The sequence below is a fragment of the Streptomyces sp. NPDC127038 genome (assembly GCF_042725875.1).
In the GTDB taxonomy this organism is placed as follows: domain Bacteria; phylum Actinomycetota; class Actinomycetes; order Streptomycetales; family Streptomycetaceae; genus Streptomyces.
Map to the genome: position 1 here is coordinate 48,388 of NZ_JBHXDQ010000018.1, position 57,671 is coordinate 106,058.

General features: G+C 72.1%; 43 protein-coding genes and 1 pseudogene (1 of these 44 running past the window's edge). 21 read left to right on the top strand and 23 right to left on the bottom strand.

Annotated elements, in window-relative coordinates; translation table 11 throughout:
• Nucleotides 1-171: 171 nt before the first annotated feature.
• The 18 genes from ACFWI4_RS15760 to ACFWI4_RS15845 all read right to left on the bottom strand — a co-directional run bounded on the left by ACFWI4_RS15760 (nt 172) and on the right by ACFWI4_RS15845 (nt 20,725).
• Nucleotides 172-1,287 (bottom strand): LLM class flavin-dependent oxidoreductase, encoded by a 1,116-nt coding sequence (locus ACFWI4_RS15760; RefSeq protein WP_387195890.1) that lies wholly within the window; start codon nt 1,285-1,287, stop codon nt 172-174.
• A 76-nt stretch (nt 1,288-1,363) separates the two neighbouring features.
• Complete coding sequence (locus tag ACFWI4_RS15765; RefSeq protein WP_387195893.1) at nt 1,364-2,635, bottom strand: ATP-grasp domain-containing protein; 1,272 nt, start codon at nt 2,633-2,635, stop codon at nt 1,364-1,366.
• 118 nt (nt 2,636-2,753) lie between these two features.
• Nucleotides 2,754-4,100, bottom strand: a complete 1,347-nt coding sequence (locus tag ACFWI4_RS15770; protein WP_387195896.1) for a PLP-dependent aminotransferase family protein — start codon at nt 4,098-4,100, stop codon at nt 2,754-2,756.
• A gap of 2 nt (nt 4,101-4,102) precedes the next feature.
• Nucleotides 4,103-4,396 carry a YciI family protein gene (locus ACFWI4_RS15775; RefSeq protein WP_385406147.1) on the bottom strand — a complete coding sequence of 98 codons (294 nt, stop codon included), beginning with the start codon at nt 4,394-4,396 and terminating at the stop codon, nt 4,103-4,105.
• Nucleotides 4,397-4,585: 189 nt separating this feature from the next.
• Complete coding sequence (locus ACFWI4_RS15780) at nt 4,586-5,341, bottom strand: SDR family NAD(P)-dependent oxidoreductase (protein ID WP_387195899.1); 756 nt, start codon at nt 5,339-5,341, stop codon at nt 4,586-4,588.
• Complete coding sequence (locus tag ACFWI4_RS15785; protein ID WP_387195902.1) at nt 5,338-6,678, bottom strand: MFS transporter; 1,341 nt, start codon at nt 6,676-6,678, stop codon at nt 5,338-5,340. The genes ACFWI4_RS15780 and ACFWI4_RS15785 overlap by 4 nt, the downstream gene beginning before the upstream one ends.
• Nucleotides 6,675-7,940, bottom strand: a complete 1,266-nt coding sequence (locus ACFWI4_RS15790; RefSeq protein WP_387195905.1) for an IS701 family transposase — start codon at nt 7,938-7,940, stop codon at nt 6,675-6,677. Before ACFWI4_RS15790 ends, ACFWI4_RS15785 begins: the two co-directional genes overlap by 4 nt.
• Before the next feature lie 210 nt (nt 7,941-8,150).
• Nucleotides 8,151-9,692, bottom strand: coding sequence for a hypothetical protein (locus ACFWI4_RS15795; protein ID WP_387195908.1), 1,542 nt, complete (start codon nt 9,690-9,692; stop codon nt 8,151-8,153).
• Between the two features lie 325 nt (nt 9,693-10,017).
• The gene (locus tag ACFWI4_RS15800) at nt 10,018-10,986 is read right to left on the bottom strand and encodes an FAH family protein (protein ID WP_387195911.1); all 969 of its coding nucleotides are present in this window, start codon (nt 10,984-10,986) and stop codon (nt 10,018-10,020) included.
• Between the two features lie 170 nt (nt 10,987-11,156).
• Nucleotides 11,157-12,452: a mandelate racemase/muconate lactonizing enzyme family protein gene (locus ACFWI4_RS15805; RefSeq protein ID WP_387195914.1), complete on the bottom strand. Its 1,296-nt coding sequence runs from the start codon at nt 12,450-12,452 to the stop codon at nt 11,157-11,159.
• Entirely contained in the window at nt 12,445-13,335 is an 891-nt protein-coding gene (locus ACFWI4_RS15810; protein WP_387195917.1) for an alpha/beta fold hydrolase, read from the bottom strand. Before ACFWI4_RS15810 ends, ACFWI4_RS15805 begins: the two co-directional genes overlap by 8 nt.
• A 14-nt stretch (nt 13,336-13,349) precedes the next feature.
• Nucleotides 13,350-15,188 (bottom strand): GH3 auxin-responsive promoter family protein, encoded by a 1,839-nt coding sequence (locus ACFWI4_RS15815; protein WP_387195920.1) that lies wholly within the window; start codon nt 15,186-15,188, stop codon nt 13,350-13,352.
• A gap of 213 nt (nt 15,189-15,401) precedes the next feature.
• Nucleotides 15,402-15,698, bottom strand: a complete 297-nt coding sequence (locus ACFWI4_RS15820; protein ID WP_387195923.1) for a transcriptional regulator — start codon at nt 15,696-15,698, stop codon at nt 15,402-15,404.
• Complete coding sequence (locus ACFWI4_RS15825; protein ID WP_387195925.1) at nt 15,695-16,336, bottom strand: hypothetical protein; 642 nt, start codon at nt 16,334-16,336, stop codon at nt 15,695-15,697. Before ACFWI4_RS15825 ends, ACFWI4_RS15820 begins: the two co-directional genes overlap by 4 nt.
• Before the next feature lie 455 nt (nt 16,337-16,791).
• Complete coding sequence (locus ACFWI4_RS15830) at nt 16,792-17,595, bottom strand: carbon-nitrogen family hydrolase (RefSeq protein WP_387196020.1); 804 nt, start codon at nt 17,593-17,595, stop codon at nt 16,792-16,794.
• Nucleotides 17,596-17,774: 179 nt separating this feature from the next.
• The gene (locus ACFWI4_RS15835; RefSeq protein ID WP_387195927.1) at nt 17,775-18,428 is read right to left on the bottom strand and encodes a TetR family transcriptional regulator; all 654 of its coding nucleotides are present in this window, start codon (nt 18,426-18,428) and stop codon (nt 17,775-17,777) included.
• Between the two features lie 645 nt (nt 18,429-19,073).
• Complete coding sequence (locus ACFWI4_RS15840) at nt 19,074-20,036, bottom strand: NAD-dependent epimerase/dehydratase family protein (protein ID WP_387195930.1); 963 nt, start codon at nt 20,034-20,036, stop codon at nt 19,074-19,076.
• Entirely contained in the window at nt 20,033-20,725 is a 693-nt protein-coding gene (locus tag ACFWI4_RS15845; protein ID WP_387195933.1) for a ScbR family autoregulator-binding transcription factor, read from the bottom strand. Before ACFWI4_RS15845 ends, ACFWI4_RS15840 begins: the two co-directional genes overlap by 4 nt.
• A 122-nt stretch (nt 20,726-20,847) precedes the next feature.
• On the opposite strand from ACFWI4_RS15845, the gene ACFWI4_RS15850 reads away from it, so the two are divergent.
• A complete protein-coding gene (locus ACFWI4_RS15850) occupies nt 20,848-22,002 on the top strand; it encodes a ScbA/BarX family gamma-butyrolactone biosynthesis protein (protein ID WP_387195936.1) in 1,155 nt (384 codons plus the stop codon).
• Between the two features lie 134 nt (nt 22,003-22,136).
• On the opposite strand, the gene ACFWI4_RS15855 is transcribed toward ACFWI4_RS15850, so the two are convergent.
• The gene (locus ACFWI4_RS15855; protein ID WP_387195939.1) at nt 22,137-23,420 is read right to left on the bottom strand and encodes an MFS transporter; all 1,284 of its coding nucleotides are present in this window, start codon (nt 23,418-23,420) and stop codon (nt 22,137-22,139) included.
• A 145-nt stretch (nt 23,421-23,565) separates the two neighbouring features.
• On the opposite strand from ACFWI4_RS15855, the gene ACFWI4_RS15860 reads away from it, so the two are divergent.
• Nucleotides 23,566-24,171, top strand: a complete 606-nt coding sequence (locus tag ACFWI4_RS15860; protein WP_387195942.1) for a CGNR zinc finger domain-containing protein — start codon at nt 23,566-23,568, stop codon at nt 24,169-24,171.
• 46 nt (nt 24,172-24,217) lie between these two features.
• On the opposite strand, the gene ACFWI4_RS15865 is transcribed toward ACFWI4_RS15860, so the two are convergent.
• Together ACFWI4_RS15865 and ACFWI4_RS15870 are read right to left on the bottom strand one after the other, a co-directional pair.
• Nucleotides 24,218-26,743, bottom strand: a complete 2,526-nt coding sequence (locus ACFWI4_RS15865) for a lysylphosphatidylglycerol synthase domain-containing protein (RefSeq protein ID WP_387195945.1) — start codon at nt 26,741-26,743, stop codon at nt 24,218-24,220.
• Between the two features lie 206 nt (nt 26,744-26,949).
• Nucleotides 26,950-27,774, bottom strand: a complete 825-nt coding sequence (locus ACFWI4_RS15870; protein ID WP_387195947.1) for a helix-turn-helix transcriptional regulator — start codon at nt 27,772-27,774, stop codon at nt 26,950-26,952.
• A gap of 164 nt (nt 27,775-27,938) precedes the next feature.
• Between ACFWI4_RS15870 and ACFWI4_RS15875 the strand changes: the two genes are divergently transcribed.
• The 14 genes from ACFWI4_RS15875 (at nt 27,939) to ACFWI4_RS15940 (ending at nt 45,261) form a co-directional block, all read left to right on the top strand.
• The gene (locus ACFWI4_RS15875) at nt 27,939-28,916 is read left to right on the top strand and encodes an alpha/beta fold hydrolase (protein ID WP_387195949.1); all 978 of its coding nucleotides are present in this window, start codon (nt 27,939-27,941) and stop codon (nt 28,914-28,916) included.
• Nucleotides 28,917-28,958: 42 nt separating this feature from the next.
• On the top strand, nt 28,959-29,540 hold the full coding sequence (locus tag ACFWI4_RS15880) for a putative immunity protein (RefSeq protein WP_387195952.1): 582 nt from the start codon (nt 28,959-28,961) through the stop codon (nt 29,538-29,540).
• A 920-nt stretch (nt 29,541-30,460) separates the two neighbouring features.
• Nucleotides 30,461-32,686, top strand: a complete 2,226-nt coding sequence (locus ACFWI4_RS15885; protein ID WP_387196023.1) for a glycoside hydrolase domain-containing protein — start codon at nt 30,461-30,463, stop codon at nt 32,684-32,686.
• A gap of 24 nt (nt 32,687-32,710) precedes the next feature.
• Nucleotides 32,711-33,187 (top strand): hypothetical protein, encoded by a 477-nt coding sequence (locus ACFWI4_RS15890; RefSeq protein WP_387195956.1) that lies wholly within the window; start codon nt 32,711-32,713, stop codon nt 33,185-33,187.
• Nucleotides 33,184-33,942 carry a hypothetical protein gene (locus ACFWI4_RS15895; RefSeq protein WP_385406090.1) on the top strand — a complete coding sequence of 253 codons (759 nt, stop codon included), beginning with the start codon at nt 33,184-33,186 and terminating at the stop codon, nt 33,940-33,942. The genes ACFWI4_RS15890 and ACFWI4_RS15895 overlap by 4 nt, the downstream gene beginning before the upstream one ends.
• 394 nt (nt 33,943-34,336) lie before the next feature.
• Nucleotides 34,337-34,741 (top strand): VOC family protein, encoded by a 405-nt coding sequence (locus ACFWI4_RS15900; RefSeq protein ID WP_387195959.1) that lies wholly within the window; start codon nt 34,337-34,339, stop codon nt 34,739-34,741.
• 144 nt (nt 34,742-34,885) lie between these two features.
• On the top strand, nt 34,886-35,851 hold the full coding sequence (locus ACFWI4_RS15905; RefSeq protein WP_387195962.1) for a DUF1648 domain-containing protein: 966 nt from the start codon (nt 34,886-34,888) through the stop codon (nt 35,849-35,851).
• Nucleotides 35,845-36,234, top strand: coding sequence for a GntR family transcriptional regulator (locus ACFWI4_RS15910; protein WP_387195965.1), 390 nt, complete (start codon nt 35,845-35,847; stop codon nt 36,232-36,234). Before ACFWI4_RS15905 ends, ACFWI4_RS15910 begins: the two co-directional genes overlap by 7 nt.
• Nucleotides 36,235-37,104: 870 nt before the next feature.
• Nucleotides 37,105-37,986 (top strand): phosphotransferase, encoded by an 882-nt coding sequence (locus tag ACFWI4_RS15915; protein ID WP_387195968.1) that lies wholly within the window; start codon nt 37,105-37,107, stop codon nt 37,984-37,986.
• Nucleotides 37,987-38,168: 182 nt separating this feature from the next.
• Nucleotides 38,169-39,935 (top strand): ATP-binding cassette domain-containing protein, encoded by a 1,767-nt coding sequence (locus ACFWI4_RS15920; protein WP_387196026.1) that lies wholly within the window; start codon nt 38,169-38,171, stop codon nt 39,933-39,935.
• Between the two features lie 355 nt (nt 39,936-40,290).
• A complete protein-coding gene (locus tag ACFWI4_RS15925; protein ID WP_387195971.1) occupies nt 40,291-41,436 on the top strand; it encodes a DegT/DnrJ/EryC1/StrS family aminotransferase in 1,146 nt (381 codons plus the stop codon).
• 91 nt (nt 41,437-41,527) lie between these two features.
• A complete protein-coding gene (sigJ, locus tag ACFWI4_RS15930; protein ID WP_387195974.1) occupies nt 41,528-42,472 on the top strand; it encodes an RNA polymerase sigma factor SigJ in 945 nt (314 codons plus the stop codon).
• A 121-nt stretch (nt 42,473-42,593) separates the two neighbouring features.
• A complete protein-coding gene (locus tag ACFWI4_RS15935; protein WP_387195977.1) occupies nt 42,594-43,793 on the top strand; it encodes an NAD(P)/FAD-dependent oxidoreductase in 1,200 nt (399 codons plus the stop codon).
• 361 nt (nt 43,794-44,154) lie between these two features.
• On the top strand, nt 44,155-45,261 hold the full coding sequence (locus tag ACFWI4_RS15940; RefSeq protein WP_387195980.1) for a hypothetical protein: 1,107 nt from the start codon (nt 44,155-44,157) through the stop codon (nt 45,259-45,261).
• Between the two features lie 1,281 nt (nt 45,262-46,542).
• Here ACFWI4_RS15940 and ACFWI4_RS15945 read toward each other — a convergent pair.
• Nucleotides 46,543-48,078 (bottom strand): annotated as a pseudogene (locus ACFWI4_RS15945) (BTAD domain-containing putative transcriptional regulator); the annotation flags it as partial.
• A 354-nt stretch (nt 48,079-48,432) separates the two neighbouring features.
• Between ACFWI4_RS15945 and ACFWI4_RS15950 the strand changes: the two are divergent.
• Together ACFWI4_RS15950 and ACFWI4_RS15955 are read left to right on the top strand one after the other, a co-directional pair.
• Nucleotides 48,433-49,332, top strand: a complete 900-nt coding sequence (locus tag ACFWI4_RS15950) for an aegerolysin family protein (protein ID WP_387195983.1) — start codon at nt 48,433-48,435, stop codon at nt 49,330-49,332.
• 89 nt (nt 49,333-49,421) lie between these two features.
• Entirely contained in the window at nt 49,422-49,943 is a 522-nt protein-coding gene (locus tag ACFWI4_RS15955) for an RICIN domain-containing protein (RefSeq protein ID WP_387195986.1), read from the top strand.
• A 90-nt stretch (nt 49,944-50,033) separates the two neighbouring features.
• On the opposite strand, the gene ACFWI4_RS15960 is transcribed toward ACFWI4_RS15955, so the two are convergent.
• Complete coding sequence (locus tag ACFWI4_RS15960) at nt 50,034-51,092, bottom strand: PucR family transcriptional regulator (RefSeq protein ID WP_385398080.1); 1,059 nt, start codon at nt 51,090-51,092, stop codon at nt 50,034-50,036.
• A 239-nt stretch (nt 51,093-51,331) separates the two neighbouring features.
• Between ACFWI4_RS15960 and ACFWI4_RS15965 the strand changes: the two genes are divergently transcribed.
• From ACFWI4_RS15965 to ACFWI4_RS15975, 3 genes are all read left to right on the top strand, one after another.
• The gene (locus tag ACFWI4_RS15965) at nt 51,332-51,820 is read left to right on the top strand and encodes a hypothetical protein (RefSeq protein WP_387195988.1); all 489 of its coding nucleotides are present in this window, start codon (nt 51,332-51,334) and stop codon (nt 51,818-51,820) included.
• A 35-nt stretch (nt 51,821-51,855) separates the two neighbouring features.
• Entirely contained in the window at nt 51,856-53,889 is a 2,034-nt protein-coding gene (locus ACFWI4_RS15970) for an SPFH domain-containing protein (protein WP_385398076.1), read from the top strand.
• A gap of 71 nt (nt 53,890-53,960) precedes the next feature.
• On the top strand, nt 53,961-57,671 hold the 5' portion of the coding sequence (locus ACFWI4_RS15975) for a DNA repair ATPase (protein WP_387195991.1). It continues 1,215 nt past the right edge of the window; 3,711 of the gene's 4,926 nt are visible here — the first part of the coding sequence; the start codon lies at nt 53,961-53,963; its stop codon lies off the right edge, out of view.

Consider the following 57,671-nt stretch of genomic DNA (forward strand, 5'->3'; position numbering starts at 1 on the left):
CCCAACCAGCACCCAGGCGGGGCCGAGGACGAGGCCGCCCGGGGCCCGGCGCCGGGACGGTCGTGTGCCGACCCCGCGCCGTGCGGTGTCGTACCGGGGTCGCCGCGCCGCTGCCGGCGTTCCTCCGCGGCTCGCGCCGGTGGCTGGGCCCCCGGCCGTGCCGCACGAGGGTCAGCGGCCGCCCGCGCGCGAGGCGATGGCCCAGTCGACCGCCTCCTGCGGACGGGACGCCGAGCCCGTGATCTGCGGGGACACGTAACGGGCCAGCAGCTCCAGGCTGAGGTTGGTCTTCTCGTACGACGTCCAGTCCGCCACGTAGACCAGGAGCTTGCCGAAGCCGCCGGTGGCCTCCTGCATGCGCCGGATGCCCTGGACGACGTCCTCGACCGAGCCGACGAGTGCGCCGCCGGCCTCGACGCGGGCCTCCAGCGCCCTCTCGCGCGGGGTGTCGGGGCTGATGACCTCGCGGCCGGCCGCCTTGCCGAAGTACTCGAAGAGCCAGCGGTCGTAGCCCTCACGGACATCGGCGAACGCCTGGGCGCGCGTCTCCGCCACGTGGACCGGAAGCGCGATGCGCCAGTCCTCGCGGCGCAGGGTCTGGCCGTGCTCGTCCGCGGACTCCTCGGCGTACTTCCACTGCTGCGCCAGGCCTATGTGGTCCGGGGCGCCCGGCGTCATCAGCGCGAACGGCAGCGCGAACGACGTCATGCTCAGGCCGTACTTGCCGACCAGGCGCGGGCTTGACGACGAGGTGCCGCTGGTGGCCATCGCCACCTCGATGCCGGCGGGGTTGAAGCGGGGCAACTGGAGCTTGGCGTCCTGCAGTTCGTACCAGTCGGTCTTCTGGGTGATCCGGGAGTCGCCGTTGACGAGTTCCAGGACGGTCGGCAGGGCCTCGTCCAGGCGGCGGCGCTGGACGTCGGGCGCGAGGCCGAACATCTTCGCGTCGAAGGGGACGCCGGGGCCGACGCCGAGGATGTAGCGGCCGCGGCTGAGGTGGTCGAGGTGGACGGCCCGGCTGGCGACGTGGAAGGGGTGGTGTCCGGACAGCGGCACGACACCGTGCGCCAGCTTGATCTGCGCGGTGCGCTGCGAGGCCGCGGCGATCATCGTCTCGGGAGCGCCGACCAGCCCCCAGCCCAGGGTGTGGTGTTCGCCGAACCACGCCTCGTCGAAGTTCAGTCGGTCCGCGTGCTCGACCAGGTCGAGGTTGCGGCGGATCGCGAGGTGCGGGTCCTGGCCGGTCTCGTGGACGGGGGACAGGAAGAGACCGATACGGCTGTGCACAGCATTCCTCCGAGAATATGAAGATGGATCTGGGTCAGGATGTGGATGTGGATGGGGAGCGGCCTGCGGCCCCCCGCTACGCCTGCGAAGCGAGTTGATAGACGCTGTCCTTGAGGCTGCGGACCGTGTCGTAGTCGGCGTCGAGCTGCCTCTGGTCGTGGGTCGTGAGGTAGACGCGCATGGTGCTGCTGAGCAGGTCCGTGGTGGGGCGGATGCGGGAGCCGGGGGCGAGCTTGGGACCGGCGAGGAACACGCTGTCCAGCGCGCGGATCTCGTCCACCGCACGGGTGTTGATGGTGTCGACGACACCGCTCTGCTCGGTCGGGGTGTTGTAGACGACACCGGGCTGGCGGCGGGTGTAGACACGGCCGCCGTACTCCTGGCGGAACCGCCGCGGTCGCAGATAGGCCTGGGCGGTGAGGTGCGCCTGGTTGTGGCCCAGGCACACGTCGTGGAAGCCGGCGTGGATGTTGCCGTTGAGGCGGGTGCCGATCTCGACGAGGGCCGGGCCCTCGTCGGTCATGATGACCTCGGCGTGCGCGGGGCCCCAGCGGACGTCGAGGGCGGCCAGCACCTGGTGCACGTAGGCCACCAGGGCCGGCACCGGGCCGGCGTCGGGGGCGAGGAGGATGTCGCGGTTGTAGATGTTCTTGCCCGAGGGCAGCAGCGTCTTCTCGTACTGCCACACCCCGCAGGTGTAGTGCTCGCCGTCGCTGCTGACGGTGTCGACGATGTACTCGGTGCCCTTGAGGTAGGACTGGACGAGGATCTCGGTGTTGTCCGTGCCGAAGATGTCCTGGGAGGCCAGTCCGGCGGTGGCGGCGGCGGTCACCTCCTCGGCGTTGTTGCAGATGTACACGCCGTCCGAGGCCGCCGAGCTGAGCGGCTTGACGACGACCGGGTACACGCCCCGCTCCTCGGCCCAGTCGGTCAGCTCCCGTACGTCGGAGCTCTTGAACTGGTCGGCGCACCGCACACCGGCCCGCCGCAGGGCTTCGATCATCTCGTACTTGTCCCGGCGGGCCGCCGAGAGCCGGGTGCCGTTGGACGGCACGCCGAGTGCCTCGCTGAGGCGGTCCGCCAGCGGTACGGCGCCCTCCTGGCCGGCGACCACACAGACCGGGCCGAGCCGGCGGAGCCGCTCCACCAGCGCCTGCTCGTCGTCCTCGACGATGTTCTCCTCGTACGCGGACAGGCCGGGCGCGAGCATCGTGGGGATGAGCTCGGGGGTGCTCTGCACATGGACGACCCGTGCACCGGTCTCGGTGAAGGCCTTGGGGTAGAAGTTTCCGGCGGAGTAGCCGTCGACCACCACGACGGTGGGCCGCTGACTGCTGCTCTGGCTCATGCTCGTCCTTCTTGTGAGGCGACGCGTTGCCGCTCGTCCGGGGCCCTCGGGAAGTGGGGGGGGAGGTGCCCGGGCCTCGCGGTTGAGGTGGGGGTGGGAGTGGGCGTGAGGGGCGGGGTTACGCGCGGGGCGTGTGGTTGATGAAGCGGGCCAGCCGCGCGATGCCTTCGCGGATCGCCTCCGGCGCAAGGTTGCTGAAGCCCAGCCGGATCTGGCGTTCGCCGCCGCCGTCGATGTGGAACATGCTCATCGGCGCCCAGCTGACGCCGTAGTCGCGGGCGCAGCGTTCCATCTCGCCCAGGCCCGCTTCGAAGCCCACCTCGACGGTGAGGAAGAAGCCGCCGCGTGGGGTGTTCCAGCTGACCTGGTGCTCGGCGTGGTCCTCGGGCGGGAAGTGCTCGGCGAGGCTGTCGAGGGTCACCTGGAGCCGCTCCAGGTAGACGGCCGCGAGCTCGCGGGTCGCGGGGCGCAGGGTGTGGCCGTTCTCGGCGAGGATGCCGCCGACCACGGCCTGGGACAGGGAGGACGATCCGACACTGAACATGGCCTTGGCGCGGGACAGTTCCTGGGCCAGGGTGCGCGTGGCACCGTCCGCTCCGGTGACCGGCTGGTCGGCGACGAGGTAGCCGAGGCGGGCGCCGGGGAAGGCCGACTTGGCGAACGAACCGAGGTAGACGACCCGGCCCGCGGTGTCGAGCGACTTGAGGGTCGGCATCGCCTCGCCCTCGGGTGCGAACAATCCGTACGGGTTGTCCTCGAGGATGATCAGGTCCTCCTCGGCGGCCACCTCCAGCAGGCGCCGGCGGGCCTGGAGCGGGAGCACCGTGCCCGAGGGGTTGGAGAAGTCGGGGACGAGGTAGAGCGCGGCCGGACGCCTGCCGGTCGCCCGCACGGCGCGTGCCGCGGCGGCCACCGCCTCGGGGTCCAGGCCCTGGGGGCCCTCGTCGACCGCTTCGAGGGGGATGTCGAGCATCCGGGCCGCGCCGCGGATGCCGACATAGGCGGGGGAGACGCTGAGCAGGACGTCGTCGGGGCCGGAGAACAGGCCGCGCAGGGCGACCAGGGCCGCCTCCTGGAAGCCGTGCGTGATCATGATGGCCTCGGCGGGGACGTCGATGTCCTCGTCGTTGCGCAGCATCCGTGCCACGTCGTCCTGGATGAAGCCGTTGACGGGCCCGTACTGGAACAGCAGCCGTGTGATGCGCTGCTGGGGGACGCCTCGCTCCTGGAGGTGCTTGACGTAGCGGTCGATGTGGAAGGAGAGGTCCGCCAGATCGTGGTTGCCGTCGTAGGGCGCGCCCGAGGAGAAGGAGAGGGCCTCGGGGAACTTCATGGCGGTCTCGCTGAGGATCCGCATCGAGTCCATCGAGGGATCGGCTATCGCGGGGTGCAGCGCGTCCTGGCGCAGCGTCAGCCGGTCGCCGTCCGCCGGGCCGTCCGGCGCGGACAGGGTCGTAGTGCTCATGGTCAGTTCTTTCCTTCCGTGATCCAGCTGCCCTTGCCGGGCGACCACTGGCGGATGCGGGTGGCGGCGACGATCCCGCCCTGTACGTAGGGCTCGTCGTCCAGCACCTTCTGGAGTTCGGCCCGGTCCTCGACCTCGTAGAGCAGCAGGCCGGCGTTCTCGTCGGCCAGCGGGCCGCCCAGCAGCAGGACGCCGCTGCGGGCGAGCCGGTGGAGGTTCTCGGCGTGCGCCGGGTGCAGGCCCTGGCGTCCCGCGCGGTCCACGCTGTACTCGAATTCGACGACGAACTTCGCCACGGTTGTCTCCTCTTCGCTCGTTCTGGCCCGGCCGGTCTTCTCGGAGCCAGGCCGGTTTTCTCGGAGCCGGTCCGTCTTCTCGGATCCGGCCGGTCGTTCCGGGGGCGGCCGGTCGTTCCGGGATCCGGCCGGTCTGCTCGAGGTGAGGTCCGGCGGCTCGGCGGCCGGGCGGCCGGGGCTGTCCGGGGGTCACATGTAGAGGCCGCCGTTGACGTCGATCACCGCGCCGGTGGAGTAACCGGCGCTCTCGGAGCACAGGTGCAGGACGCTGCCGACCGCCTCGGAGACCGTGCCCATGCGCCGCATCGGCAGCTTGGAGAGCACCGCCTGCTTCTGCTCCGGGTCGCGGCGCTCCCAGGCGCCCGCCACACGTTCGGTCGCGATGGGCCCGTGGGCGACCACGTTGACCACGACCCCGCTGGGGGCGAGCTCGTAGGCCATCTGCTTGGTCATGCCGATCACGGCGGCCTTGGCACCGACGTAGGCGGCGTTGTTGAAGTGGCTGTAGGTGCGGCCGCCGGCCGAGGCGAAGTTGACGATGCGGCCGTAGCCGTCCTCAGCCATCCGCGGGGCACACGCCTTGATCGCGACGAACGTGCTGACAACGTTTTCCAGATGGGACTGGCCGAAGTGCTCCTCGGTCAGGTCCGCGTATCCGATGACCCGGGTGTCGCCGCCCACCCCGTTGACCAGGATGGAGGGGGCGTGCCGGTCGACGATGTCGGCGAGCTGTGTCTCCGCGGCGGGGATGTCGGTGATGTCCCCGACGACCACGTCGACCTTGGTCAGCTGGGCGAGTTCGGCGGCCAGGGTGTTCACGGCCTCCTCGTTCTTGTCGAAGAGGACGAGGGTGTGCCCTTCGCGGGCCAGGCCACGCGCCACTTCCTGGAGGATTCCGCCGGCCGCGCCGATCAGGAGGGCGGTGCGCGAGGTCTGTACGGTCATGTCGATTCCCTGGGTTGGGTGGGGTGGGTGTGATGGGGCTGGGGTCGGGAGGTCGTTCCCGGCGCCGTCGCGGTCACGTGTTCCGCTGGCGCCGCGGGGCTCTCGTGTGCCTCGGCGGGGGCCGGCGTCTGTGCGGCGGCCGCGGTGGAGGAGGTGGAGGTGGAGGTGAAGCCGGTGAGGCGGGGCAGGGACTTGAAGCCCGCGGCGGCGACCAGACCGAGGAGGAGCAGACAGATCCACAGCGAGGGGTATCCGTAGGCGTTCGCCACGGTGATCCCGATGGGGCCGCCGATGACGAAGGCGGCGTTCCAGGCGAAGAAGTAGGAGCCCTGGTAGGTGCTGACGCGTCCTTCGGGGGCCCGGACGGCGATGAAGGTCGCCGACATGGGTGCCCACAGGACCTCGCCGAGCGTCCAGACGACGGTCGCCGCGGTGAACAGGACGATGTCGTGCGCCAGCGCGTTGAGTCCGAAGCCGACGGCCATCAGCGTGGCCGCCAGGACCAGCGGTGTCTCGTCGCCCATCTTCTTGACCGCCCGGGGGACCAGGGGGAGCAGGGCGATGGAGAGCACGGCGTTGATGGCCAGCACGATGCCGATGTCCCCCGGGCTCAGTCCCGAGCGGCGCATGTCCAGCGGCAGGGCCGAGTTGACCTGGAGGTAGACGCAGGCCAGCAGGAAGACGAGGGCGAGGTACGCGACCAGGACCGGTGAGCGGTAGGGCTCGGTGATGCCGCGGGCCGCGCGCCGCAACGCCGACGCCGTGTTCCCGTCCTGCTGTTCGGGACGTGCCTCGTCGGCGGGCAGGGCCCAGACGAGCAGTGCGTAGAGCATGCTGCCCGCGGCCCAGACGAGGAACAGGGCGGGAGGGTAGAACGCGAGCAGGAATCCGGAGATGACCGGACTCAGCGACATCCCGACGTTGAAGCCGACGAGGAAGAGACTGTAGGCCTTCGAGAACTGCTCGGCCGGGACGATCGTGGCGATCAGTCCGGCGCCGGCCGGCCGGTCCACGGCGGACAGGAATCCGGTGGCCAGACAGAGCAGGCCGAGTACGTACACGTTGGTGGTCACGAGGAACAGCAGGGCCGTCGCGGCCGCGAGCGGCTGGGCGGCGATGATCGTGCGCCGTGGCCCGATCAGGTCGGCCACCGCGCCGCCCGCCAGCCCGGAGGCCAGGATGCCGGCCCCGAACAGGCCGACCATGACGGGTGTAGTGCGAGGGTCGGCCAGGTGGTCCTGCTGGAGGAAGAGGATGAGGAAGGCCGGGGCGAGGATGCCCAGCCGGCTCACGGTCTGCCCGCACCAGAGCAGCCAGAACGCCTTGGGAAGCGTCATCGGGTGCCGCCCTTTCCTGTGGTGGTGAGACTGCTGTAGGCGAAGGCGGCGGAGACCAGGGTCATGTGGTGGTGCCATCCGGGGTAGGAGCGGCCCTCGAAGGCGAGCAGACCGAAGTCGTCCTCCAACTGCCTTACGGTGTCGGCGGTTCCGGCGTGCAGAGCCGCCAGTTCGAGCAGTTCGCCGGGCGGCCGGTTGGCCAGACTCGTGATCCATGTGCGTCCCGGGCGGCGGGTGTTCGGGTCGATTTCGGCGAACACGCGCAGGGCGGGCCGGTGTTCGGTGGCGGGCGACGGTCGGGACAGGCCCGTCCTCGGCTCCGGCAGCCGGACCAGCCCGGTCAGGACGTGCGCCGTGCGGTCCTCGCCCTGCCGTGTCCGTACGGTCACGGGGTGCGGCGGCGCGGCCTCGCGGCGGGTGAGGACCTGCCGGACCGTCAGGTCGGCCGGAGCGGCCGAGGCTGCGGGGGTGGCCGGAGCCGTCGGGCCCGTCGAGGCCGTGAGGTTCATCCGGGCCGCCGGGACCGTCAGGGCGGTGCTGCGCGCATGGCGCACCGGGACCGCCAGGACCGGCAGGGCGGCGGGCACCGCGACGACGAAGTGGCGTCCCTGCGCGCTCAGTGCGCGCACGATCTCCCCGGTGTCCGCGTAGCCCTCCAGGTCCGCGACCACCGGCACCTCGGCGAGCTGTCCGCCCGTCGGCAGGCTCTCGACCAGGTCGAGGGTCTGTGCCTCGGCGGACCGGGGCGCGGTGCTCTCGGGGATGCGGGCCCGCCGGCGCAGCGCCGGGTCGTTGGACCACGGGTCGGGCAGCAGCAGACGCCAGTCGACGGGGACGTCCTCGGTGTCCGTGGACAGGAAGGCGCCCACGCCCACTTGGCAGTTGAGGGTGCGGCCCGCCTGGGGCACGAAGCGGCGGTGCACGCCGCAGGAACGGTCGCCCCGCTTGGGCACCACCGCCAGACCGATGGTCCACGCGCGGGGAGCGGTGTGCCGCTGGACCCATCGGGTCAGCTCGGCGCGCACCGGCTCCCACGCCCAGGGGCTGGCGTTGATGAACTGGTGCAGGGACTGCGGGGCCGTGCACGAGTCCGACACGGACGCCGCCAGTCGCCGCACGCTCTTCTTGCCCGGCGTGCTCAGGAGCCCCTCCATGTAGGCGTGCGCCCAGCGGCGCTGGTCGGCCCGGGGCAGCCGCCCGAAGAGCTCCTGTGTGAACGCGGAGACCGATGCCCTTGCCCGCGTGCCCGGCTTAGTCGCCATCGCTCGTGTCCCTCCCGCTGGTCCTGCTGCTGGTCCCGGCCCCTGAACGGTGCCGCTACGGAAAGAATAGAGAACGATCGCTTTGTTTTCGACTCCGGGGTGGGGACTGTCGGATACTTAGCGAAGTCCGTCCCCGGGTTCGGCGGAAAACCGGGGCCTGACCTGCGGTGACGTGGAATCGGTGAGTGACGGTCAGACGACGGGATCCGGTCAGGTGGCAGGGGCCAGGGCGCACGCGGCCAGTTCCGCCGCGATCCGCGGCGCGGTGAGAGCCCCGGACCCGACAGCGGCCCGCTCCGGTGAACCACCCTCGATCCCGGTGGAGTCGGGCATCCCCAGCGACACGGTCAGGGCACCCCGGAAGCGGGACAGGTGCAGGAAACCGAGCTGCCGGGGAGCCGCGCTCCGCACCGCCGTCCAGGAAAGTCCGTACGCGGCTTGGTGCTCGGTCTTGTCCGTCGCTCCGTACGTCGTGCTCGCGCAGGACGTCACCCCGCGCGAAGTGACGCCTGTGTACGAGGTGTTGGCGTACGGGGTCGTGGTGTACCGGGTGACCAGGGCCGCGTGGTGGCCGAGCGCGGTGTCCACGCAGCCGTCCTGCGTGACCCGGAAGGCGAAGCCGGCTCCGGCCTCCGTCTCGAACTCCACCGCGCGCCGGATACGGGCGTGATCCTGACGGACGGGGCGCCAGTCGGCGTCCGCCGCCCGGAGCGCCTGCCCGTAGCCGCGCGCACGGTCCGCCAGGGCGCCGCTGTCCCCGGCCCGTACGGTCGCCGGGACGAGACGGACGAAGCAGCCGACCTCGGAGAGCCGGGCACGCTCCGCGTACCGCTGCCGCAGGGAGACCGCCGTCAGGAGCGCGACCTCCTCCTGGCCCGCCGCCCGCGCGCAGGAGTCGGCCAGCGCCGCCGCGAAGAACTCGTCGGTGGTGATGAGGTGACGTCGGCACCATGCCGTCAGGCGCGCGGTCTGCCGTGCGGTCAGCGACACCGGCGCCGCGCCCTCCGCACCGCCGTGCACCGTCATCGCGGCAGAGGCGAAGGCCGTGTCCGGGGCCGGAGGTTGGGGCTGGACGGGAATCGGCGTCGCCCCGGGGCGCGGGTGTGGGGGCGGCGGGGGCCGGTAGGTCAACTCGTCCGCGTCGGGTGCCGAGGCCTGACGATGGCCGGCGCTTTCGCGGCCGGACGGGCCCGGTCCGAGCAGGGCGTCCAGCAGTGCCCGCAGCAGCCTGGCGGTCGACGGGCCGTCGGCCAGCGCCGGGTGACAGGTCAGCAGCAGATGGGTCGCGGCGGCGGCCGGATCGTGGCCGACCTCAAGGCGCCACAGCGGACCGCCGGCCCGTAGGACGTCCCCGGTGCGGGGCACGGCCTCCGCTTCCGCGGCACCGCTGTGGCCGTGGCCGCGCACCCGGTCGTAGTCATGGTCGGGTCCGGAACCAGAGCCGGAGCCGTGGCTTTGGCTCCGGCTCCGGCTGGAGGCGGTCGAGGTGTACGTCTCCTGGCGGAGCTGGTCGACGGCGAGTCCGGGCACCTCGTGGAACCACAGGCTTCCGCCCTCCTCCGCGATCCGCAGGGACAGCGCGCGAAACTCCCGTACCCACCGGGCCACGGCCTGCTCCACGTGGGTCGGGGAGAGCTCGGCGGCCACCGTCAGGCGGGTGGTGGTCTGGGTCTGCCCGCCCGTCAGCGCGTGCCTCCAGGCGCAGGCCGCCTCGGTCCCGCTCAGTCTGCGCAACGGCCCGGTCGGTGTCATCGGGGCTCTCCTTCGTGGAAACCCGGGCCTTCGGGCCGGGCAAGGGGTGCCTCCCGTTCGTAGGGGAGGAACGACGTTCCTGCGGAGCAGGACGAACGGAGCCGGTTCGCCGTCGGGCCGGACCGGTGTCCGCGCGCGTGAACCGGCGACGGCCCCCGCGAACCGGCGCACCGGTTCGCGGGGCGGAGGGGGCGGCCCGCGGTGACGACACGGGCACGCGCCGACCGGGGACCTGCTCCCGGGCGGGGCGACCGGCGGCGACACGGGAGGCCCCGCCGCGCGAGCCCTGGGAATCCCGACTCCCTCCTTCGGGAAGGGAGGGACGTCACCCCGTCGCTCCTGCCGTGACCGGAGGTGCCGTCCGCGCCGCCGGCGCCGTCAGTGTCGCGTGCGTGGTGTGCGTGTCCGGTGCGCCGGGCCAGGAGACCGTGTTCGTCAGGCTGACGCCGTGGCTGTCGAAGTCGAGCGTGACGCGGTCGCGGTCGGCCATCGTGAACCCGCCATGGAAACTGCTGCGGTCGGCGCCGAGATACACGTAGTGCACCCGCCCCGGGTGCAGCAGCGCCCCGTGCGAGAACAGCCCGGACATCATGTCCTCCAGCCCGAAGTGCAGGGCCTTGGTCCCGGTGGTGAACTCGCCCTCCCAGACCCGCGCGCCGTCCCGCTCGATCGTCACCCGGCCGGTCACCGACCGGGGCGGCTCGTCCAGGAACAGCCAGGGCGTCACTCCGGCGTCGCAGAGCTTCGCGTACGAGAGATGCCCGGCGTGGCGGCGGAACCGGCCGATGTCGGTGAGATCGTTACCGAAGGTGTAGCCGGCGTAACGGGGACTGCCGTGCTCGTCGGTGACGTACACCAGGACCACCTCGGCCTCCTCGCACAGCGCGACGGCGCCCGGCGGTACGGACAGCGGTTCGCCCGAGACCTTCAGTACCTCCCCGAGGCCCTTGACGAACCAGTTGGGCTGCGACTGCGTGACGGCGTCGACCTTGACGTTGTGGGTCTGCATGAAACCGCTGACCATCGCGTCCCCGGCGGACACGGGCAGCAGCGGGGGCCGCGGTACGAGGTCCTCGCGCTCGGCGGCGGGGACCAGCACCTCCGGGCGGCCCGCGATGAGTGCCGCCCGCAGCGCGTGGCCGTCACCGCCCGCGGCCGAGACCGCGGCGACGACTGTGGCGCCCAGGTCCTCGCCGGGGTGAACCGGGTGGAGACGGATCGTCTCACCGTCCGCGGGCAGGCCGAGGCCGAAGTGGCGCTCGCCCTGGTAGGTGCATTCGAAGAACACGTTCATGGCGGGAATCTCCTTGGATGTGGATCAAGACATGACCGTCAAGACATGACTGGCAAGGGTTGACTGTCCGGACGTGACTGCCCGGACTTGGTTGTCCAGACGTGATTGCCCGGACAGGACTGTCTGGACATCGCGACCGTCGGGACATGGCTGTCGGGGTGTGGAGGCGCTCAGCGTGCTGCGTGGGCTGCGTGTCGCGGGGCGGTCGCGGGCTGCCAGGAGCCGTTCTCCTCGGGGAGGACGAGCTCGGCCCACGGCTCCGCCGCGCTGTTGAGGCTCATGCCGAAGCCGGGGCCCGGCGCGGGCGAGAGGGTGTTGGAGCGGCGGTCGACGACCGGACGCGGCGAGACGATCATCTCGGGGAAGAACCGGTCGCTCTGGCCCGCCTCGACGGTCAGCGCGTCACGGTGGCAGAAGGCCAGCGCCCGGCTCGCGTTGATCAGTGGACCGACCTCGGCGACCTGGACACCTATCTGGAACGCGATGCCGTGCCGACGTGCGTACTGGACGATGCGGGCCGCGCGCAGCGGGCCGCCGTTCTTGGCGACCCGGATGTTGAAGGCGTCGCAGGCCTGTGTGGTGACCGCGGTTCGGGCGTCCTCGGGCGTGCACAGGGACTCGTCCAGCATGATCTTCAGCCCGGCCCGGCGGCGCAGGGTGCGCAGGGCGGCCCAGGAGCCCTTGGGCAGCGGCTCCTCCACGTAGTCCGCGCCGGCGTCCCGCAGCCGCCAGGCGTGGGGGAGTGCTGTGGTCTCGGTCCAGCTCATGTTCGCGTCGACCATGACCGGCACACCGTCGCCCACGTGTGCGCGTACCGCCCGGACACTGCGGGCGTCGCGCTCGATGTCGTCGGACGCCTTGATCTTGACGAAGTGGAACGGGCCGCGGGTGGCCAGGAACTCCTCGGCCGTGATGCTCAGGTCGAGCACCTGCGAGACGGGCAGGGCGGCCACGGCGGGTACGCCGGATGTGTGGGCTGGGTCAGATGTGCCAGATGTGTCAGGTGTGCAGGGTGTGGCGGGTGCGCGGCCCGGCGTCGGTCCGGAACCGGCGATGAGTTCCGTCGCACCGAGCCCCAGCCGTCGGCCCAGCAGGTCCAGGACCGCCGTCTCCAGGAGGCACAGCAGGTTGTTGCCGCCCGTGATCCGGAAGACCTCGCCGAATCCCTCGCGGCGTATCCGCTCCAGGAGTTCGGCCGGCGGCTCGTCGCGCAGCAGCGTGAAGACCCGCTCCAACGGGGTCCGGCGCAGCGCCGCCAGGACGGAGTCGGAGGTCTCGCCGGTCACGTACGAACGGGGCGCGCATTCGCCGACACCGCTCGTGCCCTCACTGGTGAGCCGCAGGACCAGGCTGTCGGAGGCGGCGCGGCGCGCCGCGGGATGGTCGAAGCGGGTGTGCATGGGAAGGCGCACCCGGTAGAGCACCGCCGCGCTCCCGCGTATCTCTTCACCGAGGTTTTCAGGCATTGCGGTCGAGTCCCTGGAGCAGGGTGTGGGTCGAGGTCCAGTCGACCAGGTCCGCGCCGGCCCCGGTGAAGAAGAGGTAGTGCCTGTCGGTGGGCAGCTTCATGATGGTCCCGCGGTCGGGTGCCAGTGCGGCGAACACCTGGTGTGCGCTGTCGAGGTCGACGATCGGGTCGGTCATGCCGGACACGAAGGTGGCGGGGACCGCGGGCAGGACCCGTGCGCCCGGTTCCAGATAGCGCCGCTCCAGCTCCAGGAGGGTCGCTCGTGAGCGGCGGGTGATCAGGCGTACGGCGAGGTCGTCGTGGTCGATGAACTGCTGGTACTTGGGGTCGTCGGTGAAGTCCTGCGACCTCAGGCCCGCGTCCCACGGTTCGGTGCTGTTCCCGGCGGCCAGCGCCCGCCGTTCCTCATCGTCGAGCGTGGCGTGCATCCGTCCCAGCCAGGCGGAGCAGAACACGGCGGCGTCGTAGCGGGTGGTGAAGTCCGGGTGGTGCATCAGGGCGGCAAGGAAGGAGCCGCCGAGGCAGTGTCCGAACAGCGACAGGGGTACGTCCTCGCCGATCATCTCCCGTACCTGGGCCAGCGCGGCGATGTAGTCGCCGAGCAGGATCTCGGCCTCGGCCAGGTCGCCGCGCTCGCCGGGGCTGATCCCGCTGCCGCGCCGGTCCAGGACGAAGAAGGCGATGTCGTTGTCGGCGAAGCGGGGGCCGACCTCCCACATCCAGCCCGCGTGGCTCTGGAGGCCGTGGAAGTAGAAGACGGCGCCCTTGATCCGCTGGGGGTGCTGGGGCCGCCACAGGTGCAGGGCGAGGTCGACTCCGCCGGAGGGCAGGTCGATTATCTCGCGACGGGTGTTCTGCGGGGGCCTCTTGGTCTCGATCATGTCGTTGTTCTCCTTCAGCGTCCGAAGTGGCCTGCGGTGACGACCGCGGCGACGGTGAGCGGGGCGGCGGTGCGGACCGACGTGTCGGTCGTGTCGGTGGTGCCGGCCGTCCCGGTGGTGTCGATCGCTACCGGCGCGGCGCCATTGATGCCCTTGATGTCGTTGAGCGGGTTGACCGAGTCGACGGCATTGACGCCGTCGATGCCGGTCATGAAGTCGACGTCCTGGTGGAACGGCTTGTACTTGTACTGGGTGGCGTTGCCGACCTGTCGACGCGATTCCGCGTACGCCGTGATCGCGTCGAGCGGCACGGTCCGCACCCTCAGCGCTCCGAGCCGGCCGCTGTCCCGCTTCGAGGCGTACTCGATGTTGACCTCGCACAGTTCCCGGTCCACGGCCTCGGAGAGGGCCCGGTCGAGTTCCGCACCCGGGGCGGCGACCTCGGCGGCGACGACGTAGTACGGAGGCTCCGCCCACTGCGGCCCGCACATGTACAGGCCGGTGTCGAGGCCGAGTCCGGCCATGCCCTGCTTGATGGCCTGGGTGACCTCGGCCTCGGTGATCTTCTCTCCGGTGAAGGAGTGGAAGACGCCGTCCCGGTGGACGAAGTGGAGCCACGGGGTGCCGTCCACGATCCGGTCGACGCGGTAGATGTCACCGGTCCACAGCCGGTACAGGCCGTTGCCCTGGGTCATGATCAGGTGGTAGTCGCGGCCCGCCTCGACCTCGTCGAACAGCAGCGTCCGCACCGGGGCGCCCGCGTCGACCAGCTCGCCCAGCGGCACATCGGCGGGGACGAACTCGAAGAACGCCTGGCCGACCGCGAGCGGCTGGCTGTCCAGCGAGTCGTCCACCGGTACGGAGGTGACGCCCTCGGTGCCGCAGCCCATGAACGGCAGCTTGCTGACGCCGGGCAGCACCGCGTCCAGCTTGGCGCGGTACAGCTCCGCGCTGGAGGACAGCCAGCAGCTGTACAGGGTCAGCGACGGCCACACGTCCGTCAGGCTGAACTCGCCCTTGGCCAGCACCGATTCGAGATGGCGGGCCGCCTCCTCGTCCGGCTCCGACCAGGGCCGGCCGTCGAGCGTGCCCGCGCGCAGATCGCGTACGAGCTCCTCGCCGTGTTCGGCGACCAGGTCACGCAGCGAGATGAGCGTGCTCGGGTTGATGGCCGAGATGTAGTGCAGGTCCTTGCCGACGAGGTGACGGATGCGGTGGTACATCCGGCCCGCGTGGGAGGCGGGAGCCTGGGTGTTGAACCAGGGCGACTGGTACCACGGCGGGTTCCAGTCACGGCTGTTGATCTGCGGGTGCCGGTTGCTGATCGCCTGGTGCTCCACGCCGTGCACGAAGTCGTACACGTCCTCGCGCACGGTCTGGGTGTCCAGGGTGGCCCAGGGGTGGGCGAGCAGCTCGGGGTGGTGCAGCAGGTAGGTCCCCCACATCGCCTTCATGGCCGGAATGCGGTAGGTGAGCAGCCAGTGCAGGGTGTACGGGACGCGCTTCGGGACCCCGGTCGTGCCGCTCGTCTTGAGCCAGCGCAGTACCGGGCTGCACGAGAGCACGCCTCCCTTGGTACGGGTTTCGCGTTCTATCTCCGGGAGGAAGTCGGCGTACCGCCTGATCGGCAGGACCGAGCGGAACCGGGACGGGTCCTCGGCGGTCACGCCGTAGCCCTGCGCCTTCCAGTGCTGGGAGTCGGCGCAGACGCCGATGATGTCGCGCAGCACGCGTTCCTGCGCGGACTTGGGATCCTTGAGGTCCGCGAGCAGGTCGTCGCGGGCCTGGAGGCACTCCTGCACGAAGGGTCCGCGGCGGTCGTTCCAGTGCTGCTGCCAGTCGGTGGTGTCCATCGGGTGTCGTCTCTCCTTGCGGATAAATGTGGATAAATCGGTCGCATGAGGGCATAGGGGTGCCCGTGATCGGGGCATCCGGGGGAGGAGCGGTGGGGTGTGGGGGCGTAGGGAGGAACGTGTGGGGGGGTGTGGGGGCGCGGGGAGGAACGTGAGGGGCGGGGTTGTGGCGGGGAAGGCGGTGACCGGGGACGAACGGCCTTCGCCTTCCCGTCAGTTGTCGTGGACGGAGGTGTGGGCGGTCGGAGTCCCACCCTCGCTCCCGCCACCGTCCCCGCTCGCGGGACCTGGTGCGGGCCCAGGCGCGGGACCTGGTGCGGGCCCAGGCGCGGGACGGGGCGTCGACGACCGGGCGAGTTCCGTCAGTTCGTCGAGGTCGTACAGGGCGCGCCGCGCGGTCCCGTACCGGGTGATCTTGCCGCGCCGGGCCCACTGGCGGACGGTGACCTCCTGGACGCCCAGGACGAGTGCCGCCAGTTCGGTGGGCACGCGCCGGGCGCGGGCGCTCACGCCGTCTCCCGCAGCGCGAGCCACTGGCGCGGGGTCAGGACGTGTCCCGCGGTGCAGACGGGCCCGCGGAGCAGCAGGCCCTCGCCGCCCCGCCGGGGCAGGAACACCTCGGCCTCACAGCCCGGTTCGACGCACGGTCCCAGGGACGAGAGGTCCGTCCGCGGAGCCGTGTCCTCCTGGCGCAGTGCCGCCGCCGCCCGAGCCATCTCGTCGGCGAACCGGCCCGCTTCCGGGCGGGTCGCGAGCCAGCCGGCGTGCCGGCCGAGGAAGGCGGCCATGGCGGCCACCGTCCGGTGCGGCGGCACGGCGTCCGCGACCTGGTCCACCACGAGCCGCGACCAGGAGGACAGTGCGGCGACGACGTCCCGACGTGCCTCCAGTGCCGAGGCCCGTACCGGCAGGGCCGTTTCGCGGGTGCCGGTGATGCGCTGCGCGGGAGCGCCGCCGGACGGACGGCTCATCTCGGCCTCGCTGTGGCCGTGCAGCCCCGGCAGGGAGGCCACGTCACGCACGACGGCCCGCCGGCACAGGCCGCACAGGCGGCTGCCCGGCTCCGCGCGCCGCCCGCGCGGGCGGGCGGCGTCGCCGTCCGCCTTGCGGCAGCGCGTCGAGGTGCACAGGTACGTTTCGTCGGCCACGGCCAACTCCTTGCGTTTTCGGTGTCGGTGAACAACAAAGCGCCGCACGGGGGCGGCGCTTCGGGGAAGAGGCGATGAGCCGCCGTACGGCGCGAACGGGCTTGTGCAGCGCGGCGGTTCGGGCGGTAAGCGGAGCGTCCGGAAGAAGACATACGGGCTCGGGAAAGAGCGTTACACGGCAGCCTCGCGGCGACAAGTGCCGACGGTCCTGAGGGCCGGACTCCCCGTCTACTTCGGCAAGTTCGGCGCCGAGACCGCCCCGCTACGGGCGTACCGTGCGCCACCGCCACCGCCACCGCCACCGCCACCGTCACCGTCACCGTCACCGTCACCGTCACCTCGCCATCGCGAGCGGGTCGGGATATCGGGGGCCGGGCGCCGGGGAGGGCTGAGCCCGTCGGCGCGCGGCCCCGGATCCAACGTCCTCAAGCGGGACCTCGCGACTCCGTGAGCCCCTACGCGGGCTGCGGCACAGGCACGCCCAGCACCCGGTCCCGCAGCACCGGGAACTCCTCGCGGGTCCGGGCGGCCAGCGTCGGGTCCAGTTCCACCCGCAGCACCTGCTCCCCGGCGCCCGCCTCGGCGACGACCTCGCCCCACGGGTCGACGACCACGCTGTGCCCGGCCTGTTCCACCCCGGAGTGCGTACCCGCGGTGTTGCAGGCCAGGACGTACGCCTGGGACTCCACCGCACGGGCGCGCGCCAGCAGCGACCAGTGGGAGCGCCGCCGCGCGGGCCACCCGGCCGGGACGACCAGGAGATCGGCGCCCGCGTCGACGAGCAGCCGGAACTGCTCGGGGAAGCGCAGGTCGTAGCAGGTGGCCAGGCCCGCGGTCAGCCCGGTGCCGGGCAGCGGGACGGTGACGACCTCCTGCCCGGCCGCCATCAGGGCGGCCTCGCCGCGGTCGAATCCGAAGCGGTGGATCTTCTGGTACGTGCCCTGGAGGCTGCCGTCGGGTCCGAAGAGCAGCGAGGTGTTGCGCAACGCCCCGTCCGCGCACCGCTCGACGAAAGAGCCGGCGTGCAGCCACACCCCGGCGTCACGGGCGGCCGCCCCCATCGCCGCGGCCGTCGGGCCCGCGAGTGGTTCCGCGTGGGTCTCGAACTGCTCGGAGGCGAAGGCTCCGACGGGCCACAGCTCGGGCAGCACCACCAGCTCCGCCGCGTGCTCGGCCCGGACCAGGTCCGCCACCCGCTCGCGGCGGGCGCCGGCCGATTCGCCGGGGTTCACATCGATCTGAAGGAGCGCCGCGCGCACCGTCGTACCGTCCATGGTGGAATCCGTTTCCGTGAGGTGCCTGTGGGTTGTGAACGTCTTCGCGCAGGTGAGGGGATGCGTGGGGAGGGGATGAGGTCGGGGCCGGGGAGGATCGCCGCCGAGGCGAACGGGGCGTACCGGAAAGGTAGTTGCGTGCGCCAGTGCGAGGGTCGAGGACCTCAGCGCGCCGCGTCCGCGCTCCCGGAGGGAGAAGCGTCGCCGGTGGTAGCGGAGTTCTCCGCGAGGGCGGCGTGGAGCCGGCCGCAGGCCAGGAACGCCCACAGCGCGCGCAACTCCCGCGACACGCTGCCGCCTTCGGCCCCGGAGCGCACCGATGCCTCGGCGCCCGCCATCAGGTAGGCCACCAGCAGTTCCATGTCGCGCACTTCCCCGTCGCACGGCACCCTGATCCCGTCCGTCCCGACGCGGGCCCGCTCCAGCAGGGCCCTCAGGACACAGACCCACTCCGCGGGCCGCCGCGCCGGACCGGCCGTCTGCTCCTGCGCCAGCCGTCCGGCCGCCCGTACGGTGACGTCCCGCTCCAGCAGCAGGGCGAGTTCCAGCGTCAGGTCGATGACCGCCTGGATCCCGGGGCGCGGTACGGCGGAGAGCGGGCGCAGAGCGGTGAGGGTCGCCGCGTCCCCGGCGGCGCGCACGGCGTCCGCCAGGTCACCCTTGGTCGGGAAGTGGAAGGTGAGCGCGCCCATGGTGGTGCCGGCCGTCCGGCAGATCCGTGACAGGGAGGTTCCCGCGTAGCCGTGCCGGTCGAACTCCTCGGCGGCGGCGGCGATCAGCGCGTGGCGGGTCTGCTCGGCCCGCAGCTGTCTCACCATGCCGGGGCCTCCGTGCCGCGACAGCGCCGGTCCCGTATCACGGGGGTGGCCGGCGGCAGAAGGGTTCGCTGGTATCGACCGGGCTGCACGATTCCTCCGGGCTGCTAGAAGGCGTTGCGCCGGTCGGGCCGGAGCGGTCCGGTGGGTTCGGTGCCACGCGCCGCACGGCGGAGGGGACGGCCCCGGCGGCACCCGAGCCACCTCCGCCGGCCATCTGCCGACCGCCCTCGCCGTCTACTGGCTCTGGGCTGTGGGGAGTTGGCAGTGGCAGTCGGGAACGGGCAGGTGGCAAGGGGTGAGTGGCTGCGGTCCGCCGGTGGGGCGGGGGCGTGGGTGCTCCCCGTCCCCCTGCCGGCGGTGGTCGCCGGGGCCTCGGATCCCGAGTCCCGCGACACCCGCGCCCCGACGGGACTGCCCGGACCGGGCGACACGATGACGGCGCATGCTGATGACGGTGTTCGCCGGCGATGACGTTTGCTGACGATGGTGTTCGCCGACGACGGCGTTTGCTGACGATGGTGCTTGCTTCGGTGCTTATGTGCCCCGGAGCCTATCGGCGCCCCGGGCCGCCGCCGCCCCGCTCGCGCACCTGCCGGACGACTTTGGCACCTTGCGCGCATCCCCCGTACGGCGCCCACGCATCGCTCATCCGGCCGCCAGGTGAACGCGGTACCAGGACGCGGACTCCGCGAGACGCGCCAGCGGGCCGGGGCCGGCGGGGCAGCCGGTGATCCGCCAGATCTCCTCGCTGCGGTACCAGTGGTCGCGTGCCAGCAGCGAGAACTGACGCTCGCTCATGGTTCCCGGCACCTCGCGCAGCCGCCGCAGACAGTTCTCCCAGGACCAGTCGGCGGTCACCGGGTCCAGCAGGCCGCGCTCGGTCAGTGCGGCCATGAGTTCGCGGTTGCTCACGGGCACCGGATGGCTCGCGTGGTGCACCGCGGGGCCCGACGGGGTGGCGGTCCCGGCGAGCGTGACGATCAGGCGGGCCAGGTCGGCGACGTCGACCACCGACAGCATGCCGCTGCCGCCGTCCCAGTGGGCCGGGACCCTGGAGCGCAGCTCGGCGAGGGCCGGCACCACCCAGCGGTCACCGGCGCCGAGGACGAGCCCGGGCCGCAGCACGACCGCCCCCGCCTCCAGGGCGAGACGTTCCCCGGCGAGCCGGGTGACGCTGGCCGGGGAGACAGGGGCGGGACGCACCCCGTCGACCGCGATCCCGCGGTGCGGACCGGGTCCGTAGACCGCCGCGGTGGACAGGTGCACGATCCGGGGGACGCCGGCACGCCGGGCCTCCTCCAGGAGTGCCCGGGTGCCGTGCACGTTGACCGCCTCGCACGCCTCCTGACCGCCGGAGACGCGGGAGGCGAGGTGGACAAGTACGTCCGCTCCGCGTGCCGTGCCGCGCAGCGACGCGGGGTCGGACAGGTCCCCCGGCACCCAGGACACGCCGGGGGTGTCCGCTCCGCCGGGCGGCGCGGTCCGTGAGAGGGCGCGGACGTTCATGCGCCGCCCGTGCCCGTCCGCGTGCTCGCGCTGCACGGTGCGCAGGACCTCGGAACCGACGAATCCGGTGGCGCCGGTGAGCAGCACTTCCAGGGGTCTCACGCGGGCGGCTCCGTCCCGCCGTCGCCGTCGCCGTCGCCGTCGCCGTCGGCACCGGCTCCGGACTTGGCGTCGGAGGCGGTCCCGCTGTACAGGGACAGGTCCAGTTCCGCGATGACCTCGGCCGGCGCCAGCGCCGGCAGCAGACATCGCCACATGGAGGCGATGCGTTCGGGCAGGTCGGCCCGGCCGGTGGAGATCTGGGACATGATCTGCGTTCCGGTGTAGGCGCCCACCAGGACCCGGGCGAACTCCGCCTCCTGGACGCCTGGCAGGATCTGCCCCATCTCGCGGGCCCGCTCCAGCTCCTGTCGGAACTGGTCGGCCCACCACTCGTAGATCGCGTAGTCCTGGAGTCCGGTGGCTCCCTGCTCCACCGCGAGCCGTACGCCCGCGCGGAAGAGGATGTTGCGCTGCATCTCGACCGCCAGGTAGCCGGTCATGTCCAGGAGCTGCTGGAGACCGCCCCTTCCTTCCGGAAGCCGCAGATCGGCCGCCTGTTCCAGGATGACCGCGCGGGCCAGTTCCTCCTTGGACTTGAAGTGGAAGTACATGGCCCCGGTCGTGGCTCCGGCCCGTTCGAGGATCTTGTTGATGCTCGCACCGTCGTAACCGACCTCGTCGAAGACTTCGGCGGCGGCGCGCACCAGAGTTTCCCGGGTCCTCACCGCACGCTCCTGCTGACGCGCCATCGATTGGCCTCCTGATCCCCTCGACAAACAAAAAGAACGACCTCTATGTTATTCGAGTCGGGCCCGAGAGACCAAACGGGACCGGCCTTCCATCCGTGCTGAACCCAGGGGGAGTTTCAGTCATGCCGTCGAACGCTGTCCGGGAACACGTCACCAACGCTGTCCGGGAAGACGTCACCACCGTTGTCGGGGAAGACGCCGCCACCGCCGTCCAGGGGCACGCCATCGCCGCTGCCCAGGGACTCGCCGCCACCGCCGTCGGGGGGCACACCGCCGCCGCCGGGGCGCACACCACCACTGCCGGGGGGTACACCACAGGCTCACCCGCACCCGTACCGCAGAGCTACACGCACAAGACGCGCCCGGAGGAGGTGCTGCTCCGGGCCTGGGAGCGCACCGGACCGGACGCCTTCACCGTCACCGCCCAATGGCCCGGCGACCACGCCTTCTACCGCACGCGCCACGGCCTGCTCGACCCCATGCTGCTGAGCGAGACGATCCGTCAGACCCTGCCGCTGCTCTCCCACGGAGCCTACGCCGTACCGCTCGGCCACCAGCTCCTGTGGCAGGACCTCGACTGGCACCTCGTGGCCCCGGCCCCGGAGATACCCGCCGGCCCCGAACCCACCGAGGTCCCCGAAGCCCCCGCGGCCCTGCGCGCCGGGTCGGACCCCGCGCCCGTCCTCGTCGAACTGCGCATCACCTGCCCGAAGGTGACCTATCGCCGTGAACGCGCCGCCGCGATCGCCCTGAGCGTCGAGGTCCTGCGCGACGGCGTGCCGTTCGCCGCCGCGCACTCCCGCTTCACCATCCAGGACCGTGCCGTCTACGAGCGTCTGCGCGGCCGGTACGCCGACCTCGGCGCCGTCCGTGTCCTGCCGCTGTCGCCCCCGATGTCCCCGCGGCCCGTCGGCCGGGACGGCTTCGAGGACGTCGTGCTGTCTCCCACATCCACCCCCGACCTCTGGCAGCTGCGGACGGACACCACCCACCCGATCCTCTTCGACCACGCGGTGGATCACGCCCCAGGCATGCTGCTGCTCGAAGCCGCGCGCCAGGCGGCCCATGCTCTGACCCACCCCGCGCCGACCGTCGCCGTGGGCATGGAGTCCGTCTTCACCCGGTACGCGGAACTCGACGCCCCGTGCTGGATCACGGCCGACATGCTCGAGGCCGACTCCCTCGGCCGCTCCCGCGTCCGTGTCACGGCCCGCCAGAACGACCGTGACATCTTCACCTCGACCGTCACCCTCGCACCGGTCGCCGTTCAACCGTAGTCACACCGGTTCTCCAGCCGGAGCAGTGCGCAGGCCGCGGGAACCGTGAGGTTCCCGCGGCCTGTCCGCGGCTCGGTGCATCCCTGGAGCGTGAGGTCGGAGGGCGCGACCCGTACGTGACGCGGCCCCGTGGATCAGCTTCGCCCCGTACGCGATGCCGGAGTCTCCGTAGCCGTGCTCACGTTGCTCGGTGCAACCGGTGTAACCGGTGCAACCGGTGCCGTCGATCGGTCTCGGAGGGCGTGACGGAGCAGCGCGAGGCCGGCGAGGATCGTGATCAGTGCGCACACCCCGTTCCAGCCGAAGGCGCTGTAGGCGCGGACGCCGAGCCACGAGCCGGCGCTGCCGCCCAGGAACGCGCAGGTCATGTAAGCGGTGTTGAGGCGGGCGCGGGCCTCGGGGCGCAAGGCGAAGATGCGGGCCTGGTTGGCGACCTGCCCCGACTGCACGGCCACGTCGAGCAGCAGCATGCCCGCCCCCAGGCCGACGAGTCCGACGACTCCGCCCAGGCTTCCGGTCAGCAGCAGCACCCCGGCCGCGATGGCCGCGATCATGCAGACGAGGCTGACGGCGTCGGGTCCGTCCCGGTCGGAGCGCCTGCCCGCGACCGGGGTGGCGAACATACTGGCCGCGCCCACGAGGGCGATCACGCCGACCGCTTGCGTCCCCAGGTGGTAGCGCGGGCCGGTGACGAACAGCGCGAGCGCGGTCCAGGCGGCGCTGAACGCGGCGAAGACGAGCGCCTGGTACTGGCAGGACCTCCGCAACAACGGCTCGCTGCGCAGCAGTTGGACGCAGGACGCGAGCAGCTTCCCGTAGGACTCCTGGGTGCTCGGTGCGGTACGGGGCAGTGCCGCCGCCATCACCAGGGCGAGAGCCAGCGCCAGGGCTGCCGCGACCAGGAACGGAGCGCGCCAGCCGAGCCATTGCCCGAGGGTGCCCGAGAACGTACGGGCGAGCAGGATTCCGCCGATCAGGCCGGAGAGCAGGGTGCCGGTGACGGCGCCGCGTCGCCGCGGGTCGGTCAGCCCCGCGGCCATGGGGATCAGGATCTGCGGGACCACGGTGGTCAGGCCGACGAGCGCGCAGGCGATGGCCAGGACGGGCAGGGAGGGGGCCGTCGCGGCCAGGGCGAGTCCCGAGCCGGTGATGAGCAGCAGGGTGGTGACCAGGCCGCGTTGGCGCAGCCGGTCACCGAGCGGTACCACCAGGAAGATGCCTGCGGCGTAGCCGAGTTGGGTGCAGGTGACCACGAGGGCCGCGGACGACGAGGACACGTGCAGGTCGTCGGCGATCAGCGGGCTGAGCGCCTGCGGGAAATAGACGTTGGCCACCGCGATGCCGCAGGCGATGGACAAGAGCAGGACCAGCGGCCGGCTCGGCGCCGAGGACGGGGGAGGGGAAGGACTGTCGGGCATCGCGCACCTCGGCCGTGAAGGGGGCGGAAGGGAGGAGGGGGGCACAGTGGGGACGGGTGGGGTCGCACACGCGCCTGCCTGGGAACCTGTTTAACCGGTTCCGTCAACGTACCAGTTAAACCGGTTCCCTTGTAGGGTGGTTCTCATGGCGCTGACCTCCGAACCCGCGACTCCTCGATTTCGCAGCGGCGCGGGCCGGCTGTGCCTCGACTTCATGCGCACCCTGCGACTGCGCGGCACGGCGGGCGCCACCGAGGAACTGGCCACCGTCCGCGATCTCGCCGACTGGGTGGCCCAGCTGGGCCCCTATCCCGCCGACGTGGCCGTCGCCGTTCCGGCCGCGTCCGTGCTCGTCCGGGCACGGGAACTGCGGGAAGCGGTCCATACGCTGCTGACGTCCGCCCGCGGGAACGGCGGTGCGGCCTCATGCCCCGCGGCCGAGCGCGAGTTGCTGAACACCGTTGCCGCTGGGGCGACTCCGGCTCCCCGGCTCGACGGGACGGGCTCCGCGGTCTACGGGGCCGACGACCAGGTCGGCGCGGTGCTGGCGGACGTCGCGCGCGACGCCATCACGCTGGCCACGTCTCCCGCCCTGGCCCAGGTGCGTGCCTGCTCCGGACCCGAGTGTGCCGCCTGGTTCCTGGACACGTCCCGTCCCGGCAATCGGCGCTGGTGCTCGATGGAGACGTGCGGGAACAAGTCCAAGAAGAGCACGTGGCGCACCAAGCAGGGCGCGGTTACAGGATCCTGATGTTGTGTCACATCCGGTCGCGGGGCCACAGCCCGCGAGCCGCGACCTACAGCAGCTCTTTGCGGATCAGGTAGCTGAAGGCGGCCCAGCCGGGGAGCAGCGGGAGCCAGAACGTGAGCAGACGGTGGAGCAGCACCGCGGAGAACGCGGTCGCCGCCGGCAGCCCCGCCAGGGTGAGGGCGCTGGCGAGCGCCGTTTCGACGCCCCCGATCCCGCCGGGCGTGGGGACGGCCGAACCGGCGGCGCTGCCCACGAGATAGGCGAAGGCCAGGGGCGCGAAGCCGATGGAGTGGCCGAACGCCCGTACCGAGGCGTCGAGGCAGGCGATGTAGGAGAGGTTGAGCAGCAGGATGCCGCCGAAGCCGGTGACCAGTTTGGCCGGCTGCTGAAGCAGATCGAGCAGGCGCGGAACCACCCCAGAGAACAGGGCCCGTACCCGCACGGCGATCGACCTCCGCAGCCGTGGGACGGCGGCGATCGCGGCGGCGACCACGGTGGCGGCACCCAGTCCGCCGATGACCGTGGTCGCCTTCGAGGGGGAGAGCAGGGTGGTGTCCTGCGTGCCCGTGATGCAGCCGAAGACGAGCAGCAGCACCACATGACCCACGGCGCTGGCCAGTTGGGAGGCACCCACGCTCGCCACCGCGAACCCCGGCCTGACCTTGTTGCGTTGGAGGAAGCGGGTGTTGAGGGCGATCCCGCCGACGGCCGCCGGGGCCAGCGCGAAGGACGAGGCGAGCTGGGCCAGTACGGTCCGCCCGAACGGGATCCGCTCGGGAACGAAACCGAGCAGGCTCAGCGCCGCCCCCGCATAGGTCAGGGCGGAGAACACGAGCGCGAGAACGGCCCAGGTCCAGTTCGCCTGCTCGATCAGAGCGCCGAAGTCGAGGGTGACGAGCTGGGACAGGAGATAGCAGCCGACGGCGACACCGCCGACCAGGGTGAGCAGGGTGCGCGGCCTGATCCGCTCCAGCCGGGCCGGGGCGACGGGAGCCTGTGGGCGCACGAGCAGGACCTGCCGGCGGATCCGGGCGAGGGGATCGTCCTCGGGGACGAACTCCACCGGCCCGCCGTCCGCGGGAGCCGTCTTGCCTGACAGCGCCTGGCGTTCCTGTTCCGCGCGTTGCTTGGCCAGCCGGCGCAGCGTTGCCCGGGTGCAGCGGCTGAGCGCGATCGGCTGGAGCATCGGCAGGCTCCCCGCGACGGCGTCCGGCCCCAGCACCCGGGTCGCGGAGGCCACCGAGCGCTCGGGGCCCACCCGCAGGGCCAGTGTCGTCAGCAGCTGAGCGGTGTCCATCCGCAGCAGGATGTCCCCGGCGGCGATCTCGCCGCGGCCCAGCCCGGTGACCAGCACCGAGCCGGCGCCGTCCACCAGCAGTGCGTCCCCGGTCAGGCGCCGGTGTGCGACGCGCCGTGTGTGCAGCATGCGCACCTGCTCCCAGACCTCGTCCAGGACGGCGTCGTCGATCTCCTCGTCGGCGAGCAGGTCCAGTGCACGCGCCTCGACGTGCTCCTGGACGAGCATCACCGCGTCCGGGCCGAGTTCGAAGGCGCCCAGCAGCCGTGGCGTGCGCGCCCCGGCGGCGTCGGCCGCGTACGACATCAGCGTCTCCTGCTCCAGCCTCTGGCGCAGGGACCGCAGACCGCCGCCCTCACCGAGCGGTCGCATCAGCAGCTGGCGCCAGGCATGGTGCATGACGGCGTGCGCCTGCTGCTCCCGGTCGACGACGGTGACATCGAGGAGCGAGCCGTCCTTGCAGGTCACGCGGTAGCTGCGGCCACGTCCGGCGGGCAAGGACCCTCGTTCGCCGTCGAGTTGCCACGCGGCGACCGCGGGGAAGCCGGCCCGCCGCAGTGCGGCCGGGAGCGAGAGTGCGGTGGGTCGTACCGACGGCGCGCCGACGGCGTACAGAGTGCCCCGGCCCACGCTCCAGCCGATCAGTACGGCCAGCACGACCGACGACAGCGTGGTGTGTCCGCCGGCCAGCATCGCGAAGGCGTTCACGCCCAGCGCCGCCCACAGCGCGGCCCGCCAGTGCGGGCGCCGCGCCATGCCGGCCGCCGTCATGAACGCCACGACCGGCGCGGCACAACCGTGCACCGGGTCGGGGATGCTGCCGACGGGTGCGGCCCGGGTGAGCGCGTCATGGACGGACAGCGGTGCGTACGCCGTCACCCACAGGCCGGTCGAGAGCGAGACGACCTGGGCGAACGCGGCCGCCAGCACGCCGTCCGCCACCCGTGCGCCGTCACGCCTGAGCAGCCGTTCGACGGTGAACAGGAGCGGGACCAGGAGCACGGCCAGGGTGGTGGGAAGGCCGACGAACCCGTTGAGCAGGCGGGACGCGTGGGCGGTGGTGCTGCGGGAGACGTCGTGCTCGACGCCTGACGTGGTGGCCTGCGCGACCCAGGCCACGATGAGGAGAAGGCCGATGCCGGAGACGCCCAGGGCGAAGCGCAGCAGGTCGGCCGGACGGCGGAAACGGGCCACCGGCAGTGGCTCGTCGGCGCCGGGCCGCTCGGCGGGCGCTTCGGGGCGGGGCCCCTCGGCAGGGCGGACCGCGGTCTTCACACTCGGTACATTCAACGGTCGTGCCTCAGGGGTCGTGCGCGTCAACGGGGCATGCCTCGAAGGTCGCGCCTCAAGGGTCGTGCGCTTCAACAGTCTTGTGTTTCAACGATCCCGCGCTTCAACGGTTCGGTGGTCTCCGCCTTCCCGCGGTCTCGTCCGCACCGGACCGTCCTCGACCGTTCGGCCGTCCAACTGCCCCGAGCACCCTACGTACCCGCCGCGGCCTGCGACAACTCGCCGATACGGGACAGACGTCCGGCCGCGTCCGTGCCGGGAACCGGAGTGAACACCACGAGAACCTGATGAGGCGATCCGGCGCTGAGGAACTGCGCGTACAGCTCCAGCACACCCGTCGGCCCGATGATCCGCTTGCGTTCCGTGAAGCGTGCCGCCACCTCGTGCGCGGCCCACAGGCCCTCGAACTCCTCGCTCTCGCGCCGCAGCCGATCGACCAGTTCCCGGGCCGCGGCATCGGACCGGCGCACCCATGTGGCCCGCAGATCGGCGACGCGGGCGCGGGTCTCCCGGTCGCGGGTCTCCTCGGCGAACACCTTCCGGGCGGTGGGATCGGTGAACCAGCGGTAGTACGTACTGCGGCTCGCGCCGGTGTGCAGCGAAGCGTCGCCGAAGAGGGCGACGGAAAGGGCGTTCTGCGCAAGGGTCTCGCCGAGATCCGTCATGATGTGCGCCGCGGTGGAGGGCAGTTGGTCCAGCACGCGCAGCAACGCGGGCTCGGGTTCCAGGTTCTGGGGCGGTGACGGCTGCGCCTGATGGCCGGTGAGACGGTGCAGGTGGGCACGCTGGGCCTCGGTCATGTCGAGTGCCGTCGCGAGAGCGGCGACGACCTGCGCCGAGGGCCTGCTCGTACGGTTCTGCTCCAGGCGTGTGTAGTAGTCCGGCGAGATGCCGGCGCGTTCGGCGACCTCCTCGCGGCGCAGCCCCGACACCCTGCGCAGGCCCGCCGTCGGGTCGCCCGGTCGGACCGCCGCACGCCGTGTGCGCAGGAACTGCGCCAACTGATCACCATCCACGGCCCCAGCCTGCCACGATTCCCGCCGGGGACAACATGTCCGGGGGAGAAGCTGTGCCCGGGAGAACCTGTCCCGAGGAAGCCTCAAGCGGGTTCCAAGGAGAACCTCTCCCAGGGAGAGACCCGGCCTGCCACGCGACCGCCCGCCGGCCACATGATCGACCCATGTCCGACGAAACCCGCACCCACGCCCGCCCGTCGCACGAGACCGCCACGGCCGACGCCCACTCGTCGCAGGAAACCGCCGCCGCCCGCCCGGCGCAGGAAACCGCCACCGCCGACGGCCGCCACTCGCACGAGACCGCCACCGCCGACGCCCGCCTCTCGCTCAAGACCGACACCCCCGACGCGCGCCTCTGGAACGAGACCGTCGTCCCCGGCGCCCGCCTCGCCTGGACCGACACAGGCGGCGACGGACCGGCCGCCGTCTGGGCCCACCCCCTGTGCGGCAGCAGCGGGACCTCCGAGTCGTCCGGCGCCTTCGACTGGGACCCCGTGGCCGCCGCGGGCCGGCGCCTGGTCCGCTACGACGCGCGCGGCCACGGACGCTCCACCGGACGGCCCGCCGCAGAGGACTTCCGTCTCCCCAACCTCGCCCAGGACCTCCTCGCCCTCCTCGACGTGATCTCTCCCGACGCGCCGGTCGCCGGGATCGGACTCTCCCTGGGCACCGCCACGCTGCTCCACGCCGCCGTGACGGCCCCTCACCGCTTCGACAGACTCGTGCTCACGGCGCCCCCCACGGCCTGGGAGACCCGCCCCCAGCAGGCCGCCGCCTACAACCAGCTCGCCGACCTGGTGGAGGCGCACGGAAGAACGGCCGTCGACACCGCGCTGGCCGCCGCCCCCGTCCCCGCCCCGTATCAGGGCGCACCCGGATTCCCGTTCCCGGTCGACGTCGAGGACCACCTGCTCGCCCCGGTCCTGCGCGGAGTCGGCGCCTCGGACCTGCCCGCCGAGGAGTCGCTGGCACGGCTGCGGTTGCCGGTCCTGATCCTCGCCTGGGCTCAGGACCCCGGCCACCCGCTGTCGACGGCCGAGACGCTGGCCTCCCTCATCCCCGGCGCGACGATGAAGGTCGCCCACAGCATGGAGGACCTGCGGGCCTGGGGCGGAACCGCCGCGGAGTTCCTTCGCCCCTGACACGCCCCGAAGGCCCGCACGCCGGGCGGGGAGAATGGGGGCATGCAGGGGGACGCGAGCGAGATCGTTCTGACCGGGCAGGACCTCCGTGAGGTCACCGGGTTCGCCGCGGCGTGCGCGCAGACGGTCCTGGAGCTGTTCGAGACGGGCCGGCCGGACGACCCGCGGCCCCGGGACGCCATCGCCGCCGCGTGGGACTTCGCTGGGGGCGGCGAGCGGGGAAAGGCTCTGCGCGACACGGCGTGGGCGGCGCTCAAGGCCGCCGGTGACGCGGAGACCGCGGCCGCGCGCGAGGCGGCCCGGGCGGCCATGGCCGCGGCGGGCGCCGCCTATCTGCATCCGCTGGCGCGGGCGACCCAGGTCAAGCACATCCTCGGAGCGGCCGCCCACGCGGCCAGAGCGGCCGAACTCGCCGTCGGCGCCGCGGGAGTCCCGGGTCCCGCCGGAGTCGCCGGCTACGCCCCGGACACCGGCGCCGAACACATCAGGCAAGCCGCGCGTCGCGCGACACCGGCCGTCGTGGAGGTGCTCGAACGCTTCCCGGGGGCTCCGCAGGGCGGTGGGCGGGTGGGTGAACTGACACGCCTGCTGGACGCCCGCCTTCGCCGGCACCCGCTCGCCTGAGCTGTCGTCGGTGCCCTCCAGCGCGGCCGTCCCCAAGTGGCGGTTTCCGGTCAATCTCGAAATGCGGTCGCCGCATAGGGCGGACCAGTGCGAGCCGACTCACCGGCCCGCCCAGCCAATTCCGTCCAGACCTTCTCCGGGTTCCATTCACCCGTCGACCGTGTGTCGATTCCGTAGCCCTATGGGTCCTTTTTTGCCACGCGTTGACAGAACGGTGTCATCTGACGCAGGGTCGTGATCGCGCCGCCGTCTGTCGTGACGTCGGCATGAACGGGGGATGGGGATCAGTGGTGTCTTTCCGATTGCGCGGAGATATTTCGACCGTCAAGGCTGCGCCTTTCCTTCGCCTTTCCGGCGACGGCGCCTCGGGTCCGGTCCGGTCACCCGCCCGCCGGGCCGGCTGACTCCACCGCCGGCGACAGGTTCCGTACCGGCGTCCCAGGGCGATCGAGACGTCCGACGCCCACACGACCGAAGAGGTTCTTGTCCGGCGTGCCCGGACTCAATCCGACCGTGTGCCCATGGGCATGCCGGTGGGCGCCTTGAGCTGCTCTCCGGAATTCCTGATGTCCCGAACGCCGGAACCGACCGTCCGTGCGTGCCGGAAACCGGGGCCAAGGGTTGAGGCCGGAGCCGGAACCCGAGGCAGGAGCCGAGCCGTGCCCCGAGCCGAAACCCGGGCCCGCCGTTTCCGCGGATGACGTGAACCGGTGAGATCCCGCCTTTCCCGGCGACGGGACGGACGTCAGGCGGGCGAGCGTACGAAGGAACCGACGAGCGAGCGGTCCGGGCGGAGTCCATTCCACCTGCCCCGACCCGGCTTCCGATTCCGCCTGCCCCGGATCCACCACCCCGCGATCCTCCCACCCCGTGATCAGCCAATCCGTGACCCTTGATCCTTGAAGGAGCATGACCACCCCATGGCCGACGAGATGGTGCTGCGCGCCCAGAAATTCGTCAACAGCGTCTACGGCAGCAGAATCGGCGTCACCGTCGAAGAGAACGGGAAGACGGGCTGGCCCGTCATGTACGCCCTCACCCGGGCCCTCCAGTGCGAACTGGGAATCGCCACCCTGTCCAACACCTTCGGGCCCACCACGCTGTCCGCGCTCGCCTCCAAGTATCCGAAACTGAACGCCTCGACGGTGCCCTCGGCGGACTTCTGCCGGATCATCCAGTCCGCCATGTACTGCAAGGGCTACGACGGCGGCGACATCGACGGCACGTACAACTCCCGTGTACAGTCCGGGATTTCCGCCATGAAGGTCGACATGGGAGTCAACGGGGCCTTCCCCGGGAGCGATCTGACGCCCAAGGTGTTCAAGGCCCTGCTGAACATGGACGCTTATGTGACCGTCAACTCGGGAACCGACGCCATACGCAGCGTGCAGCGGTGGATGAACGGCCGCTATGTGAACCGCGCGGACTACTTCATCGTCCCCTGCGACGGCCACAACTCCCGTGACGTCTCCAAGTCGATGCTCTACGCCATCCAGTACGAGCTCGGCATGGCCGACGGCACGGCGAACGGCGTCTTCGGTCCCGGCACCCAGAACGGTCTGAAGAGCCACACCGTGACCACCGGTACCACCGGCACCTGGGCGCTGCTCTTCTCCGGCGCGATGATCCTCAATCAGCGGGCCGTGGCCTTCGGCGACTTCACCTCGGACACGCAGACCGCGGTCAGGGCCTTCCAGTCGTTCGCGAAGCTCCCCGTGTCCGGAGCGGGCGACTTCTCCACCTGGGCCTCGCTCCTCGTCTCCTACGGCGACCAGTCCCGCAAGGGCGAGGCCTGCGACGGGGTCACCAGGATCACGGCCGCCCGCGCGGCCGCGCTGAAGGCGGAGGGCGTCAAGTACGTAGGCCGCTATCTGACGAATCCGAGCACGACGTCCCTGCCCGAGAAGGCGATCCAGCCCGGCGAGCTCCAGACCATCGCGGACAACGGCCTGCGCTGCTACCCGATCTACCAGACCTACGCCCGGGACGCCTCCAGCTTCAGCTACCCCGCGGGCCGCGCCGCCGGACAGGCCGCGGTCAACGCCGCCCTCGACCACGGCTTCAAGGCGGGCGCGCGGATCTTCTTCGCCGTCGACTTCGACGCCCTCGACGCCGACATCACCAGCAACGTCCTGCCCCACTTCAAGGGCATCCAGGACGCCCTCACCGACGACGGCAACCGCTTCAGGATCGGTGTGTACGGACCGCGCAACGTGTGTACGCGCGTGTCCGAGGCCGGTCACACCTCCGCCTCGTTCGTCTCGGACATGTCGTCCGGCTTCTCCGGCAACTTCGGCTACCCTCTGCCGCCCGACTGGGCCTACGACCAGATCGTGACCCGTACCGTCGGATCCGGCGACGGGAAGATCGAGATCGACAACAACGTCGCCTCGGGCCTGGACATCGGCGAGAACTCCTTCGACAAGCCGCGCGGGATGGTCCCGGACGTCCCGTTCGTCGGCAGCTTCCTCAACGCGCTGCACGACGACATCGGCAAGTACATGCAGTCGATCGGCTTCCCCGACGACGGCGGCAACAAGATCTTCACCCACACGCAGTGCTTCGAGACCATCCTCGCCAACGACTCCGTGGTCACGGCCCAGTCGAACCGCTACAACATGCGCAAGGCGCTGATCCAGACCTCCGCGTACTGGGAGATGCGCCACTACGACATCATCGACCAGGGCGTGGACGCGGCCGTCGCCTACTACCACACCGGTATCGGCGGCGGGATGACACCGATCCGCGACTCCTCCACGGGCATCGCGCAGATCAGCGGCGAGGTCGGCATCCGCGCCTGGAACCACTGCATCAACAAGGGTTACGTCTCCGGAACGGTCCTCGACCCCGCCAAGGACGACGACATCTGGACCATGTGGCAGAAGGTCAACAAGGACAACGCCTTCGCCCTCCAGACCGTGTCGCTCATCCACCTCTGGGACGCGGAGGGCAAGGAGGGCGGCAAGAACCCCCCGGCCGGGGAGACGGTCCTGCGCTCCATGCGCCTCGACTACACCGAGACCGAGATCTTCGAAGTGCTGCGGCGCTACCAGGGCTGGGGAGACGAGGCGGTCGCGCACGCGACCAAGCGCATGGGGCTTTACCAGGTCTTCGAGAAGTACAACGGCATCATCCGGAACCAGTGACCTCCAAGCGGTGAGCGAGACTTCATGAACAACGATCAGCCCAGCCTGGCCGTGATCCTGCCCGTCCTTCTCATCGGCCTGCTCGTCGCGGTGACATCCGCGGTGTACGGCGCCAGTTCGCTGGCCCGGCGCGGTGTCCGGCAGGCGGACCTTGGCCTCTGGCTGCGTGCCTGCGCCGCCCTCGCCGCGGCGGCGACGGCCCTGATGTACGTCTGGGGCGCGGTCCACCTGGTCCGCGACGAGACGATGACGACCCAGGCGTGCCGGGACGCGGTGCCCGCGGCGCAGGCGGCGCACATCTCCGGCGTCGACGTCTCCCTCGTGCCGCTGCAGCTGAACTGCCATGTCACCGGCGGCGGTTCGTACGCGGCCGCCGTCCCGGAGTACGTCAACCCCGCCGTGCTGGGGCTGGCGCTGATCGCTGTCGTTCTCGGAGTCTTCGCGGCCCTCGAATCCGAGCGGCGAGCCAGGACCGATCTCAAGAAAGAGGACATCAGTTGAACACCCCCCAGCCGTCACGCCGTACGTTCCTCACCCGTACGGCGGTGATCGCCACCGCGGCGCTGGCCACGTCCCTGCCCGCCTCCGAGTTCCTCGCCTCCCCGGCCTACGCCGCCGGCCGCGGACCCGACCCGGCCAAGGTCCGCGAGGCCGTCCGCCGCGCGAAGGCCCGGGACAAGCGCGTCCTGACCGGTAAGCCGTCGCGCAACGGCTGGGAGATGGAGCGCGCCGCGGACGAAGGCGGCAACGTCTTCACCCGGCCCGTTCCCGGCACCCCGCTGACGGGCGTCGCCGTACGCATGGGCGAGGTGGAGACCCTGCTTGTCCACGTCGTCCGCCGCTTCCACTACGAGATCGACGAGCTGCGCAAGGGCGATGTCGTGGGCTGGCGCTCTCCCGGCACGCTCCGCAAGGGCCTGGCCGAGTCCAACCAGGCGTCCGGCACCGCGGTGCAGATCCGCCCGGAGCACTACCCGAGCGGCGCCCGCGGCGGCTTCTTCCCCCAGCAGGAACTCGTGGTCCGCGACATCCTCGCCGACCTCGAAGGAACCGTCCGCTGGGGCGGCGACGATGCCAAGCCGGACGAATCCCTCTTCTACGTCGACGTGGCGCCCGGCGACGAGAGCCTGACCCGCGTCGCGGACAAGGTGAGGGAGTGGAACTACACCCCGGGCATGGGGTCCGGCGTCGTGGTCGACCCGCTCCTGCCCAAGCGCCGTTCGGCGGCCAGACGCCTCGCCGCACGACAGGCCTGAGGCACCTCCGGGACCCGGTCCGCGGGCTGGAAACCGCGGACCGGATCTCGGTACCGACCCCTCCGGGCATGCGCTACGATTGATCTTGAGCTGGTCGGAGCGAACACCTCCGGTCCGGTGCTGCGTTGGTGGTCCAAGGAAAGACGCCCCGCTTCCTGCGGGGAAATGCAGGTGCAAGGCCTGCCCGGCGCTCCATGAAGACCCTGTCCCGCGTTCCGCGGGGCAGGGTCTTTTTTGTCCTGCCCCCGTGATCCAGGCGTTCGCGTCGACCGGACCGGAGGCGTAGGGCTCGCGGCCGAGCGGCCCCGCGACTTCGGGCCGATGCCGCGACCGGCACCCCTGCATAGGCTCCTCGACCAGAAAGTGATCGACACCCGATACCGAGGAGCCCTCCATGCCCGCCGACGGTCAGAGTCATGTCCGTATCGCCCGGCCTTCGCGTGACCTCGCGGCGGCCGAACGCTTCTGGGCCGGCGGGCTCGGACTGACCGTGCTGTTCCGGGCCCACGCCGACGGCGGACCCGACCGGCACGATCTGCTCATGGTGGGCTGGCCGGACGCCTCCTGGCACCTCGAACTCGTCCACGACGCCGCCGTTGCGCCACGACCCACCGAGGAGGACCTGCTCGTCGTCTACCTCGACGAACAGGTGCCGCACGAGCTGCTGACGCGCCTGGAGGCCCACGGCGGCCGGCGCGTGCGGGCCCGTAACCCCTACTGGGACACCTGGGGAGCCACTGTCGAGGACCCCGACGGCTACCGGCTGGTCCTGAGCACCCGCGGCTGGACGAACTCCTGACACCCCCGGCGGACCCGCCCGCGCGCGGTCCCGTTCCGGTGTCCGGCCGCCCGAGCGGCCGTCGACGGGACTCCGCCTTCCGTAGCGCTCCGACCCTGTGGCATTGTTCTACTTGAATGCAAACAATGACGAGGGGGAGTTCAGTTGACCACCATCCGCAGGTGCGCTCTGGCGGCAGGTCCGTTCGCCGTGGCCGCGGCTGTCTACGCAGGCCTCTTCCGGGCGAACCGCGACCGGCTCCCCGGCCGGATGGCGACCCACTTCGCCCTGGACGGCACGGCCGACGGCTTCATGAGCCGCGACGCCGCCCTGTGGTCCGGCATCGGTCTCACGATCGGCGTCGGCGTGCTGTTCACCGTCCTCGCCGCGGTCGCCACGAAGAAGACGGGCGCACGGCTGACCGCCGCACTCGGCGCCGGAACGGCGGTCCTCCTCGGCTGCCCGCTGATCGCCACCGTCGTCGCCGACGCCGACGCGGGCGTCCACGACCCGGCCGGTGCGCGACTGCCCGTCTGGCTCCCCGCCGTCCTGTTGCTCCTCGTCTGCGCGGCCACCGGCGCGCTGATCCGCCGGCTGGCCAAGGCCGCGCCGCGCCCCTCGACCGCGCCGCCGACCGCCTCGCTGCCGCTCGTCGAGGGCGAGGTGGCGGCCTGGAGCCGTACCGTCGTGACCCGCGCACTGCTGGTCCCGGCCGCCGCCGTCACCCTCGGCGGCCTGCTCACCGCGGTGTCCGGCCCCTGGCAGGTGGGCCTGCCGCTGTTCGTCCTCGGTCTGGCCTGCGCGCCGATCGCCGCCGTACGCGTCACCGTCGACCGGCGCGGACTCACGGTCGCCTCGACGATGCTGCCCAGGCCCCGGCTGGCCGTGCCCCTCGACGCCATCGCCGACGCCGGCAGCGCACGGATCGACGCCATGGGAGACTTCGGCGGCTGGGGATACCGGATCCTCCCGCACCGGCGGGGCGTGGTGCTGCGCTCGGGCGAGGCCCTGTCGGTCCGCACGGCGAAGGGACGCGAATACGTGGTCACCGTCGACGACGCGACGACCGCGGCCGCGCTGCTCAACGGCCTGGTGAACCGTCGCGCGGAGGAGCGCTCACAGGAATGCTGATCCGTGTACAACCCGACTCGCCCGTACCCCTGGGCGAGCAGATCGCCGCCTGTGTACGCGGAGCGATCGCCGAAGGATCCGTGGCCCCGGGGGAGCGGCTGCCGCCCGCCCGCGAGGTCGCCGCGTCCCTGAACGTCAACGTGCACACGGTGCTCCGCGGCTACCAACGACTCCGTGACGAGGGCCTGATCGAGCTGCGCAGGGGCCGGGGCGCGCTGGTCACCGCGGCCCCCGGCGTCGCCCGCCACGCCCGGCTCACCGAATCCGTGCACGACCTCGTCACCCAGGCCCGCGAACTCGGCCTCACCGACGAGGAATTGATCACCCTGGTGCGGAGCGGCCTGGACGGCTCACCGGCCGTCGCGGCCACGCCCGATCGCTAGCCGACGCCGGAGTTCACCGGCGGCATCCCCAGTGAACCGCTCCGTCCACTGATCGCTGACGCCACGTCAATTGCCTTGCGGCAGCGCGGTGCTCAGCGACCGGGGCCGATCCTCGACACCGTCGATCCGCATCCCGCCGGCCCGCGGCACGAGTTCCTCCTGGCCTCTGCCGCGCGGTCCCGGGTGACCGACGCCGAAGGTGCTGACGTTAGCCGCCGACCGCCCCCGCCGCGGGCCGCCACGCTGGAATCGGGCCCCGCCCGCACCGCGGTCCAGGCAGTTCAAGCCATCTTGGCGACCCCCGAACTCCGGGGATCCGGCCGCCGGTTCGAGAATCCTTTCTCCCGGCTTCGTCCCAGGCCGGGCGGCCCCTCCGAGGCCCGCTCCCGGCCTCGGGCCGGCCGCTCGGATTGTCCGGATCGTGGCACCGCACCCGCCGAACTGTCAGTGGCGTGACCGAAGGTTCCCTCCCGCAGTCCCGTCACGAACCACTCAGGAGACCGGTGCTCTCGACGCCCTCACACAATCCCCCGCTCGGGTCACGCCTTCGCCTCTGTCGCCTGGCCGAGTGAATCGAACGAGCGGCGGCGCCTGCCGCGCTTGCCCGTAGCGCCGGATATCGAACCTGCGCCCGAACCGTCGCCCGGTGCACCCCGTATCGGCCCTGTGATCAGCCGCGTTGTCCGGGGTGCTCCACCCGATCCCTACCGAGGAGAGAACCGTGAATCCCGTACGCCCCCTTCTCGCCGCCCACCCCGCGTTCGAAAATCCTCCCGGCCTGACCGCCGGACCCGTGGTGTCCAGGCGTCCGGCGGACGCGCGCCGCGCCCCGTTCGCATCCGCGTCACGACCGTCACCGAGGTGGGGGGCATGAGCGAGGCGACAACACTTCCCACGCCCCTGCGCGGCTGGGCCGAACGCGAGCTCGCCGGCGCCGCCCCGGCCCGGGACGCCTCGCACTCGCGACAGAACCCCCGGGTGTGGGAACTCGTGCGCGGCGACGGCCGCCGCTTCTATCTGAAGGTCTCCGCCACCGCGCGGATGTACGAACGCGAGACGTTCGCCCTGCGGCACGCGGCGCCCGCGCTCGGAGCCGGCCGCGCGCCCCAGTTGCACGCGTCCAGCGCCGAGCACCTGGCGCTCCTGACGACCGCCGTGCCCGGCCGCCCGGCGAAGGAACTCCCGCTCACGGCCGCCGAGGAGTACGAGGCCCACCGGCAGGGCGGTCTGCTCCTGGCCCGGCTCCACACCGCCGGTGACCTCACCGGCCACTGGCGCGCCGAGGCCGAGGGCGCCCTGCAATCCGCCGCGCACAGGGCCGACCGGCACCTCGAAGAGGCCGGGGACCGGCTGACACCGGCGCAGCACACCCTCGTACGCCATCTGGCCGGCCGGCTGCGTCACGCCGGACCGCTGCCCCTCGGGTTCATCCACGGCGCCGCCGGACCGAGGAACCTGCTCTGGTCGGGGCGCGCCGCCTGGGTCGGCTTCGCACGGTCCCGATTCGCGCCCGTCGTCCAGGACTTCGTGACCTTGGCCTGCGGGGTGTGGGCCGACCGGCCACGCCTGCGCGGCGCCTTCCTCGGCGGATACGGACGCGAGCTGACCCCGCAGGAGCAGCACGCGCTCACCTGCCTCGCAGGCCTGGACGCGGTACGTGCCCTCACCCCGGGCGCGGCGCACGACGATCCGGACGCCGCCGCGCGCGGGCAGCGCACCCTTCACCGGCTGATGACGGGGGTGTTCGCGTGAAACGCCTCCGCATCACCGGCGGACGGCCGGTGTCCGACGTACCGCAGACCCCGGACGCGGGCGGCGACCCGGCCGCCGTGCCCGCCGCACGCGCGGCGAGTCCGCGGCCCACGGCCCCGCCCGAACTCGACTACAACGGGCGCAAGCACCGCCGGGCCATGGACGACGCCACCCTGTGGGACATGGCCCGCCGGATCCCGATGGCGCTCGCCCAGTCGGCCCGCCTTGCCTGGTCCGTCGACCGGCGCATGACGCTCACGATCATCGTGTGCCAGCTGCTGTCCGGCCTCGGCACCGCCGTCTTGCTCACCGCGGTCTCCCGGGCCCTTCCCCACCTCACCGCCTTCGACGCCCGTAGCGGGCTGCGCCAGGCGTGGCCCGCGCTCGCCGTCGCGGTCGCCGCGATGGCCGCGGGCGCCGGGATGTGGATCCTCGCGGACTGGGCCACCCGCCGTCTGAACCCGAAGATCGCCTCCGCCGCCGATCTCACCCTGGTCGACCTCCACATGAAGGCCGAGCTGTCCGCGTACGACACCGAAGGGTTCACCGACCGCAGCCAGGCCGCGGAGATCGGCGCCCTGCGCGCGGTCGACCTCGCCGACGACGCCAAGACACTCACCAACGGCTTCGTCCAACTGGTCTCCGCCGCGACCGTCCTCACCTCGCTGCATCCCCTGCTGCTCGGAGTCCTGCTCCTGTCGGTCGTGCCCAGAGGGCTGGGCGGAGTGATCGCGGCGCGCATCGACTACCGCGTCCACGACCGCACCCTGTCCGCCCGCACCGTGCGCGGCATGATGCGCTGGTGGCTCACCACCTCCGAGCTCGCCGACGAACTGCGAGCCAACACCATGCGCCCCTACCTGCATTCCTGGTACCGGGCGATGTGCGACCGGGTCGAGGGACGCGAACTCGAAGGAGCCAGGCCGTACTTGCTGGTGACCCTCCTCGCGGCCACCCTGGCCGGTCTGTTCACCCTCGGCATGTGGGCGGCGCTGGCCGCTCTCGTCCTGTCCGGGGCGATGTCCACGGCGATCGCCGGCACCGCGATCGTCGCCTCGCAGACCGCCGGGCGCGCCCTCAACTCCATCGTGCGGTACGGCGCGGTGATGTTCCACCACGGCCTCTACCTCAGCGACTACTACACCTTCGTCGACGAGGTCCGCTCGATGACCACGGCCCGGGGCACCGTCCGGGCCAGGGCGCCGCAGCACATCCATCTCTCCGAGGCCGAGTTCACCTACCCGGGCAAGGACACGCCCGCGCTGCACCCGACGACGCTCACCCTCAACCGCGGGGAGGTCGTCGCACTCGTCGGCGAGAACGGCGCGGGCAAGTCGACCCTGATCCGACTGCTCACCGGGCTGACCGTACCCACCGGCGGAACCGTCCGCTGGGACGACACCGACCTCGCCTCCACCGACGCCGAATCGGCCTGGCGGCACGTCGGGCTCGTCCCCCAGAAGAACGGGCACTGGCCGCTGCGCGCCCGGGAGAACATCACCCTCGGCCAGCCGTCCGAACACGGCGACGAACGCGTCTGGGAGGCCGCGGAACGTGTCGGTATGACCGCGGCGCTCCAGGGGCTCCCGGACCGGCTCGACACCCTGCTGGCCCGCTCGGTGTGGGGCGGGCACGAACTGTCCGGCGGGCAGTGGCAGCGGCTGGCGTGCGCACGGGCGATGTACCGGCAGCCGGCCGTGCTCGTCCTGGACGAGCCGACCAGCGAGATGGACGCCCGCGGCGAGCACCTGATCTTCCGCGAGCTCCGCGCGATGGCCCCGGACCGGATCACCGTGGTCGTCACGCACCGTCTGGACAACGTGCGGATGGCCGACCGCGTCATCGTCCTCGAACAGGGACGCATCCGCGAGGAGGGCACCTTCGACGCGCTGGTCGCCACGGAAGGGAGCCTGCTGGGCGAACTGCACGCCCTCGCCCAGGACCGCTGACGTCCGTCACACCCCGCAGGCGGGGCCGCTCCGGAGCGGCCCCGCCCTTTTGTCGAGTCGCCGAGTCGCCGAGTCGCCGAATCGTTGAGTCGTCGAGTGAGGCCGGACTTCGGACTCCGGGCTGTGCGCTGGGCCGAATTCGGGGCCGGACTCCGGGCTGTGCGCTGGGCTGAACTCGGGGCCGTGCGCCTGGCAGACCTCCGGGCCGTGCGCGGGGCAGTGCGCCCGGCGTGCTCCGCCCTGCCGGGGCGTGCGCTCCGCCGACGGGATGAAGACCGTCCGTGCGCCGGGTGTACGCATGGCCGAATTGATCTTGGAAGGCAGTCGCCTCATCGCACACAGACAGGACTCGCCCATGGGAATCAGCACCGAGTCTGACGGCCGTACCCCGGCCTTCACCGTTCCGGCCGAGGGCCACGCCCGGCGGGTGGCCGCGCTGCGGCGGACGATCCACCGGATCACGGACGAGGTGATCGACGCCGGGACGTTCCACCATGGCGCACAGACCCGGCGGTTGGAGGAGGCGCTCGGCCGGGCCTGGGGCGGCCACGCGGTGGCCACGACCTCCTGCACGCAGGCGCTCACGCTGGCCCTGCGGGCGGCCGGGGTCCGCGCCGGGGACGAGGTGGTCGTCCCGGCCGCCACCTTCGCGGCGACCGCGTTCGCCGTCGGCGCCGTCGGGGCGGTCCCGGTGATCGTGGATGTCACCGAGCCCACCCTCACGCTGTGTCCCAAGGCCATGGAAACGGCGATCACCCCTCGCACCAGGGCGGTGATCCCGGTGCATCTGCACGGTCACATGGCGGACATGCCCGCGATCAACGAGATCGCCGCACGCCACCGGCTCACGGTCGTCGAGGACTGCGCGCAGGCTCCCGGTGCCCGCCTCGACGGCAGGGCGGCCGGAACCTGGGGCGACTACGGCTGTTTCTCCTTCTGGGTGGGCAAGAACATCGGCGGCATCGACGACGCCGGAGCCGTCCTGACCACCACCGCCGAACGCGCCCGCGCACTTCGCCGGCTCACCGACATGGGCCGCGACCGCGGGGACCGGCATCTCCACCACGTGCGCGGCCATCGCGCCCGCCTCGGCGAGGTCAACGCGGGCCTTCTCACCGCGCAACTGGCCCTGCTGCCCTCCTGGACCGACCGCCGCAACACGATCGCCCGCCGCTACACGGAGGCGTTCGCGAGCCTGCCCCTGGAGACACCCGTGGTGCAGGACGGACACGTCCACGCGTTCTACAAGTACGCGATCGGCTGCGAGGACATCCCCGCGCTCACCGCCCACCTCGCGTCCGAGGGCATCGAGGCCGAACAGGTCTACCCCTACCTCCTTCCCGAGCAGCCCGCGTTCCGGGAGATCGAGCATCGCAGCCTTGTCTCCGCGCGCTCGGCCGCGGCCCGACAGCGGCTGTGTCTGCCCGCCTACCCCGAGCTCACGGACGCCGAGGACGGACATGTCATCCGTGCCGTCACCGCGTTCTGCGCGGGCGGCTGAGCGGGCGCGCATCAGGCATGTCAGGGACTCGGGCGCGCCGAAGGGCCGACCTCCCCGGCGGCGCGGCGGCGTGAACGCCTAGGATCGGGGCATGGCCCTGATCGCGAGCGACGTGGACCGGTTCGAGACTGCCAGGCCGCGGCTGGAGGCCATCGCCTACCGGCTGCTCGGCTCGTCGGGCGACGCGGAGGACGCCGTACAGGAGACGTTCCTGCGCTGGCAGGCGGCCGACACCGGGCGGATCGAGGTGCCCGAGGCCTGGCTGACCAAGGTCCTCACCAACTTCTGTCTCAACCTGCTCACTTCGGCCCGCGCCCGGCGCGAGACGTACGTCGGCCAGTGGCTCCCCGAGCCGCTGCTCGACGGGGACACGATGCTCGGCCCCGCCGACACCGTCGAGCAGCGCGAATCGGTCTCGTACGCCGTCCTGGTCCTGCTGGAGCGCCTCGCGCCCAAGGAGCGGGCGGTGTACGTCCTGCGGGAGGCCTTCGGCTACTCGCACCGGGAGATCGCCGAGATCCTGGACATCACCGAGGCGGCGGGCCAGCAGATCCACCACCGGGCCAAGAAGCACCTCGCCGAGGGCAGGGCCCGCACCGAGGTCGACGAGGCCGCCGCCCGGCGGATCGTGGAGGAGTTCCTGACGGCGGCCACCAGCGGCCGTACCGAACCACTGATCCGTCTGCTCACCCAGGACGCCGTGGCGGTCGGGGACGGCGGCGGCAAGATCCCGGCCCGCGCGAAGGCCTTCGAGGGTGCCCGCGCGGTTGCGACCTTCCTGCGCGGCCTGTTCAAGCCCAGCGAGGCCAAACGGAAGTACGTCGGCGGCGCGGCCGAGATGCACGCCGCGATCGCCAACGGCGGGCCCGCGATCGTCGCGGTCGTGGACGGCCGGGTCGTCGGGATCAGCTGCCTGGAGGTCACCGCCGACGGCATCGTGGCGGTCCGCAGTCAGGTCAACCCCGACAAACTCGTCCGTGCGACCGAGCAGTGGGCCGCCGCCGGTCACGGGGAGGACCCGTTCTGCACGCTCTGACCGCTTCCGTCCGATGTGACGCAGGTCACTCTCGAATCCTGTCAGGAAACACCGGGCTGCCCGGTTCAAGGGGCGACACCACGCCGGACAACGGCGCACCCCTCCCGACAGGAGCACGGACATGCAGCACCGCATCGTCGTCCTCGGCGCCGGCTACACCGGAGCCACCGCCGCGGGCCGCCTGGCCAGGCGGCTGCACCGCGAGGACGTCTCCATCACCCTGGTCAACCCCGAGGCCGACTTCGTCGAGCGCGTCCGGATGCACCAGCTCGCCACCGGCCAGGATCTCAGGCCGCGCCCGCTCGCCGAGATGCTCGCCGGTACGGGCGTGGAGCTGAGGCTCGCCAAGGTCACCGCCGTGGACGCCGACCGCAAGGCGGTCTCCGTCACCGGCGCGGACGGCCCGGCGGAACTCGCCTACGACACCCTCGTCTACGCGCTCGGCAGCGGCTGGAACGCCGGAGACGTCCCCGGCGTCGCCGAACACGCCCACGAGATCGCCGGCCGCCCGGGCGCCCGCCGTCTGCGCGAGCGCCTCGCCGCCCTGGACGCCGGACGGCCCGTGGTCGTCGTCGGCGGCGGTCTGACGGGCGTGGAGGCCGCGACCGAGATCGCCGAGGCGTACCCGGACCTCGACGTGTCCCTGGTCGCCCGCGGCGCCCTCGGCGACTGGCTCTCGGCCGGGGGCCGGGCCCATCTGCGCAAGGTGACCGACCGGCTCGGCATCGAGGTCCACGAGAACGCGGCGGTCACCGCCGTGACCGAGGACGCGGTGGCGACCGCCGACGGCCGCAGCCTTCCCGCCGCGGTCACGGTCTGGACCACAGGGTTCGCCGTCCACCCCATCGCCCGCGCCACCAGCCTGGAGACCACCGGGCACGGCCAGATCATGGTCGACGCCACGATGCGCTCGCGGTCCCACCCCGACGTGTACGCCATCGGCGACGCCGCGCTGGCCACCGGACCCGGCGGCAAGCCGCTGCGCATGTCCTGCGCCTCGGGCGTCCCCATGGCCTGGCAGGCCGCCGACGCCATCGCCGCCCGCCTCACCGGCTCCAAGGTCCCGCGGGTCTCGATCCGCTACTACCAGCAGTGCGTCTCCCTCGGCCGCGCCGAGGGCCTGATCCAGTTCGTCACCGCCGACGACCGGGCCGTCGACCGCACCCTGACGGGCCGCACGGCCGCCCTCTACAAGGAACTCGTCTGCAAGGGCGCGGCCTGGGGCGTCGCCAACCCGACACTGCGCATGCCGTCCAGGCGTCGCCGTGTCGCCGGCCCGCGCACCCAGGACCGCACCGACGCGAAGGCGACAGCCGCCTGACCGCCCCCTCCGACGACCCCGAACCAGCGCACCGGGCCGCACCGGACGAGCACGTCGTCAGCGCCTTTGCCGACCTCCGGCCATACGCTACGATTGATCTTGAGCTGGTCGGAGCGAACACCTCCGGTCCGGTGCTGCGTTGGTGGTCCAAGGAAAGACGCCCCGCTTCCTGCGGGGAAATGCAGGTGCAAGGCCTGCCCGGCGCTCCACGAAGACCCCGCCCCGCGTTCCGCGGGGCGGGGTCTTTTTTCGGCATTCTCGCGACTCGCTCCCACGTCGTCGATCCGCCACGCCCCGGAAAACACGTTGGCCGACTGCCGCCGAGCTGCGAGGATGCGGCTGTTTTCCGGGTGGAGGGTGTTTGTTCGTTTTCGTGTGTGGGGGATGCGGCGCCGAACTGACCGTGCCGCTGTTCCAGGTCGCGCTGCCAGTTCATGCCCGTCAGCAGTACGGGAACGGGGCCCAGCTGCCTGTGCTGATGCGGTCGGGGACGTTCGCCGTGGATCCGGAGCCCTGGGGAGGGCCGTGGCGGAGGTGGGAGCAGCTCGGTCCGGGTGAGGCGGAGGCGCGCGGCGTCTACGGACCGGTCTATGCCCTCTCCGACGGCACGCCCGGGGCGAGTGTCGTCGCGCCCGGTGATGTCCGTGGAACCCGGCTGATCCCCGAGAAGCGCGGCGGTGCCTGTTGTGGCCTCGACGGAGCCGACGGGCCCAACATGGCCTGCCTGGCGTGCGACCTGCCCGTGGCGACCAGGATCGACGACTGTTCGCTCTGGCAGGCGGTGCGGCTCACCCCGGACTCCGTGCGCCGAGTCCCCGTCGAGGGCCCTCCCGTTCCGTCGCCCTCCTGGGCCGAGCTGGCGGAGACGGGGGAGCGGACGCCCCCGTTCGAGCCGATCGCCACCTGGGGAGGGCGGCTGGGGGCGAGCCACTACTGGTCGTGGAGTCCGCGGTGGGAGGCGGCGGGCGGCCATGCCCTCGCGCACCTGCTGGTCGCCTCCCGAGGGCGGCCTGTGACGGTCCCGGACGGGTTGACCGCGGATCTGTTCCGGCGGGCGCTCGACGCCCTGCTGCCCGTGGGCACCCCGGAGCGACACGCCGTCCTCGCCGGACCGGGACGACCGGCCCCGGAAGCGGGCGCCGACATCCTCCTCGTACCGATCCATCCCCGGACGGGGCAGACCTGGGCTCCCGCCGACCCGACCGCGTCGGCCTGTCTGGTGCCCCTGCCGTTGGGGGTGTGGTTGTCGCTGGTGTCTCCCCGGCCGCATCTGCCGTTTCCCGCGTCGGGTCGTCTACCCCGGGACGTCCTCCGCGACGACCCGCTCCCGCTGCTCCCGAACCGTCCCTTCCGGGCGGACCGGGAGACGTTCCGGCACACCTTGGTCCGGCTGCCGGCCGTGCGCAGGCCGTGGCTGGGGGCGATCCTCGACAACCTCGCACGAGGTCCCTCCGCCAACCTCTTCTAGCCGCCCTGCGGCCGGACCCCGCTTCTCTTCGGGTCTCGGTCCACCGGGCGCGACCCGGCGGCGGTGACCGCCCCCGGGCGCGTGGTCGCGGGCCGCGTCCGGTTCCCCGCAGAGGGCCGCGGCCTGTTGGAGGCAGTGCTCGGCCTCGATGTCCCGGCCGAGGGCCCGCAGGGCGTTTCCGCAGGTGGTGAGGAGCAGGGCCCGGCGCTCGGCGGACTGCTCGCGTGGGGCGAGGGTCAGGGCGTGCCGGCACCGGTCGAGGGCGGCGCGGGGGCGGCCGACGGTCAGAAGGTGGGCCGCCAGGTGGTACAGGGCCAGCGTCTCGGTGTGGGGGTGGGCCAGGGAGCGGGCCATCTCGGCCGCCTCCTCGCGCCGGATGCCGGCCTCGGCCAGCTCCCCCGTGTGCTCAAGCGCGGCCGCCCAGTTGATCAGGGCGATCACCTGCCCGCGCCGGTCCCCGGCCCGGAGGGCCAGAGCGGGAGCGCGGCTGAGGTGCGACAGTGCTGCCTGGTGCCGTCCGTTCTCGGTGAGGACCCAGCCCAGCAGGGAACGCAGCCGCGACTCGGCGTCGGTGTCGCCCAGCGCGACGGCGGCCGCGAGGCCGTGTTCGAGCGTCGGCTCCCAGCCGTCGTGGACCTGCCGCACGATCAGCGGCCACAACTGGACGGCGAGGCGCCAGGCAAGTTCCGGACGCCCGGCCCGGGCCGCCGCGGACACCGCGGCGGTGAGGTTCGCACGCTCGGTGACGTACCAGGCCATCGCCTCGGCGCGGTCGGCGAACACCGGCGGCGGACCGGGCGGGGACGCCTGCGCGGGCAGGGAGCAGCACGGCTGGCTGCCCGGTTCGACCGCGGACGCGGCGGCCTGCGCGGCGGCCAGATAGTGCAGCAGCAGGCGTTCGAGGCCCGTCGGGTCCGCCTGCTCCGACAGGGAGCGCGCGTACAGCCGTACGAGATCGTGCATGAGGTAGCGGCCACCGGACCGTTCCTCGACCAGGTGGGCCGCGGCCAGCTCCTCCAGTGCGGCGCGCGCGGCGGCGGGCTGCAATCCGCCGAGCGCCGCCGCGGCACCGGCGTCGAGTTCGGAGCCGACGTGCAGGGCCAGTTGGCGAAACAGCAGGGCCCCGGCCGCGGGCAGCCGTTGGACGCTCAGGCGCAGGGTGGCCGCGACGCCGAGGTCCTCGGTGGCGAGCAGGGACAGGCGCTGGTGTTCGTCGGCCAGGTCGTCGGCCATCGCGCGGAGGGTCAGCCGGGGCCGCGCCACGATCCGGGCGGCGGCCAGCCGCAGTGCCAGCGGCAGGCCGTCGCACAGGGCGGACAGCTCCTCGGCGGCGGCGGGTTCGGCGGCCACGCGCGACGCGCCGATGGCACCGCTGAGCACGCGTACGCCGTCCGCGGGCGCCAGGCGCCGAAGCGGCAGCAGCCGGGCGCAGTCGGTGGCCACCAGCCCTTCGAGCCGGTGGCGGCTGGTGACCAGCACCGTGCACCGGGGTGTTCCGGGCAGCAGCGGACGGACCTGCGCCGAGTCACGGGCGTTGTCGAGCACGATCAGCGCGCGCCGGTCGGCCAGCAGGGAGCGGTAGAGGGTCTCGGCACCGCGCACGTGCCGTGGCAGGCGTTCCTCCTCGACGGCGAGGGCCGACAGGAAGTCGTGCAGGACGCCGGCATGCGCAGTGCCGGTGCCGTCCGGTTCGAGGGTGTGCAGGTCGGCGTAGAGGATCCCGTCGGGGAAGTCGTCGGCGTGCGCGTGCGCCCAGTGCAGGGCCAGCGAGGTCTTGCCGACACCGGCCGGCCCGGTCACCACGCTCAGGGTGGCGGTGCCGGCCGGTGCGAGGGCGGTCAGCCGGGCGAGGTCGGCGGTGCGGCCGGTGAACCCGGCCGGGGTGCGCGGCAGGAGGCAGGGGACCGGCGGGCCGGGACGCGGGGGTGCGGCGGGGTTCGCTCCTCGGGGCGGTCCGGGCGTGACCGGGTTCGCTCCCGGCCGCTGTCCGGGCGCGACCGGCTGGAGTGTGCCGTTGAGGGCGGGGCCGGGTGGCCGGGAGTGCAGGACGTCGAGGTACGCCGTCGACAGCGCGGGGCCGGGATCGACGCCCAGCTCCCGGGAGAGGAGTTGCCGGGTGCGGTGGTGGAGGGCGAGGGCGTCGCCCTGGCGGTCGGCGGCGTGCAGGGCGCGGACCGTGGCGGCGATCAGGGACTCGCGCAGCGGGTGCTCCTCGGCCGCGGGCCGCAGCAGGGTGAGCGCGTCCGCCCCGTCGCCGCACGCGTGCAGGGCGTCGGCGTACCGTTCCAGCGCGACCAGGCGCTCCTCCGCCAGCCGGTCGGCGGCCGCCGACAGCGAAGGGCTGTCACCGATCCCGCAAAGTGCCCGTCCCCGCCACAGACCGAGGGCCTCGGCGAGGAGCGCGGCCCGCTCCGCGGCGGGGACGGCCGTGGCGCGGCGCGCCAGGTCGTGAAAGCGCCGTACGTCCACCGAGTCCGCAGCGGCGCGCAGGGCGTAGCCCCCGCTCCCGGTGACGAGTTCGGCCGCGGGCGCCGTCCGCATCAGTCCGCGCAGCGCGGACACATGGCCGTAGACGATGGTGCGGGCATGGGTGGGTGGCCGGGAGTCCCACAGCGCGTCGATGATCCGTTCGGCGCTGACGGGTGTGCCGTCCGCGAGCAGGAGCAGCGCGAGCACGGCCCGGCGCTTGGGAGGGCCGAGCGGCACCTCGCTGTCACCCGTGAAAGCCGAAACCGGCCCGAGAAGCCGGAATTCCATCAGCATTGTCCCCTTGGCCATGTCGTCCGGGCGGACATTCACCGAAGGCCAGACAAGCATGCCCAGCCGCGAAAGCGGGTCCGCAGACTGGGAATTGGACAATCGTCCCTTCAATTCCGTCCAGAACTTTTCGGGTTGCCCAAAGAGCCTGTGATCCCTGCCACCGAGTCCGCGTGTGTACGGCAACACCACTGGTCCGAAAGGGTGTTGGGAATGCGGTGTGGACGCCGAATCGTTGGTACCGAATTCAATTGTTCGTGTCCCGGGCCGGGCGAGGACCGAGGCCGGCCCGCCGGCGACCTAACGGGGCTAACGGGCGGACAACTCTGGTGCCCCTGCTGGGCGTTACACCCTCGTTAGGCCTCCTCGGCAGGCTTCTTTCCCGGAAGCCAGAACCGAGCATCAGGAGGCGCAATGTCACACAGCGCACGTCTTCGCAGGGGCCGGAGCGCGGTACGCAGGGCGGTGACCGCGAGCGGCACCCTGGCCGCGACCGGCCTGGCCGCCGTGGCCGTGTTCGCCTCGGCCGGCAGCTCCGCCGCCGCGACCGGGCACGCCACCGTGGCCGGGCACGGCACGGCACAGGCGTCCCCGGTGTCGGCGCAGTCGGCCCGCAGCACCCGGGTGCACATCAGCAACGGCACCACCACGACCCTGTACCGCAACTACTCGTCGCTGTCCCACGGGGTCTGGGACGACGACACGCCCCCCGAGGCCATCGACGGCGGGGCCGCGGTCGTCTGGGGCTCCCATTCCTCGGGGCTGATGACCGGGACGGAAGGCGAGGTCCGCTACTCCGTCGGCAACGCCGGTGAGGTCTCCATCCACTGGGACAACCCGTACGCGGGCAGCAACAGTTACAGCTGCACGGCGCCCGCCGGCTACACCTGCGCGACCACCGGAGGCAGCGGCAACAACACGGAGGTGTGGTTCACCATCAGCGGCAAGGCCGGTGCCGTCGCCTCCCGCGGCCCGCGGTCGGCCTCCGCGGCACGCAGCACGCACGTCACGCTCCAGAACCGTACGCCCAACGAAATGCTGCGCACCTCGTCGAGCCTGGTGCACGGAACGTGGAGCGAGAACCTGCTCCCGCCGGACCACGTCTACCCGATGTCCAACGCGATCTGGCAGTCCGAGTCGAACGGCTTCGCGACGGGGACGCAGGGAACGGCCGTCTACAACATGCTCAACGTCGGCACCGTCACCGTCTCCTGGGACCAGTACGTCTGCTCGCCGCCCGACGGATACAGCTGCCGCCAGGACGGCGGCGGAGGTGACAACGCCGCGGTCACCTTCACCGTGCTGAAGAACTGACGACGCGCGCCTCTCCCGACGGCCGTTTCCACCCACCGCATTCCCCCGCGCCACAGTTGCTCCTGTTGTGCGAGAGCGAAAGGACGCTGATGTCCCGCTACACCGTTGCGCTGGCATGCGCCGCCGCCCTGGCCGTGCTCACGGCCGGTTCCGCCGTGGCCCTGCCCGCCGACACCGCGCCGTCCGGCCGCGCGCCCGCGGCCGCCACCGCGCCGTCGAACACCTATGTGCTGGCCCCGCAGGACACCCCTGACCTGTGGCTCGGTGACGCCGACTACTTCGGATCGGTCGAGTGCAGGTCCAGCCGGCTCTGGTACGGAGACGCACGCGACAACGCCGTCTGGCAGACGACCACCAACGGCGACGGCTCCATCTCGCTGGTGAACCTGGACATCCACGGGAACAGGGAGCGGCTCCAGAACGTGGGCGGGGGAGTCCTCGTCTCGGACGCCACCGGTGACGCCTCCCACTGGTTCAAGGTCGCCGGCCCGTCCGGCACCTTCGGGCTGCGGAACAAGGCCACGGGCCGCTACCTGGCGTACACCGCCGCCGGCACGGTGCTCGGAGCCGTCAACGCCTACTGGTGGTACATGGTCAACACGCTCCCGTAGTAGGGGAGTTCACCCGTACCGAAGCCCCCCGGGCCGCCGGCCGATTCCGCCGGCCGCCGCCGTCGTGCGGCCGGCGGCCCCGGGCGCGGGTCAGAGGTCCTGGGCGGGCCAGTCCAGCAGCCGTGCCCCGATCACCGCGGTCTGGAGCGTGTACCGGTGGGCGGGATCGGCCGGGTTGCTGCCGGTGAGCTTGTGGATCCGCTCCAGGCGGTACGTCAGGGCGCGCACGCTCAGACTCAGGCGACGGGCGGCCTCGGCCGCGACGCAGCCGCACTCGAAGTACGCGGTCAGGGTGTCCAGGAGAACCTGGGCGCCCCCGCGGGCCGTGGTGAGCGGCCCGAGAGCGTCGAGGACGAGGTCGGCCATCGCCTGGCGGTCACGCGTCAGCACCGGATAGACGAGCAGGTCGGCGGCGCGCAGCACCGCTTCGTCGAGACCGAGACGCTCGCCCAGTTCGAGGGCGTTCAGCGCCTCCTCGTACGAGTGGACGACGCCGCCGGGGCCCGGCTGGGGCCGGCCTATCGCGATCCGGACGCCCTCGGTCGCCGCGTAGGCCTGCTTGGCGAAGTAGGCGAGGACCTCGTCCTGATGGCCGGGCGCGATGCACAGCAGCCGGCCGTCCTTGGTCGTGATCAGGATGTTGCGGTCGCCGAAGCGGCCGATGAGGGCACGCTCCACCTGCCGTGGTTCCGGACCGCCCTCGGCGTAGGAGGCCGGGCCCTGGGCCACGGCGACCGCGTGCGCGCGCGACAGCCGCAGGCCGAAGCGTTCGGCGCGCTCGGCGAGACGCCCCAGATCGCTGCGGCCGTACAGCAGGTCCTCGATGAACTCACGGCGTGCGGACTCCTCGTGGCGCACGGCGTGGCGCTGGGCACGTTCGTAGCCTTCCGCGAAGGCGTCTATCACCTGCTCCACGGTCGCGAGCGCGATCTCGGCGGAGCCCGCGCCGTGCGGCCACGCGGAACGCGCGGCGCCCAGGTGCGCGCGGACGAGGGCCCGCAGCCCGTGACCGGCGTCCGCCGCCGCTTCCCCCAGGGCCCGCCGGGTCTCGATCTCCTCACGGGTGAGACGCCGGCCGCTGGCCGACACCCCGGCCAGGATCTCGGCATACCCGTGCAGATAGTCGGCGAGATTCTCCCGCTCGGTCACGTCGTCCCCCGAATCCTGACGTGCCGGTGACGGGTTCTTAGCGGTTCACCGGCATGCAGACCCTAGTGAACACTGCCGGGAATCGGCAATGCGTGTCCGTGCCCCGGCCGTGCACCATGACGTGCGGGGAGCACTGCGAAGGTTCTGGTGCCGGACACCGGCAGGTGGTGCCCGGCCCGGAACCCGGAGGGGAGCGGTGCGCCGCCGAGGGCATCGCGCGGGGGAAGAGGGTGGGGGAGATGGGTGCGTCCGTGGAGGCCGCGACCGGCCTGCCGGGAATCCTCTTCACCGCCGCACTCGCCGTGTCCGTGTGCTTCTGGCTGCTGGCCGCCGTCGGCGCCGTGGCCGTGGACACCTTCGACGCGGACGTCGACCTCCAGGCCTTGGGCATGGGCGGGGTGCCCGTGTCCGTCGCGCTGTCGCTGCTCACGGCGCTCGCCTGGCTCGTCGACGTCGGTGTGACCGCCCTGTTCGCCCTGCTGGACACCTCGGGGCCCACGGCCGTCGCGCTCCATCTGGCGGCGCCCGGGGGCGCGTTGCTCGTCGCCTGGCGGCTGACCTGTCTGATCGTGCGCCCGCTGCACCGCCTCTTCCCCGGCACCCCGACGACCCGGTGCCCCCGGGTCCCGCCGCGCACGCCGACGGCCGACGCGCCGCCGGGTCACACGGGACGCGGGACCGCGCCCCCGGATCCGTATCCCGAAGCGACCGCCCCGCCAGCCACCTGACGTCTCAACTCCCTTACGTCCCAAGGATCTATGACATGGCTGCCATCGGCGTGCTCGCCGCCGCCCTGCTGTTCGCCGCCTTCCTCCTGCTGCTCGCCTTCTCCCGGCTCTTCCGCAAGGTCGAGCAGGGCAAGGCGCTGATCGTCTCCCAGACACGCAAGGTCGACGTGACCTTCACCGGGCAGATCGTGCTGCCCGTGCTGCACAAGGCCGAGGTCATGGACATCTCGGTGAAGACCATCGAGATCACCCGCACCGGCCGTGAGGGACTCATCTGCCGGGACAACATCCGCGCGGACATCCGGATCTCGTTCTTCGTCCGGGTCAACAAGACCGTCGAGGACGTCATCAAGGTCGCCCAGGCCGTCGGCACCGCCCGGGCCAGCGACCGGGACACCCTCCAGGAACTGTTCCACGCGAAGTTCTCCGAGGCCCTGAAGACCGTCGGCAAGCAGATGGACTTCACCGACCTCTACACCAAGCGCGAGGAACTGCGCTACCAGATCATCGAGCTCATCGGCGTCGACCTCAACGGCTACCACCTGGAGGACGCGGCGATCGACTACCTGGAGCAGACGCCGCTCACCCAGCTCGACCCGGCGAACGTCCTCGACGCCCAGGGCATCCGCAAGATCACCGAACTGACGGCCGTCGAGCACGTCCGCACCAACGAGGCCCAGCGCAACGAACAGAAGGAGATCACCCGCCAGGACGTCGACGCACGCGAGGCGATCCTGGAACTGGAGCGCAGGCAGGCCGACGCCGAGATCAAACAGAGGCGGGAGATCGACACCGTACGGGCGCGCGAGGAGGCCGAGACCGCGCGGGTGGTGGAGGAGGAGCGGCTGCGCGCGCAGGGCGCCTTCCTGCGCACCGAGGAGCAGTTGGGCATCCAGCGGGAGAACCAGGCGCGCGAGGTCGCGGTCGCCGCGAAGAACCGCGAGCGCGTGATCGCCATCGAGAACGAGCGCATCGAGAAGGACCGGCTCCTCGAAGTCATCGGGCGTGAACGGGAGACGCAGCTGACCCGGATCGCCGCCGAGAAGGAGGTCGAGGCCGAGAGGCGGGACATCGCCGAGGTCATCCGCGAGCGGGTCGCCGTGGACCGGACGGTCGCCGAGCAGGAGGAGTCCATCAAGAAACTGCGGGCCGTCGAGGCCGCGGAACGCGACCGTCAGGCCGTGATCATCGCCGCCGAGGCCGAGGCGCAGGAGAAACTGGTCAAGGACATCAAGGCCGCGGAAGCCGCCGAACAGGCCGCCACCCACCGCGCCGCCGAGCAGATCACCCTGGCCGAGGCCCAGTTGAGGTCCGCCGACCTGGAGGCGAAGGCCAAGCTGCGCCGGGCCGAGGGCGTCCAGGCCGAGGCCGCCGCCGAAGGGCTCGCGGCCGTCCAGGTCCGCGACAAGGAGGCCGAGGTCATCGAGAAGGCCGGCCGCGCCGAGGCCGTGGCCACCGAGGCCCGGCTGCTCGCCGAGGCCCAGGGCACCCAGGCCAAGGCGCTCGCGGAGGCCATGGCCATCGGAGAGAAGCTCAAGGCCGAAGCGGCCGGCCTCACCGAGAAGGCCGCCGCGATGGCCGCCCTCGACGACGCCTCGCGCGGCCACGAGGAGTACCGGCTGCGCCTGGAGGCCGAGAAGGAGATCCGGCTCGCCGGGCTCGACGTCCAGCGCCAGGTCGCCGAGGCCCAGGCCACGGTGCTCGCCACCGGCCTTGAGAACGCCGACATCGACATCGTCGGCGGCGAGTCGGTCTTCTTCGACCGGCTGATGTCCTCGATCGCGCTCGGCAAGTCGCTCGACGGCTTCGTCGAGAACTCGGGAACCGCCCAGGCACTCGCCAAGCCGTGGCTGGACGGCACGTCGAGCTTCACCGACGACCTCACCCGCGTCCTCGGCTCGGTCGCCAGGGCCGACGTGCAGAACCTCACGCTCTCCGCGCTGCTGATGAAACTCATGAAGTCGGACGGAGCGCTCGTCGCCCCCGCTCAGCGCCTTCTCGACCAGGCGGGTGAACTCGGCCTCGCCGACACCCCGATCGCGGCGCTCAACGGCACCACGCGGGTCTGACGACCGCCGCCGGAGCCGCCGCACAGGGGACGGCGGCTCCGGCCCGCACCTCCCGAAGGGAAGCACGCACGATGGCAACCGGCCTCCAGCCGGAGACGCTCCGGACCGCGACGCACGACGCCGTCGACACCGGCACGTACGAGGTGCTGCGCGACCGGCTCGCCGCACAGGCCGCCGAACTCGCCCGCCGCGCCGAGGCGCTCAACGCCCGCCGCACACAGGAGTTCGGCTCCGTACGACTGGAACTCACCGGCACCGGGCGGCTGCGCACGGACCGCCCGTGCGTGCCCCGCGACCTCGTGGCGGTCGGGGACCACCTCCTCCTCGGCTGCGTCCCGCACCCCGACGCCACGCAGGAGACCGCGGTCCGCGACGTGTTCGCGCTGCACGACCGGGACTTGAACAGGCTGCCCGAGGACGCGGTGCCCGGCCTGCTCGACGATCCCGCCTTCGTCCGCGAGTTCGCGGCCCTGTACCGCTACTACCGCCAGGCCCGCCTCCTGCGGCTCCGCCGCACGGACGGCAAGCTGCTCGCCGTGTTCCAGACGGGAGAGAAGGCCGACGACATCCGCGTACTGCGCTGGGCGCTGACCGCGGACGGGCGGGCGGCCTACCTGGACGCACGCGGCGACCGGGACCACGTCCTGCCGCCCTCCCACGACTTCGCGTGGGACGTCACGACACGCGAGGACCATGTCCTCGGCCGCCACCCCCGCGTCTCGGTCCAGGGGGAGGTCTTCGTCTCGACCGTCGGCGGAGTCCTCACCGTCAGCGCGGACGACGGCACCGACCAGGGAGAGCGGCTCTACACCGAACCGGTCGACGAACCCCTGCAGTCGCTCGCCGACGCCGAGGTGGCGCACGCACGCGTGGGCGCCCTCGTCCTGCTGCGGATCCGCCCCTACAAGGAGGACACCCACCGGTATCTGGTGTTCAACACCCTCACCGGATCCGTCGTCCGCCTCGACGGCATCGGCCAGGCCTGCCGCCGCCTGCCCGAGGACCAGGGCATCGTGTTCCCCCTCGGCTACTGCATGGCCACGGGCGCCCACAAGACCTACGACACGGACACCGCCGGCCTGGAGTTCGAGCGCGAGACACGCGCACCGAACGGCGAGGACGTCCTCTACGCGTTCCACGCGCCGGCGGAGGGCCGCAGCACACTGCTGTCGTACAACACGATCCGCAAGGAGGCCGCCGCCCCGCTGTCCTGCCACGGCCAGGCGCTCTTCGAGGACGGCACCCTCATGACGCTGCGCGCCGAGGGCGACGAACCGGCCCGCGTCCACCCCCTCCAACTCTGGCGCTCCCCGTACGTGTCGGACACCCACGCCGCCGACGCGCCCGTCGGCACGGGGCCGCTGGCCCGGATCGGCAACGCCGACCTCGTGCGCGGCATCTCCGACTGCCTGTCCGTCACCCGCGCCGTCGCCGAGACGACACCGACCACCGCCGTCTACGAGGCACTGGTCGCCGCCTGCGTCCGGGTCGCGGACACCTGCCACTGGCTCGGCGACGACGAACTCGGCGATCTCCGTACGCCGTTGGAGGCCGTACGTGCGACCGCCGAGCAGGTGCTGGCCGAGTTCGAGGCCGTACTGACCCAGACCCGCCAGGCCACCGGGGCGCTCGACGAGGCGGCGGACCGCATCACCGCGGTGGTACGCCGGCTGCGTGGTGAGAGTCCGCGCGACGCGACCGCCTGGGTGGACGGTCTCACCGAACTCCGTCACGCCCAGGGCCACTTGCTGACCCTCAAGGAGCTGCGCCACTGCGACACCGCGCGCGTCGACGAACTCGCCTCGGACGCCGCGGCCGACCTCGCGGCCTTCGGACAGCGCGCCGTCGCCTTCCTGGCCCGCGAGGACGCCTTCGCGAGCCACCAGACGAGCGTCGAACAGCTTGTCGCCGACGCCGAGTCGATCGCCACCGCCGCCGAGGCCGCCCCCCTCACCGCCCGCCTCGACCGTCTCGCCGAGGGCCTTTGCACGGTGACCGAGGTCGTCACCGGGATCGACGTCGCCGACGCCACGGTCCGCACCTCCGTACTGGAACGCGTCGCCGAGGTGCTCGGAGGCCTCAACCGGGCCCGCGCCACCCTCGGCAACCGCCGCCGCGCCCTCCTCGACCACGAGGGGCACGCCGAATTCTCCGCCGAATCAGCCCTGTTGGCCCAGTCGCTCACCGCCGCGCTCGCGGTGGCCGACAGCCCAGAGGCCTGCGACGAACAACTCGTCGCCGTCCTTTCACGCCTGGAGAACCTGGAGTCCCGCTTCGCCGAGTACGACGGCTTCCTCGGTGAACTCGCCGACCGGCGGGCCGAGATCCACGAGGTCTTCTCGGCCCGCCGCCAGACGCTCGCCGACACCCGCGCCCGCCGCACCGAGCAACTGGCCGCGTCCGCCGCCCGGGTCCTCGACGCGATCACCCGACGCGCGGCGACGTTCGCACGACCCGACGCGGTCTCCGCGTTCTTCGCCTCCGACCCCATGGTCGCCAAGGTCCGCCGCACCGCGGACGAACTGCGCGATCTCGGCGACACCCTGCGCGCACAGGAGCTGGACAGCCGCCTGCGGGCATGCCGGCAGGAGGCCGCCCGCGCGCTGCGCGACCGCACCGACCTCTACGCCGACGACGGCCGCACCATCCGCCTCGGCGGTCACCGCTTCACCGTCAACACCCAGCCCCTCGACCTCACGCTCGTCCCGGACGGCGACGGCCTCGCCTTCGCCCTCACCGGCACCGACTACCGCCGCCCCGTCACGGACCCCGGCTTCGCCGCGACCCGCCCCTACTGGGACCGGCACCTCCCCTCCGAGTCGCCCGAGGTCTACCGCGCCGAACACCTCGCCGCCCGCTTGCTCGCGGAGCACGGCCCCGACCACCTCGCCCAGACGGAACTCCCCGCCCTCGTACGGAAAGCAGCGGAAGAGGCGCACGACGAGGGCTACGAACGCGGAGTCCACGACCACGACGCGACCGTGATCCTCACCGCCCTGCTCCCGCTGTACGAGCAGGCCGGACCCCTGAGCCACGAGCCCGCGTGCCGCGCCGCCGCCCAGCTCTTCTGGGAACACGGAACCACGGAGGAAGCCCGCACCACCTGGACGCGGCGCGCGGTCTCCCTCGCCCGGGCCCAGAACACCTTCGGACCGGCCACCGCCACCGCCGAACTCCAGGGCGAACTGGCCGCGGCGGTCGGCGCCTGGTCCCCTCCGGACGACGGCACCGCGACCGGAGCCGCCTCCTACCTGTTCGAGGAACTGACCCGCGGTCCCGAGGGGTTCGTCCTCAGCGCGGGCGCCCGCACCCTGCTCGACAAGTTCCGCCGCGCGGTGGGCACCACGGCCTACGACGAGGACCTGACGGCACTCGACGCCCTCGCCGCGCGCCGCCAGCTGGTCGAGGCATGGCTGTCCTCGTACGCGTCCGCCACCGGCCAGGACGTCCAGCCGGGCGATCTCGCCGAGGCGGTGGCGGCCGAGCTGTGCCCGTCCCTCACCCGCTACGAGTCGGACGCCCCCCTGACGGTCACGGCGGAAGGGCTGCTCGGCGTCCACCCGCGCGTCGTCGGCCGCCGACTTCCGCTGCGGATCGACGAGTTCCTGGCCCGGACAACCGGGTTCCGGGAACGGGAGGCCCCTGCCTTCCGCGCCTACCAGCGTCGCCGCACCGCCCTGGTGACCGCCGAACGCTCCCGGCTGCGCCTGGACGACCACCGGCCGCGCGCCATGTCCTCGTTCGTCCGGGGGCGCCTCATCGACGAGGTGTACCTCCCGCTC

Excerpts from the sequence above, each read along its gene's own strand:
- ACFWI4_RS15765 (WP_387195893.1), bottom strand. The coding sequence starts at position 2,635 with ATGAGCCAGAGCAGCAGTCAGCGGCCCACCGTCGTGGTGGTCGACGGC.
- ACFWI4_RS15770 (WP_387195896.1), bottom strand. The coding sequence starts at position 4,100 with ATGAGCACTACGACCCTGTCCGCGCCGGACGGCCCGGCGGACGGCGAC.
- ACFWI4_RS15780 (WP_387195899.1), bottom strand. The coding sequence starts at position 5,341 with ATGACCGTACAGACCTCGCGCACCGCCCTCCTGATCGGCGCGGCCGGC.
- ACFWI4_RS15785 (WP_387195902.1), bottom strand. The coding sequence starts at position 6,678 with ATGACGCTTCCCAAGGCGTTCTGGCTGCTCTGGTGCGGGCAGACCGTG.
- ACFWI4_RS15790 (WP_387195905.1), bottom strand. The coding sequence starts at position 7,940 with ATGGCGACTAAGCCGGGCACGCGGGCAAGGGCATCGGTCTCCGCGTTC.
- ACFWI4_RS15795 (WP_387195908.1), bottom strand. The coding sequence starts at position 9,692 with ATGACACCGACCGGGCCGTTGCGCAGACTGAGCGGGACCGAGGCGGCC.
- ACFWI4_RS15800 (WP_387195911.1), bottom strand. The coding sequence starts at position 10,986 with ATGAACGTGTTCTTCGAATGCACCTACCAGGGCGAGCGCCACTTCGGC.
- ACFWI4_RS15805 (WP_387195914.1), bottom strand. The coding sequence starts at position 12,452 with ATGCCTGAAAACCTCGGTGAAGAGATACGCGGGAGCGCGGCGGTGCTC.
- ACFWI4_RS15810 (WP_387195917.1), bottom strand. The coding sequence starts at position 13,335 with ATGATCGAGACCAAGAGGCCCCCGCAGAACACCCGTCGCGAGATAATC.
- ACFWI4_RS15815 (WP_387195920.1), bottom strand. The coding sequence starts at position 15,188 with ATGGACACCACCGACTGGCAGCAGCACTGGAACGACCGCCGCGGACCC.
- ACFWI4_RS15835 (WP_387195927.1), bottom strand. The coding sequence starts at position 18,428 with ATGGTGAGACAGCTGCGGGCCGAGCAGACCCGCCACGCGCTGATCGCC.
- ACFWI4_RS15845 (WP_387195933.1), bottom strand. The coding sequence starts at position 20,725 with ATGGCGCGTCAGCAGGAGCGTGCGGTGAGGACCCGGGAAACTCTGGTG.
- ACFWI4_RS15850 (WP_387195936.1), top strand. The coding sequence starts at position 20,848 with ATGCCGTCGAACGCTGTCCGGGAACACGTCACCAACGCTGTCCGGGAA.
- ACFWI4_RS15855 (WP_387195939.1), bottom strand. The coding sequence starts at position 23,420 with ATGCCCGACAGTCCTTCCCCTCCCCCGTCCTCGGCGCCGAGCCGGCCG.
- ACFWI4_RS15860 (WP_387195942.1), top strand. The coding sequence starts at position 23,566 with ATGGCGCTGACCTCCGAACCCGCGACTCCTCGATTTCGCAGCGGCGCG.
- ACFWI4_RS15875 (WP_387195949.1), top strand. The coding sequence starts at position 27,939 with ATGTCCGACGAAACCCGCACCCACGCCCGCCCGTCGCACGAGACCGCC.
- ACFWI4_RS15880 (WP_387195952.1), top strand. The coding sequence starts at position 28,959 with ATGCAGGGGGACGCGAGCGAGATCGTTCTGACCGGGCAGGACCTCCGT.
- ACFWI4_RS15885 (WP_387196023.1), top strand. The coding sequence starts at position 30,461 with ATGGCCGACGAGATGGTGCTGCGCGCCCAGAAATTCGTCAACAGCGTC.
- ACFWI4_RS15890 (WP_387195956.1), top strand. The coding sequence starts at position 32,711 with ATGAACAACGATCAGCCCAGCCTGGCCGTGATCCTGCCCGTCCTTCTC.
- ACFWI4_RS15900 (WP_387195959.1), top strand. The coding sequence starts at position 34,337 with ATGCCCGCCGACGGTCAGAGTCATGTCCGTATCGCCCGGCCTTCGCGT.
- ACFWI4_RS15910 (WP_387195965.1), top strand. The coding sequence starts at position 35,845 with ATGCTGATCCGTGTACAACCCGACTCGCCCGTACCCCTGGGCGAGCAG.
- ACFWI4_RS15915 (WP_387195968.1), top strand. The coding sequence starts at position 37,105 with ATGAGCGAGGCGACAACACTTCCCACGCCCCTGCGCGGCTGGGCCGAA.
- ACFWI4_RS15920 (WP_387196026.1), top strand. The coding sequence starts at position 38,169 with ATGGCCCGCCGGATCCCGATGGCGCTCGCCCAGTCGGCCCGCCTTGCC.
- ACFWI4_RS15925 (WP_387195971.1), top strand. The coding sequence starts at position 40,291 with ATGGGAATCAGCACCGAGTCTGACGGCCGTACCCCGGCCTTCACCGTT.
- sigJ (WP_387195974.1), top strand. The coding sequence starts at position 41,528 with ATGGCCCTGATCGCGAGCGACGTGGACCGGTTCGAGACTGCCAGGCCG.
- ACFWI4_RS15935 (WP_387195977.1), top strand. The coding sequence starts at position 42,594 with ATGCAGCACCGCATCGTCGTCCTCGGCGCCGGCTACACCGGAGCCACC.
- ACFWI4_RS15950 (WP_387195983.1), top strand. The coding sequence starts at position 48,433 with ATGTCACACAGCGCACGTCTTCGCAGGGGCCGGAGCGCGGTACGCAGG.
- ACFWI4_RS15955 (WP_387195986.1), top strand. The coding sequence starts at position 49,422 with ATGTCCCGCTACACCGTTGCGCTGGCATGCGCCGCCGCCCTGGCCGTG.
- ACFWI4_RS15965 (WP_387195988.1), top strand. The coding sequence starts at position 51,332 with ATGGGTGCGTCCGTGGAGGCCGCGACCGGCCTGCCGGGAATCCTCTTC.
- ACFWI4_RS15970 (WP_385398076.1), top strand. The coding sequence starts at position 51,856 with ATGGCTGCCATCGGCGTGCTCGCCGCCGCCCTGCTGTTCGCCGCCTTC.